Below are 55,266 nucleotides of genomic sequence, written 5' to 3' on the forward strand. Positions count from 1 at the left end.
CAGAGAGCGCGCTGCTCGACCGGCTCTCGGAGGTACAGGAGCGCTTCGAGGTCAGCGTCGGCTCCTACCCGGGGGAGTCGGTGACGCTGAAAGTGACCGCGACCGAGCCCAGCGAGGCCCGCCGCGCGGCCGAGTGGCTCGACGAGCGCGTCGAAGCTTGACTAGCGGTAGAACGCCATCGTCCACGCCACGACGAACGCGACCGACAACAGGAGTGCGACGCCGCCGGTCAGCGCGGGATCGAGCGAGACACCCTCGACGGAGGTCTGAAGCATAGCCCGCGATTGGACCGACCGGCGCTTAGCTTTGGTGGTCTTCTTCGTGCCCCCGTCACGGTCACACGCCGTCGACGGCGCCGCCCCGGACCGTGTCGCCGTCTCCGGACCCGTTTTCCCACCGCCCCGCCAACGGCCCGTATGCACGTTGGCTTCGTCCTCAACCCCATCGCGGGTATGGGTGGCCGCGTCGGCCTGAAAGGGACCGACGGGAAGGTCGCGGAGGCCCGCGAACGCGGCGCCGAACCCCGCGCCCCACAGCGCGCCGAACGCGCGCTCGCCGAACTCGCCGAGCGACTGCCCGACGCCGAGATCTCCACGTGGGGCGACCCGATGGGCGAGTCGGCGGTCCGTGCGGCGGGCTACGAACCCGACGTACTCGGCGAACCCGATGCCGACGAAACGAGGTCGGCCGACACCCGCGCCGCCGTCGACGCCTTCCTCGACGCCGGCGTCGATCTGGTGCTGTTCGTCGGCGGCGACGGCACCGCCGCGGACGTGGCCGAAGCCCTCGAAGGGACCGACACGCCGATGCTCGGGATCCCGGCGGGCGTGAAGGTCTACTCCTCGGTGTTCGCCGTCTCGCCGGAGGACGCCGCCTACATCCTCGCGAGCTACGAGCGCACCGAGCGCCGGGAGGTCATGGACATCAACGAGGACGAATACCGCGAGGGCGAGGTCAACCCCGAACTCCGGGCGGTCGCGCGGGTGCCCGTCGCCGAGGCGATGCAGTCCTCCAAACAGCTCGGCGGCGGCACCGTCGAGGCGCTCGCGGCGGGCGTCGCCGACGACATCCGCGCCGAACCGGAGCGGACCTACGTTCTCGGCCCGGGCTCGACGGTCGGGACGATCAAGGACGAACTGGGCTTCGCGGGCTCGCCGATCGGCGTCGACGTGTGGCGCGACGGCGAGGTGGTCGCCAAGGACGCCACCGAAGCGGAGATCCTCGACGCGCTTGGCGACGACAACGTCATCGTCGTCTCCCCCATCGGCGGCCAAGGGTTCGTCTTCGGCCGCGGGAACCCACAACTCTCGCCCGACGTGATCCGGCAGTGTGACGTGACCATCGTCGCCTCGCGGGCGAAACTGGACGGTGTAAGCGTGCTCCGGGCCGACACGGACGACCCGGAACTGGACGAGGAGCTACAGGGTTGGTGGAAGGTCCGCGTCGGGAAGTTCGAGACGCGGATGATGAAGCTGGTATAGCGCGGAACCTATCCGCGCCCGAACACTTACTTACTGACCGACAGTCTCTCGTGCATGGATTGGCAGCCACTCGCACGCGGTGTCCTCCTCTACGGCGTCGCCGCCGCCGCGGGGCTCACGGTCACGCTGGTAGCGCTGGTGACGGGCAGCGAGCCCGCGCTGTTCGCGCTGATGCTCGGCGGGTTCGTCTGCCTGCTCTTCGGCTTCGGCGTACGGGACGTGCGACCCAACCACGTCGGCCCCGGTGCCGGCGACGACGTACCGCGTGTCAACGCCCGGTTCCGGCGACAACTGCCGACGGACCTGATCCTGGCCTGCTACGGCGTCGGCCTCGCCGTGCTCTCGTTCGGCGGGATGACGGTGGTCGCCGGTTAGAACAGCGCGTCGCTTTCATCCAGCAGTTCGGCGGGCCCGCCGATCTCCCAGACTTCCGTCTCGACGCCCGTCTCGGCGACTTTCTCCTCGACCACGTCGGCGTACTCCGCGGTCGTGTTGACGTACACCGAGGCGCCGGTGTCCGTCGAGAAGTAGACCGGGACGCCGGTCTCGCGCAGTTCGCGGACGGCGTTGAACACGGCGATGGTCTCGGGCTTCCAGTAGACCCAGCCAGAGGGCCCGGTCATCGTCGTCGCCGTCAGCGAGAGCGAGTCGTGTTCCGCGGTGCCGAAGATGCGGTGGAAGCTCCCCTCGCGGAGCGCGTCGCGCATCTCGACGAGCTGGTCCTGCACGTGCGCGAGCCGTGCGTCGAACATGTGGCTCGCCTCTGCTTCCTTGTGGGCCTCCTCGGTCTCCTTGTAGGCGGGGACGAGCGCGGTGACGATCCGGAGGTCCTCCTCGGGGTCGAACCCGTCCTCGCCCTCGCCCGTCGGGAGGCGGTGGGACCGGCAGTCCTTGTCGTTCAGCCCGGCCGAGAGGTCGGAGTAGGCGCCCGTGACCGCGCGGGCCGCCGACGACGAGCCGCGGCGGGCGATCGTCGAGATCTCGGGCCGGGTGAGGTCCATCCCGGCGGCTTCGCTGGCGGCCATCGCCAGCGCTGCGAAGCCCGAGGAGGAGGAGCCGAAGCCGACGTTCGAGGGGAAGGAGTTCTCGCTCTCCATTCGGACCGCGTGGTCGATGCCCGCGAGGTCGCGGACGTGATCGAGCACGTGGCGGATGCGTTCGGCGCCGCGGCCGTCGACGCCCTCGCCGTCGATGATGTAGGTGTCGTCGCCGGCATCGGGGAGGAACTCGACGGTCGTCGTCGTGTTCGAGGGGGCGGTACAGACGCTGATCGAGTCGTGGTAGGGGAGGCGAAGCTCCGTGTCGCGCATCCCGTGGTACTTCACGAGGCCCTGAATGGGGTGGGCCCGCGCGGTGGCTTTGTGGGACATCTCTGTCGGGATTGCTCGGCGCCTCGGGTTAGACGTGTCGGTGCGGGTCCGCGTCGATGCTGTCGTCGCCCTCGGCGTCGACGGCCCGGCGCTCCGGGAGTCGCCGCCGGCTTGATGAACGCCCGGACGGGAGGGACCGTATGGTCGATCCCATCGTCATCGGCGGTGCCGTGGCGACGCTCGTGTTGCTCGCGTGTAGCGCCTTCTTCTCCAGTTCCGAGATCGCGATCTTCTCGCTGCCGGTGGAGTCCGACACCGCCGACGAGGGTGGGAACGAACACGTTCTCGCGGCGCTCCGTTCGGACCCCCACCGGCTGCTGGTGACGCTACTGGTGGGGAACAACGTGGTCAACGTCGCGATATCGAGCATCATTACGGTGATCGTCGCCCGAGCGCTCGACCCGGGTGCCGCCGTCGTCGCGGCGACCGTGCTCACGAGTACGCTCGTGCTGGTCTTCGGCGAGATCGTCCCGAAGGCTTACGGGCTGAGCAACGCCGCCGAGTGGTCGCTCACGGTCGCGCCCGCCATCTCGCTCGTCGAACGGCTGCTCTCGCCGCTGATCACGGTGTTCGACTGGGTGAGCCGCGTGATCAGCGGGTTCATCGACGGCGAGGAGGACATCGAGCGCCCCTACATCGAGTAGGAACCGGCCGCCAACGGCCGGCGGCTCGGCGTCCTACAGGCGGTCGGAGCCGGAGCCGGCCCACTCGAACCGGCTCGTCTCGAACGGCGTGTCGTCGATCCGGGTGGTGCCGTTCTGCCGGCGGTCCCGCTCCGAGAAGTGCCGGAACAGGATCGAGGAGACGAACACCGACGACGCCGCGAGCACGATCAGGGAGTTGTAGAGGTTCGGCTCGATGATCCCGCGGTTGAGGCCGATGGCGGCCGCCGCGACCGACATCGCGAGCTGTCCGGGCATCACGGAGGCCAGCAGCTTCGTCGTCTGGCCCTCAAGGCCGAGGGCCATCCCACCGACGACGCCGCCGATGATCTTCGAGCCGATCCCGATGAACAGCACGCCGCCGAGCATCAGCATGTTGTAGGGGGTGACCTCCGGGATCGCCGCCTGCATCCCCACGTAGAAGAAGAACACCGGCGTCACCAAGTCAGCGACCGGCTTCATGTTCTTCTCGATGTCGAAGCCGCTACGGTCCTCCGTCGATTGGGCGATGATCAGCCCGGCGAAGAACGCCCCGAGGATTGCGTGGACGCCGATGTACTCGAAGGCGAACGCCAGCGCCAGCGCGAAGAAGATCGAGAACTTCACCGGGTTGGTCTTGATCGACTCCGGGATGATCCGCCCGATGTAGTCGACGAGGAACACCGGGACGACGATGAAGAAGAACAACAGCGCGCCGGTGACGATGATCGTCCCACGGACGCGGTTGTCGGAGGTCAGCGTGATCCCGTAGGCGAGTGCGACGACCGAGAGAATGTCACAGAGAACCGTGACCGCGAGGATCAGTTGGCCGCGCTCGGTGTCGAGGTAGCCGAAGTCCTCGAGCAGCGGGTAGACGAGCCCGAGCGAGGTCGTCGAGAGCGTGACGCCGATCAAGAACGAGGCGAAGAAGTTCAGCCCGAGCACCTGGCCGAAGCCGAAGCCGGCGAGGAACGGGAGCAGGAACGTCAGTATCGCCATGAACCCGACCGTCTTGGGTCGCTCCAGCACCGGCTCGGGGTCCAACTCGAGCCCCGCTTCGAACATGATCACGAGCAAGCCGAACGCCGCGAGCGTCGTGAAGAACTCCCAGCCGGCGATGCTCTCGTCGACGACGCCGAACACCGATCCGAAGACGATCCCGGCGATGATCTCCACCAACAGGATCGGGATGTCGTAGTTCTCGAGGAACTTGAACAGATAGCTCGTCCCGTACACCAACAGGAGGACGAGGACGAAGTGAAACTCCAGTGCCATCGGATACCGGGATCACTCAGAGGATCGCCTTAAGAGTGTGACCCGGGCGTCACGTCGTCGAAGTCGACGACTCCCGGAGGTGTGGCGGCTCTCACGGACAGTTCGTGAACGAACGAGTGAGAAAACGACGGATTCAGGGAGCGATCGGCGGTCTCAGAAGACGCCGACGTTGAGCGCCAGCGGCCACTCGGTGCCACCGAGCGCGAGGAACGCGAGCGACCCGCCGAGCAGGGCGGCGTTCTTCAGGAAGTGGGTCATCTCACCCTGGGTGTCCTCGGCGTTCCAGAAGTCGTGGATCGTCGGCGTCGCCACGAGGAAGAAGGTGACGAGCGCACCCGCCGCGATCACGGGGTAGACGCCGGCGGCGATGCCGAGGCCGCCGAGGATCAGCATGACGCCGGAAGCGATCACGCCGAACTCCGGCGCGGGGATCCCCTTCGCGGCGGCGTAGCCGGACATCCCCTCGATGTCCATGAAGTGGTTCAGGCCCATGAACGCGAGCACGAGGCCGAACACGAGTCGGGTCAGGAGGAAGATGGTGCCGGCGGCGCCGTCGAGGGTCACGGTCTGGAGCAGGCTCATCGGCGACCCCCCGTGGCGGCGGTCGTGGACGATTCGGTGAGTGTGTCTGGTTGCGTCACGATACTACCCAGGGGAAGGATCTACTTCAACGCTCGCGAACCCCCGAGTCACCGGGTTACGACGGTGTTACTGGCCGATCGCCTCCATCGAGACCGGGGCGTCGGGACCGGGTCGTCGAGGCCGGGCCGACCCGAACCCCGCCGCTTAAACCGGGTGGGACGCTACGGTGCGGTCAATGAAGTTCTGCGACGAGTGCGGATCGATGATGAAAGCCGAAGACGACCAGTGGGTCTGTGGCAGCTGTGGCGCCACCGAGTCCCGGAACGAGGCCGAGGAGTCCGGCATGACCACCGAACAGGAACAGGAGGAGAGCGAGATCGTCGACATGTCCGACGTCGGTGAGGAGGCGATGGGACCGACCACGAAGGTCCGCTGTCCGGAGTGTGGCCACGACCGTGCCAGCTACGAGATGAAGCAGATCCGCTCGGCCGACGAGTCCGAGACGCGCTTTTTCACCTGTACGGAGTGCGGCCACAAGTGGCGCGAGGACGACCACTGAGACCGTAGAAAACCCCTTTTCGGCAGTTCGGCTCCCGACCGGTGACGACTACTCCTTTCTCGCGAACGTGAGGTAGCCCGTGTGGCCGACGCCGGCCGTCGACGGCCGGGTGCCGCGGTCGCCCACGTCCATCCGGCGCTGGATCGTCTCGAACGTCCGGATGTCGGTCATCCCGTCGCGGGCGGCCTCGACGGTCTCCCGGACTGACTCCACGAACGGCGAGTAAACCGCGACGAACCCGCCGGTGGTCAGGAGTTCCGGGGCGCGCTCGACGACGACCGGCGAGTCACCGGTGTCGAGCGTGAGCACGTCGAAGGGTTCCTCCTCGACCAGTTCGTCGAGGTGTTCGGTCACGTCGCCCGTTCTGACGTCGACGCGGTCGGCGACCCCGCCCAGTTCCATGTTGCTGCGAGCGACCTCCGCGAACTCGGCGTCGGTCTCGTAGGTCGTGACATCGGCGCCGGCGCGGGCGAGGTAGGCGGTCAGCACGCCAGTCCCGGTGCCGGCGTCGAGGACCCGGTCGCCGCCGCCGGCGCCGGTGTGGCCCATCACCAACCCGGCGTCGCGGGGCATCATCGGCGCGCCGGTGCGCTCGAAGTGCTCGAACAGGTCCGGGCCCCGAAGCTTCCGGACGGTGAAGGGCTCGCCGAGGTGGGTCTCCAGTTCGTCGCCGTGGCTCACGTCCTCCGGCACGTCGAGCACACCGAGGTCGGTCTGGAGTTCCTCGCCCGGACGGCGTACGTACTCACGGTCGCCGTGAACCAGCAGAAACGCACCCACCGGCTTACTCCAGCTCCGAGACGGCCGCCGCGAGGTCACCGTCGTTCTCCTCGAGGGTCTTCCGGGCCGTGGACTCGGTGACGCCCGCTCGCTGAGCGACGATCTCCACGTCGGCGTCCGGGATGCCGCTGTCGTCTCCCTCGTCTGCCTCCTCGATCGCTTCGGCGTCGCCCGTCTCCCGGACGGACGGCTCGCCGACGATCTGGTAGGTCTCCTGGCCCTGTGCGTCCATCTTGGTGACCTGCGCGCCGTCGAAGTAGAGCTCCTCGTCGCCGGTCCGGATGATCACTTCCTCGGCGTCGAGCTCCTCGACGTCGATGCCCATCTGCTTCATCATCTGCTGCATCTTGCGCGGGTTCAGTCCGCCGCCTCCAAACATGGGTAAGAGTCGGTGGTCAGGCGTCAAAAGCGTGGCGAAGAGGCCGCTGAGCGGTGGCATCGACCACCGAGTCCCTCAGTCGGCGTCGACGGCCGTCGGGACCCGCTCGTCGACGGTCTCGGCGCGGACCCGATCGAGCAGGCTCTCGGGGTCGTTGGGAAGGAAGACGACCGCGCTACTGCTGGGATCGCGCCTCCCAACCGCCCGAGTCGATCACGCCGAACAGCTTCCCCCAGTCCTCGTCCGCCTCGCTCTCCGGCAGCGCGTCGCGGAGCTGTCTGAGGTCCGACTGGGGTACCAGCGAGGCGACGAGGTCCATGACGACCTGCGAGTGGTAGGCCGCCTCCTGCCCCTCGACGCCCTCGATTTCGCTCACGCGGTCGACGAACTCGGACCAGTCGAACCGCTGACCGTGGTCGTGGACCGCGCCGGTCATGTACCACTTGATCTCCATCGGGAGCGACGCGGCGAGGTCCTCCGCGTTCCCCTCAGGGATGCGCTGGCCGAGCGTCATCAGCGTTGCCCGCGTCGCCCGCACCGCCTCGCCGGTTCCGGGCAGTTCGAGTCGGTGCTGTATCTCGCCGGTGAACTCGTCGAAGTTCATCGTTCCGGGCAGTTGGTGACGGACTCGCAAAGTTAGCTGCCGGCTACGCTGGGTAGGCATCGACGGCGTCGACGCCGAGAAACTGCCTCGGGCAGCCGGTCCCGGCGACGGTGTTCGCCGGCGAAGGTGGCTTTAGGTTCCCGCCGCTCCTCGACCGCGTATGTACCTCGCCGACCACACGTGGCCCGACATCGCGACCGCCGACGCCGGCCCCGTGGCGTTCGTCCCGCTCGGGTCGACAGAACAGCACGGCCCGCACCTCCCGCTCTCGACCGACCACGTGATCGCACAGGGGTTGGCCCGTGCGGCCGCCGAGCGAACCGGGTTCGTCTGTACGCCGCCGGTGAACATCGGCGTCAGCGACCACCACCGACAGTTCCACGGCACGATGTGGGTCTCGCCCGCCTCGTTCCGGGACTACGTGGAGGACTTCACTCGGAACCTCACCTACCACGGTATCGACCGCGTGGTGTTCGTCAACGCCCACGGCGGCAACAAACAGCACCTCCGGGAAGTTGGCCGGCGCCTGCGCGCCGACGGGACCGCGTTCGCGACGCCGTGGATGTGGGACGAGTCGATCCCGGAGTTGGTCGACGAGGTCTTCGAGACCAACGGTCCCCACGCCGGCCCGAAGGAGACCTCGATGCTGCTGCACCTCGACCCGGAGACGGTCAAGGCCGAGGAGTTCGAGAACGCCCGCGACGGCGGCCTGACCGACCTCGGCAGCGCGGGCCACACCCGCCACGGCGCGCGGGTCCACTACGACACGGTCGAGAACTCCGGCAACGGCGCCTTCGGCGACCCGACCGACGCCAGCGCCGAGAAAGGCGAGCGCATCTTCGAGGCCGCCTGTGACGAACTGGTCCAGTTGGGTGAGTGGCTCGCCGACCAGCGGTTCGAGCACCTCATGCCCCGCGAACACGTCGGCGCCCCGACTGGTACGAAACAATAAACTGCCGACAGGACAATCCCGGAACAACGTGTTCCGACCCCGAACGGTCCTTCTGGTCACCCTCCTCCTGTTCGCGCCGGCGGCCTCGGCCACCGCGGCGGCCGTCGACGCCCGCCCAGTCCCGGCCATCGACGGCGGCTTCTCCGACGACACGGTCACGAACGGGCAGAGCGGATCGACGACGACACTCGATATCGACACCGACGCGAACACCGTCAGAATCACGGCGACGCGGGACGGTCAGCCCGTACCGGCTGACACCCTCGTGGGAATCCTCGGCGGCGACGGCCTCGTCGGCACCCGTGACCGGGAAGCTGAGTACACGGTTCCCGGAGACGGCGCGTCGTTCCGTGCGGAGTTCGCCGAGAAACGTCCCGGCGTGTACAACCTCACCGTCCGCGGGGACGACGGTGAGACGGCGACGGCTTCGGTGACGGTCTTCTCCGTCGGCTACACCTTCACGGTCGCGAACTCGGCGACGGGGCGCGGTGGGATCGCCGAGATCACGATCGACACGCCCGGCCCCGAGGATCACGGGACGCTGGTCGTCGGCAGCGGGGACGCCGGCTACCGAGCGACGGTCGCGTTCGCCGACGGCGGCGACGACCGCGTGACGGTTCGCTTCAACACCTTCGCGGCGGGGAACGACTCCCTGAACGTCGTCGACGCGGGGAACGCGAGCGACCAGGTCCGCGTGGTGAACCAGTCCGAACGACCGACCTTGCTCGCGCCAGGGGTCTACCGACTCACGGTGTGGTCGGGGAACGACTCGGAGACGGTTCCGGAGCGAGCAAGCTTCAGCACACTCACTATCGGCGAGCGTGGGGAGCCGCCGGCCCAGAACGTCTCCCTCGCCGCCGCTCCCGCGTCGCTCCCCCGTTCGGCGGCGAGCGACGTTGCCGGTCCGACGGGGCCGGACGACGCAGTCGCCATGTCCGACTGGACGGTCCTCGACCTCCGCGGGCCAGCGGTCGAAGGGATCGTCGACGCCTACGGCGGCCTCGGTGCGGCCGCGGCGTCGTCGGCGCTCCGCCTCGAGGTCGAGCAGACCAACCCGACCCCGAGTTGTGCTCGGCGGGAGTTGGTACTCGGCGAGACGGACCCGACACTGGACGCGAACCGATCGACGCTGCTCCTCCGCGCGTCGACCACCGAGTTCGACGCCGACGGCGCCCCGAACGGTGCCTGTCAGGCGGAACCCAGAGCCGGCGACCGCTATGCGGTCCGGTTCGCGGTGACCGACGACCGACTCGTCGACGCGCCGAACGAGACCGTCCGCGAGTTCGGCTTCGTCGAGGGGGGCGCGAGTCTCAGTCCGGCGGATCGGACGGTCACCCCGGGCGAGAACGTCACGCTCTCGGGGAACACCACCTACGCTCCCGGGACGACGTTCCGCGTCGCCGTGTCGTCGGTCGAGAACGCGACTCCGGGGTTCGAGCGGCGGACCACCGCGAGGGTTGGGTCGGACGGGCGCTGGAGCGCGACGTTCGACCTGAGCGCGCGGGCACCGGGCGAACGGGTCGTCGTTCGGTCGATCCGGTTCAACGGCGCCCTCCACGCGAACGCGAGCGTCGTCGCCCGGTCGACGACGACGCCGACGCCCACGGTCACCCTGACGCCGACAGCTAACCCGACAGCGACTCCCCCACTCTCGCCCTCACCGACTACCTCGCCGACCGCTAGCCGGACGACACCGGAGACACCGTCGGTCGCTGAAACGCCGACGCGAACCCGTGTCCCGGGGCTCGGTGTCCACGCGGCGCTGCTGGCGCTGATCGGTGGTGGACTGGCGTCGAGAGAAAGGTGAGGAGGCGCGTGTCAGATCAGACCAGCGGCTGGGCGAGGTAGCCGCCGAGGAAGAGCAGGACGACCGAGAACGCCGCGGCCGCACGGACGAGCGTCTCGTTCTCGCGGCCGGCAGTCTGAATGCGACCCGTGTCGAGTTCGCTCTGGATCCGGCCCATCGAGACCTCCATCAGGGCGGTCACGACCAACCAGAGGGCGAGCATGCCGAGGACGGCGTGACCCATCGGGTCGCTGAACAGTCGCCCGTCGCCGTACCTCGTCCCCGCCATGTGCCCGCCGGTGGCGACGAAGACGAGCGCGCCGATCCGGGTGAGCCACTGGAGCCCCGTCGTGATCGACATCGTCGGCGCGGCGCCGATGTTGCCGTCGACGAGCAGCGGGTGGATCCGCCACGCGTAGAAGATCGTCGCCCCGGTCCAGAGCCCGGCGAACAGCACGTGCAGCATGCTGAACGTCGTATCGATGAGTGCCATATCGGAGCCTCGGTCGGACCCCCGATAAAGGCGGGTGACTCCGGTACCGAAGTGCGACCGACGGCGCCGCCGGAGCGTCCCGGCGGCCGCCGCCATCCCCTCCACGTTTAAGTCCGAACCGCTCCGATTCGGGGCTATGTTCGACGAGGCGGACCTCGCCGAGATTCGCGAGGGGAAAGAGGAGTGGGAGGCCGAGACCTACGGCCCCACCGTCGATCGGTTCGGCGAGCGCGAAGAGACGTTCACGACCGACACCGGCGGCCAGGAGGTGGACGCGCTCTACACTCCCGACGACGTGGCCGACCTCGACTACGACGAGGACCTCGGCTTCCCCGGCGAGGAGCCCTACACCCGCGGGGTCTACTCGACGATGCACCGTGGCCGACTCTGGACGATGCGCCAGTACGCCGGCATGGGAACCGCCAGCGAGACCAACGAACGCTTCCACTACCTGCTCGATCAGGGTCAGACCGGCCTCTCGATGGCGTTCGACCTGCCCACGCAGATGGGCCACGACTCCGACGCCGCGATGGCCGAAGGGGAGGTCGGGCGCTCGGGGGTCGCCATCGACTCCATCGAGGACATGAAGACCGTCTTCGAGGGTATCCCGCTGGACGAGGTGTCGACCTCGATGACGATCAACGCCCCCGCGAGCGTGCTGCTCGCGCTCTACATCGCCGTCGGCGACGAGCAGGGCGTCGACCGCGAGGAGCTCCGTGGGACCATCCAGAACGACGTGCTGAAGGAGTACGCCGCGCGCAACACCTACATCTACCCGCCCGAGTCGTCGATGCGACTCATCACGGACATCTTCGAGTTCTGTGCCGACGAGGTGCCGAACTTCAACACCATCTCCATCTCGGGGTACCACATCCGCGAGGCCGGCTCCACGGCCGCACAGGAGGTCGCGTTCACGCTCGGCAACGGGATCGAGTACGTCGAGGCGGCCATCGACGCCGGCCTCGACGTGGACGAGTTCGCCCCGCAACTCTCCTTTTTCTTCAACGCCCACAACAACGTCTTCGAGGAGGCCGCGAAGTTCCGCGCGGCCCGACGGATGTGGGCGAAGATCATGGAAGAGCGATTCGACGCCGAGAACCCCAAGTCCAAACAGCTGAAGTTCCACACCCAGACCGGCGGCTCAACCCTCACGGCCCAGCAGATCGAGAACAACGTCGTCCGCGTCGCGTATCAGGCGATGGCGGCGGTACTGGGCGGCACCCAGAGCCTCCACACCAACGGGAAAGACGAGGCGCTCGCGCTGCCCACCGAGAAATCCGTCCGAACGGCCCTGCGGACCCAGCAGATCCTCGCCCACGAGTCCGGCGCCGCAGACACCATCGACCCGCTCGCGGGGAGCTACTACGTCGAGAGCCTGACCGACGGGATCGAGGAGGACGCCTTCGACATCCTCGACGACGTCGACGAGCGCGGCGGGATGCGCGGCGCCATCGAGGACCAGTGGGTCCAGCGACAGATTCAGGAGGTCGCCTTCGAGCGACAGGAGGAGATCGAGGACGGCGAGCGGATCATCGTCGGCGTCAACGAGTTCGAGGTCGAGGACGCCGAACCCGAGATGGAGTTGGAGTCCATCTCCGAGGAGGACGAGCAGCGACAAGTCGACGGACTGGAAGCGCTGCGGGCGGAGCGCGACGACGACGCCGTCGACGCCGCGCTGACGGAACTCCGCGACGCGGCCGAGGGCGAGGAGAACGTCATGCCGTACATCGTCGACGCCGTGAAGGCGAAGGCGACGGTCGGCGAGGTCTGTAACGTCTTCCGCGACGTCTTCGGCGAGTACCAGCAGGGCGTCTCTGTCTGATCAGGTCCCACTTCCACCGCGGTCCCTGAGTTCGCCGAACAGGCCGAACAGACCGCTGAGTACGAACGCGGCGGCCAGTATCCGCCACTCGCCGTCGAGGTACTGCAGGACCCCGATGGCCGCGATAGCGGCCGACAGGAGCGGCCGGTAGAGCCGGTGGTCCTCCACGCCGGAGACGGCGAACGACAGCAGTAGCGGTACGACGAGTAGCCACAGGGCGACGTCGTACACTGTCGGGGAGCCGAGCCAGACGAACTCGACGTACGTGGCGACGACGATGACCACGAGAACCCCGGCCAACAACTTCGGTCGGATGCGTTCGCTGCGTTCGGACACGGGCGGCTTACTCCAGTTTCACCGCTGTCCCGTAGGCCAGCATCTCCGCGCCCGTGCCGGCGATCTCGGAGGTCTCGAAGCGCATCGACACCACCGCGTCGGCGCCCAACTCCTCGGCCTCGGCGATCATCCGTTCCTCGGCCTGCTCGCGGGAGTCAGACAGGAGTTCCGTGTACGCCTTCATCTCGCCGCCGACGATGTTCCGCAAACTCTGGGTGAAGTCCCGGCCGACGTTCCGGGCGCGGACCGTGTTGCCCCGGACAGTCCCGAGGGTCTCGGCGATCTCCTCGCCAGCGATCGAGTCGGTAGTGGAGGTCTGCATGACCGTATGTGGGCGCGACGACAGCATAATCGTGTCGGCAGCCGGACCACGGGAACCGCCGTTCCGGGAGCGAAAGTGCGGGGGCGGAACGGCCTACGTTTTTCCCCACCGCGACCCCACGGGCGCTATGGAGTTCGATCACGCCGGCGTCGCCACCGAGGACGCCGCCGAGACCGCCGCGCTGTTTTCCGACCTGCTGGACGCCGAGATCGTCCACGAGGAGACCGACGAGGAGCGGGGCATGCGCTTCGTCTTCGTCGACCTGGGCAACGGCTACGTCGAGGTGATCGAACCCCTCGACGACGAGAGTACAATCGCGGACTACGTCGACGCGAACGGCCCGGGCCTGCACCACGTCGCCTTCGCCACCGACGACGCCGCCGCGGCGCTCGACCGCGCTCGCGACCTCGGTATCGAGGCCATCGACGACGAGCCACGGCCCGGCGCGTGGGGCCACGATATCGCCTTCTTACACCCCAGAGACACCGCTGGCGTGCTCGTGGAGTTCGTCGAGCACTGACAGCGGCGACGGTCGTCGTCGGTGCCAAGAGGCAAGTACCCGCGGCCCTCTTCAGCGAGCATGCAAGACTGGCTGGCCCACCGGGCGCGGACGACGCCCGACCGGGAGGCCCTCGTCAACGCGAGTTCGGGCAATTCGTGGACCTACGCGACGCTCGACGAGACGGTCGAGGAGATGGCCGGGCGCCTCTCGGCGCTCGGCGTCGCCGCGGGCGACCACCTCGGAGCGGTCTTAGAAACCGGCGTCGAGGAGGTCTGCCTGATCCACGCCGCCATGCGTCTGGGTGCCGTGTTGGTGCCGCTGCCACCGGAGTTCACGCCGCCGGAGTTGGCCGAGCGCTTCGAGCGGGCCGACGTGGACGCGGTCGTCTGTGACGCCACCACCGAGTCACAGGTCCGCGGCGGGGCCGAACGGATCGATCCGTGGCTCGACGTGTTCACCATCGACGACGCTGACTGGAGCGACGCGACGCCCATCGCCGATGCCCGGGCGACGGAGTTCACCCCCGCTGATTGGGAGCGCCCCGACACCCAACTGCTGCTCTTTACCTCCGGCACGACTGGCGACGCGAAGGCCGTCCGGCTGACGATGGGGAACCTCCTCGCGAGCGCCGTCGCCAGCGCGTTCCGCTTGGGGGTCGACCCCGAGGACCGCTGGCTGGTCCCGCTCTCGCTACACCACATGGGCGGAATCGCGCCGGTGCTCCGCTCGACGCTGTACGGCACCACCGTCATCGTCCGTGAGAGCTTCGACCCCGGCGGCACCGTCGACGACATCCGGGATCACGAGGCGACCTGCGTCTCGCTCGTCCCGACGATGCTGCGCCGGATGCTCTCGGCGCGGGGGACCCTGCCCGACAGCCTGCGGTTCGCGCTGGTCGGCGGCGCCCCCTGTCCGTCGGAACTGATCGAGCGCTGTCGGGACTACTCGGTGCCGATCTGTCCGACCTACGGGATGACCGAGACGGCCTCACAGGTCGCCACGGCGACCCACACGGAGGCGTACGAACACCCGGAATCGGTCGGCCGGCCGTTGTTCTGGACCGACGTGACCGTCGTCGACGGCGCCGGCACCCCCGTCGAGCAGGGAGCGACCGGGGAGTTGGTCGTCAGCGGGCCGACCGTGACGCCAGGCTACTACGACGATCCGGCGACGACCGGGGAGGCGATGGGCCCCTACGGGCTCCACACCGGCGACGTGGGGCGGTTCGACGACCGCGGCCGGCTGTACGTGCTGAACCGCCTCGACGACCGCATCCTCAGCGGCGGCGAGAACGTCGACCCCGGCGAGGTCGTCGACGCCATCCGGGAGCACCCCGGCGTCGAGGACGCCGCCGTCGTCGGCCTCGAGGACGAGGAGTGGGGCGAGCGGGTCGCCGCACTGATCGTCCCGACCGGGGAGGGGATCGACGTGGCGGCACTGGAGACGTTCCTGCGTGACCGCCTCGCGGGGTTCAAACTCCCGAGAACGATCGGAACCGCCGAGGAACTCCCGCGGACCGTCTCGGGGACCGTCGAGCGTGAGACGGTCAGAGCACTGCTGACCGACGAGGCGACCGAATCGATCGAGCGCGAGCAGCCCAACGCCCGCGCCGTCGCCGACGCGGACAGCGTCCGCGCGGTGGCTCGGGAGGACGATGATTCGGGGGGCGACACCGGGGAAGCAGGCGCCGTGGAGGACGAGACGGGACGCAGTCCGATTTCGGGGACCGACGACATCGACGACGATTCCGTTGCCGCCGCCACCGGGGAGGATGAACGGCCCGACTCGATCCTCGACGCCGGGAAGGATGACCGGCCGACGTTCGACCGCGAACCGGCTACGGAAGCGCAGTCGACCGACGAGGAGACGGACTCCGCGCGGGCGTTGCTCGACTCGTCGGACGAGTCCGGGGACGACCCCGAGGGCGACGACGGGCGGAGGGTCGACGTGGAGTCGTCGGACGACCCCGACTCGACCGCGCCGATCAACGACGCCGCCGAGCGAAACGACACCGACGAGGGATCGGATCGCACGGACTCGGGCGAAGATGGATCGACCGACCCGGACGACGAGCGGCGGGGTGGGTCCGCACTCTCCCCGCGGGAACTGAGCCGGGAGTACTCGACGCCCGGCAGCGGCCGGCTGACCGGCTTCGGTGACAGTCGTGCCGGCGACGACGAACCTGAAGGTGATGAAGGGGATGAAGGAGCCGAAGCGGACGATTCGGACGACTCGGATGGCTCGGACGACTTGGACGGCTCGGGCGGTTTGGGCGGGTCGGAGTCGACCGACGGCGATTCCGAGGCAGCGGTTGACGCGAGCGAAACCGAGCAAGACGACGGTACTGGCGACGACGCGGCCGACCCGGACGACGAGACCGGTCGTTCTACGGAGTCCGGCGGCGACGAGGACCCCGACGCCGACGGGGGGTAGCGAAAAACGGCTCTCCACGGCGGAGAAGTTCTGGGTGGCTTTTTGATGTCGGCGAGCAAGCCCCGGGGTATGGACCTACTCGACGAGGGGATCGTCCCCGAGCACGCGCGCGAGGCGAAAGCGGAAGCCAGAGCGTTCGCGGAAGCCGAGATCGAACCCGTCGCCGCCGAGAAGTTCGAAGCCGGGGAGTACCCGTGGGACGTGCTCGAAGCCGCGATGGAGGCGGGGCTGGTCGCCGCCGACCTGCCCGAGGAACTGGGCGGGCGGGGCTGGGACCTCGAACAGCTGCTCGCCGTCGCCGAGGAGTTCTACCGCGCCGACGCCGGCATCGGGCTGACGCTCATGCTCGCCTCCTTCGGCTGTGAACTCGTCGAACAGTACGGCACCGAGGAGCAGCACGAGGAGTACCTCCGTCCGGTCGCCCAGAACGACCAGATCTCCGGGCTCGCGGTCTCGGAGCCCGACACCGGGAGCGACCTCGCGGGGATGACCACCACCGCCGACAAGGACGGCGACGAGTACGTCCTGAACGGCGAGAAGTACTGGGTCGGCAACGCCGTCGAGGCCGACTGGCTCACCGTTTACGCCAAGACCGGCGACCGCGACGACCGCTACGCGAACTACTCGCTGTTCATCGTCCCGACCGACACCGAGGGCTACGAGGCCGAACACATCCCCGAGAAGATGGGGATGCGCGCGTCCAAGCAGGGCCACATCGTCTTCGACGACTGCCGGATCCCCGAGGAGAACCTCGTCGGCGCCGAGGGCGGCGGCTTCTACGCGCTCGCGGACTTCTTCAACCACGGCCGCGTCGTCGTCGCGGGCCACGGGCTGGGCATCGCCGCCGCCGCCATCGAGGAGGCCGAGGCGTTCGTCCACGACCGCGAGGGGTTCGGCCGCTCCATCAACGAGTTCCAGGCGGTACAGCACATCCTTGCGGACATGCAGACGGAGTTCCAAGCCGCCCGCTCGCTGACCTGGCGCGCCGCAGAGCAGGTCGCCAACCACGACGGCGCCGGCTACTGGGCGGCGATGGCGAAGACGAAGGCGACCGAGACCGCCGTCGACGTGGCCGAGCGCGGGATGCAGCTCCACGGCGGCCGCTCCATCTTCACGGACCGGCGGATCGCGCGAGCCTACCGCGACGCCCGCATCCCCGTGATCTACGAGGGCGCCAACGAGATCCAGCGCAACCTGATCTACCGACAGACGCCGCGATAGCCAGTCGCGGTACACGACCGGCGGCAGCCTCCGGGCTGTCGCTCGGAGCTACGCCGCGGCTGTGTGTAGCCAACCACGGCGCGCGACCCGCCCCGGCCCCGTGCCGGGGCGTCGGAGCGAACGCCGTAGTTTCGAGATAGCCAATCACGTCGACGACTCCCGGGGTCTATTTGCACCCCGTCGGCGTCGACACCGCCCGAAGCGGCCGTCCCCCCGAACGCGCCGAATCCTCTCCAGTTCGGACAGGTGACGAGCAAGTTTTTGCTCGATTACTGACGGATTAGCCGCGTGATTCCTGCAAAAATTTATCAAAGGTTCACAAGGCTCGGCCGTTGGAGTGGCCAGTGATGCCCGACAGCGCCACGATCGATTCGGTCCGGAGCACCGTGTCGACAGCCACCGCCCGCGTCGCCGCCGCCCTGACGACGCTGGCGGTCGTCGTCGGCCTCGTGGGCTGGTCGGCGTTCTGGTCGAACCTCGCGCGGCTGAACTACGCCCAAGGCGACCTCCTCTCGGCGCTGTTCACCGCGGCGACCCTCGTCGCGCCGGGAATCTGGGCGCTCGTCTGGTACGTCGGCGAGTCGGCGGGCGCCGACGTGCCGGCGCCGACGGTCGGCCCGAGCGTCTCGGTCGACTGACGACGCCGAACAGCGTTCTTGCCCGGTCTATCGGTGACCGTCCCCTGACTCGCTACTCCGTTACTGCCCTCCCGTTCTCCGTTGCAGACAACGTCCGCTCGAACCCCAGTAGCCCCAGCGCGAGCAGGCCACAGATCCCCGCGAGCGCGGGCCAGAGCCACGCTGCCAGCCCGTAGTCGAAGAAGAGCCCGCCGGCGAAGGAGCCGACGCCCATCCCGCCGCGCTTGGCGACTTCGAGCACGGAGAGTTGGGCGCCGCGCTCGCCGTCGCTCCCCAGCGCGCTCATCAGCGAGGTCGATAACGGCGAGTGCAGCACCTCGCCGATCGTCCGACTGACGAGGTGGGCGCCGACGAGGGCGACGCCGACGGCGAGCAGCGCGTGCCGGCCCGCGGGTGCGGGGCCGAAGTCGAACAGGTAGACCGCCCAGACCGCGAGCATCGACGCCGCCCAGAAGCCCGTCGAGAGGGTCAGCCCGCGAGTGCGGCGCCAGCCCGAGACGGCGGCGACCAGCGGGATCTGGAGGACGACGAGCGTCAGCGGATTGAGGACGTAGAGCGTGCCTATTTCGGCCGAGGAGAGCCCCAACTGCGTCTCGGCGACGATTGGGACCGTGGTCTGCATCTGGGCATACAGCACTGCGAAGCCGCCGTTGAGCGCTGCGAGGGCGAGCACGCGGCGCTTGGTGATCGCGTTCCCCCAGTCGCCGACGGAGTCCCGGAACGCCACGCCGGGCTGGCCGGCGTGGATCCGCGGGACCAGCAGCAGGAGGACGACGGCGACCAGCGCCGAGGTGACGCCGTCGGCGACGAACACCGCGACCTCCACCCACTCGTACAGCACGCCACCGACGACGAACCCCGTGCCGAAGCCGACGTTGTTGCCGACTTTCAGCAGGGAGTAGGCGCGATCACGTTCGCCGCCGTCGGTGAGGTCGGCGACGTACGCCTGCCCGGCGGGCGTGTAGAGCCCGTTCGTCGCCCCCGAGAGCGCCGAGACGCCGACGAACGCGCCGGCGAGGTCCAGCGGCGTCCCGGCCGCGATCGCGGGGACGAACGCGTAGCCCGCGAGCGTGAGCCCGTTACCGGCCATCGCCGCCACCATCACCGGCTTGCGGCCGATCCGGTCCGCCAGGTAGCCACCGACCGTGGTGGCGACGGCGGTGGCGACGTTCCGCACGAGGAGGCCGAAGCCGACCAGCGAGAGCGCGATACCCACTTCGAGGTGGAAATGGATCGTGGCGAACGGGTAGACGAGTCCGGCGCCGAAGACGTTGAGTAGCTGTCCGGCGGCGACGATGTAGACCGCACGGTCGAACCCGCGGACGGCGTCGAGCGAGGGGCGGCGCACGGGGAGGCGTCGGCAGGCCGGGCTTTATCCCTGAGGGTTGCGGCGAGCGATGAGCACCGCGGCGGGGTGGGCGGGCCTGCCGGCGCCGCGGCGTTCAAACCCGGGCGGCGCCGAGAGGGGGACGATGGTACTCGACTCGCTGACGTTGTTCCCCGAAGGGATCGCCCACTACCTGCTCGGGGGGCTCCTCATCGGCGCGGCGACGGCCGTGATCTATCTCGGCACGGGGATCGCTGCGGGCGCGAGCACGTTCCTCGAATCGACGCTCTCGTACGTCTCGAACCGCGAGCGCTTCCAGCAGTTCCGCTTCGTCCAGTCCCGGGACTGGCGGCTCGTCTTCACGGTGGGCATCGTCCTCGGCGCCGCCGCCTACACGGCGCTCTCCGCTGACCCGTGGTTCGTCACCGAGGTATCGCCGACGCGGCTGTTCGTCGGCGGGGTCCTCGTCGGCGTCGGCACCCGGGTCGGGAAGGGCTGTACGTCCGGCCACGGCATCTGTGGCGTCGGCTCGCTCGCCGAGGCCTCGCTGGTCAACGTCGCGACGTTCGTCGCCGTCGCCGCCGGGACCGCCCAACTCCTGTTCGCACTCGGGGTGCGCCCATGAGCCGGGACGAGGGCCAGACCGACAGCGCCGGACACGGGGGCGAAGGGCGCCACCCGCTGTTCATGCCGTTGGTGCTGCTCGGCGGCTTCGTCTTCGGCGTCGGCCTCGCCGTCTCGCGGATGGCCCGGCCCGAGGTGGTGCTCGACTTCCTCCAGTTCGAGGACTTCGGCCTGCTGTTCGTGATGGGCGGGGCGGCGCTCGTCGCCGGGCCGGTGTTCCACCTCGCCACCCGGAGCGGGGGACGGGCACCGTTGACCGGTCGCGTCTATGAACTCCGCCGGAAGACGCTGGACAGCAACGTGCTGCTCGGCGGCGTGGTTTTCGGCGTCGGCTGGGGGATCTCGGGCATCTGTCCCGGGGCCGCCTACGCCAGCGTCGGGATCGGTAACTGGCCGATCCTCGCGGGCATCGCGGGGATGTTCGTCGGCGCGTACGGGCAGGGCGTGGCGCGGGAGTTCTTGGACTGAGCCCGTCATCGGAGAAAGAACTACGGTGATCCACCCGTCGGTAGGCGCATGGACGGACTCACCGGCGGCGAGGCGGTCGTCGCACAGCTCGAACGCGAGGGCGTCGACATCGCCTTCGGCATCCCGGGTGTGCACACCCTCGAACTCTACGACGCGCTGCTGGACAGCGACATCGACCACGTCACGACCCGCCACGAGCAGGGCGCCGGCTTCGCGGCTGACGGCTACGCCCGGACGACCGGCCGGGTCGGGGTCTGCTTCACCATCACCGGCCCCGGGCTGACCAACGTCGCCACGGCGGTCGGACAGGCCTACTCCGACTCCTCGCCGCTGTTGGTGATCTCGACGACCAACGCGACGAACGAGGCCGACCGGGGCAAGGGCCACCTCCACGAACTCAAGGACCAACAGGGCGTGATGGAGTCGGTCTCGGCCCGGAGCTACCACGTCGACCGGGTCGCGGACGTGCCCGGCGTCGTCGCCGACGCGTTCGACTACCTCGACCGCAACCGTCCGCGCCCGGTCCACATCCAGATCCCGACCGACGTGCTCGAACGCGCCGAACCGGTCGACCTGATCGACCGCGAGCCGGCGTCCCCGCCCGGGCCGGACACCGCACGCGTCGCCGAGGCGGCAGACAGGCTCGCTGATGCGGAGCGACCGCTTCTCGTGGCCGGCGGCGGCACCGCCGATGCCGCGACGGCGGTGCGGGCGTTCGTCGACGAGACGGGGATCCCGACCATCACGACCGCCGCCGGCAAGGGCGTCCTCCCCGCCGACCACGACTGCTGTGTCGCGACGGCGATGGGCCACGACCCGGCCGAGGCGTTCGTCGCGACGCGCGACCTCGTGCTCGCGGTCGGCACCGAACTCAGCGCACAGGACACGGGCGAGACCGAGTTCCCCGACGACCTGATCCACGTCGATATCGATCCGCGGAACTTCGGCAACAACCACGAGACGGCGCTGGGGATCGTCGGCGACGCCGGCCCGACGCTCGACGCGCTCCGGGAGCGAGCGGCCGAGCGGGGGCTGACGTTCGACGGCCAAGCCGAGGCCGCCGACGCCCGATCCGACCCGTTGGCCGTCGATGCGGCGGACGACCGGCACCACCTGCTCGCGGTGCTCCGCGATGCACTGGACGACGACGCGGTGGTCGTCAACGACATGACGAAGGTCAGCTACGCCGCCCGGACGGCGTTCCCGACGGGTGCGCCACGGTCGTTCCTGTTCCCGCGGGGGTTCGGCACGCTGGGGTTCAGCCCCCCGGCGGCCTTCGGCGCCGCCATCGGCGGCGACCGGCAGGTCGTGTCGCTCGTGGGTGACGGCGGCTTCCTGTTCACGGTGGGTGACCTCGCCACCGCAGTCCAGTACGACCTCGACGTCCCCATCGTCGTCTGCAACGACGACTCCTACGACATCCTGGAGGACGTTCAGCGCCGGCAGTACGGCCGGACGATGGCCACCGACATCGAGAACCCCGACTTCGTGGCGCTGGCCGAGAGCTTCGGGGCGGCCGCACGCCGCATCGAGTTCGACGCCGTTGCCGCGGAGTTGCCCGACGCGCTGGCGGCGGCGTTCGAGCGCGACCGACCGACGCTCATCGAGGTTCCCGTGACGTTCTGACAAGCCTGAATACCCCCCGCCCGCATCACCACCCATGCGACTGCAGGAGTACTGGGGCGTCGGCCCGAAGACGGCCGAACTGCTCGAAGCGGAGTTGGGCGTCGAGCGTGCCGTACGCGCCATCGAGTCGGCGGACGTGGGGACGCTGGTCGACGCCGGACTCCCGCGCGGGCGGGCGACCCGGATCCTCCGGCGTGCCACGGGTGCCGCCGGCCTGGACACCCTCGGGACCGGCGACGCCCGTGACGTGTACGGCGATCTGCTCGAACTGGCCGCGGCGGACGCGCTGACCGCCGGCGCCGCCGACCGGATCAGGGTGCTCACGCCGTTGGAAACGCGGGAGGCCGCCGAGGAACGCCTCGACCGCATCGACGCCGCGACGGCGGTGTGGACGGGCCTCGACGGCGACGAGCGCGAGTCGGTTATCGGGACGTTCGCCGAGTACGACGCCGCCGGCGCTGGGCGCCGTGCCGCCGTCGAAGCGGCGCTCGCGCTCCGGTCCGTCGGCGACGGCGACGGTCCGTTCGACCGTCTCGCCGACCTCGACGCCGAATCCCTCGCCGACGCCGTCGACGCGCTCGGGGCCGTCGAGGGCGAGTTCGGTGGCGCGGGGGCCGACCCGGACGCCCTCTCGGTCGGCGAGGGCGCCGACGAACGACTCGACTCGCTACGGACGCAGTTGGCCGCCGCACGGCGACTGAACGACGCCGCGCTTGACGTACTCGAGACCGTCCGCGGGCAGGGCGTCCGCTCGTTGGAGGAGTTCCAGCGTGCCGTGCTCTCCTACGTCGCCGAGGAGACGGGCGTGGCCGCCGGCGAGGTCCGGTCGGTCGCCCCCGACGAGGCGCGCGACGAGACCGACTTCGTCTCGGCGACCCTGCGCGCGCTGGTCGCCGAGTTGGAGGGCCGGGTCGCCGACCGGGAAGCCACCGTCGCCGCCGAACTCAGGGACGTACTGGACGAGGCCGGCGAGTCGGTGGCGGTGGCCGTCGACGCCGTGGACGCGCTCGCGTTCGACCTCTCGTTGGCCCGGTTCGCGGCCACACACGACCTCACGCGGCCGACACTCGTGGAAGACGGACTCGCCGTCCGGGGCGCGCGGAACCTCTTCATCGACGGGGATATCCAGCCGATCACCTACGGCGTCGGGACCCACGGCGTCACCGGCGGCGCCGACGAGGCGCCCGACCCGCCCTCGGGCGACCGCGTGGCCGTGCTCACGGGGGCGAACTCCGGCGGGAAGACGACGCTGCTGGAGACGCTCTGTGGAGTCGCGCTGCTGGCGGCGATGGGGCTGCCAGTCCCCGCCGAGGCGGCCGAAGTCGGTCGGTTCGACGCCGTCGTGTTCCACCGCCGACACGCCTCGTTCAACGCCGGCGTGTTGGAGTCGACGCTTCGGTCGGTGGTGCCGCCGCTCACCGGCGAGGGGCGGGCGCTGATGCTCGTCGACGAGTTCGAGGCGATCACCGAGCCTGGACGGGCGGCTGACCTGCTGAACGGGTTGGTCGATCTGACCGTCGACCGTGGCGCGCTCGGGGTGTTCGTCACCCACCTCGCCGACGACCTCTCGCCGCTGCCGACGACCGCTCGGGTGGACGGGATCTTCGCCGAGGGGCTGACCGACGACCTCGACCTGCGGGTGGACTACCAGCCGCGCTTTGGCACCGTCGGGCGCTCGACCCCCGAGTTCATCGTCTCGCGGCTGGTCGCCAACGCCCGCGACCGCGACGAGCGGGCGGCGTTCCGGTCGATCGCTGCCGCCGTCGGCGAGGAGGCCGTCCAGCGGACCCTTTCCGACGCCGAGTGGGAGGCCTGATCGCAGCGACGTGTTTACCGAGGGACCAGAACTGCCGACATAAAGGCGGTAAGGTAATACGTTCCTTCAACGAACCAACTACCGTGGTGGGCCCTCCAGCGCAAACTCGGCGGGTGTTACTCGTTATGGGCCCCGGGAGAGACCGCGAACTCATCACCGACTGGCTCACTGAGGCACATGACTACGAGGTCACGACCCTCCGCGAGGCCTCGACGCTCCCGACTGAGTACGACATCTGCCTGCTCGACGCCGCGGGGATCGACGCCTACTACGACGAACTCTCGGACCGGTGTGCCGACGCCGCCGCGTACCTCCCCCACGTGCTGCTCCTGACCGAGGAACAGCACGCCGACGGGCGGGGGTGGTCGATGCCGGATGTGTCGACGGTGGGGGACCCGCTGATCGACGAAGTGCTCATGCTCCCCCTGGAGAAGCAGACGCTCGCCCGGCGCGTCGAGAACCTCCTCGCCACCCGGGACGCGTCGCTCAAACTGACCGAACGGGAGCGCCAGTACCGCGAGTTGGTCGAACTCACGCCGGAGGCCATCCTGTTGCTCGACGGCGACCGAGTCGTCTACGCCAACAGCGCCGCCGCCGAACTGTTCGGCGTCGACAAGGACGGCCTGATCGACGGCTCGTTCAGCCGGTTCGTCCCCGCCGCCTCGGAGGCGGCCATCGCCCGAACGCTCGCGTCGGTTCCCCGGACGGGCAACGGGCCGACCGAGTTCACCGAGCACACGCTCCGGAACGCCCGTGGCCGCGATATCGAGACCGCCGTCGCCGGCGTCACCGTCACCTACGGCGGTGAGCAGGTCACGCAACTGCTGATTCGGAACCTCACCGAGACCAAACGGCAGGCAGAGCGGCTCCGACTGTTCGGCCGAGGGATCGAGGCGGCCGCCCACGGGATCGTGGTCTGTGACGCCCGGTCGGAGGACGTCCCGATGATCTACGCCAACGAGGCGTTCTGTCGTATCACGGGCTACTCGTTGGGGGAGGTGCTCGGCCAGAACTGCCGGTTCCTCCAGGGGGAGAACACCGACCCGGAGACGGTCGATCGGATCAGGACCGCCGTCGAGACGGGGAACGCGATCACGGTCGAACTGCTGAACTACCGGAAGGACGGGACGCCGTTCTGGAACCGACTCGAGATCACGCCGATCAGGAACGATCGGGGGGAGTTAACCCACTTCCTCGGGAGTCAGCGGGACATCACCGACCGCATCCGGAACGAACAGCGGCTCTCGGTGCTCGATCGGATCCTCCGGCACAACGTCCGGAACAAGACCAACGTGATCCGGGGGTACGCAAACACCATCATCGACGAGGGCTCCCCCCCGGATGCGGCCGCCGAACGGATCAGGAGTGCGGCGGACGAACTCTACACGATCAGCGAGCAGATCCGGGAGTTCGACGCCGTCGTCCGCGACACGGGCGAGTTGACACAGACGGTCCCACTCGACGCCGTCGTCGGCGACGCCGTCGCCGCGCTGAGAGAGGAGAACCCCGACGCCGACGTGGTGTTCCGGGCGTCCGGGTCGGTGCTCGTCGACGCGCACTCGACGCTCCGGGCGGCGCTCACCGACCTGCTCTACCAACTCGGCGACGCCGAACGGCCGATGGCCGACATCTCCCTCAGTCGGGAGGGCGACAGCGTGGACCTCGCCGTGGTCGACCGTGGCGGCGCCATCCCGCCGGAGGACCTCGACCTGGTCGTCGGCGGGACGGAGACCCCCCTCGAACACTTGCAGGACCTCGAACTCTGGCTGCTACGGTGGGCCGTCGAGCAGTCCGACGGCGAGTTCGCCGTCGACGACGAGGGCGGCGACCCACGGATCAGGCTCCGGTTCCCGGCCGCCGAGCTACGAGATTCGTAACTCGTTCGTCGAGGGTGTTCCACTGACGTGTACAGCGACGACGACGGCCGACCCGCGGGATTCAAGGTCGTGCCCATCCCGCTCTCAGGTGATGCGTCAGGACCACCTCGTTGCCGCGGGGCAACTCTCCCGGGCGGACGTGGAAGGGCTGCTCGACCGCGCGGCCGAGTTCGATGCGGCGCTGGCCGAGGGTGGCGGGGCGGCGTTGCCCGCCCGGTACCCCGAGACGGTGCTCGCCCTGTGTTTCTACGAACCGAGCACGCGGACCAAGATGTCCTTCGAGACGGCGATGAAGCGTCTCGGTGGCCGCGTCGTCGACATGGGCAGCGTCGACGCCTCATCCGTCAGCAAGGGTGAAAGCCTCGCCGACACCGTCAGGGTGATCGAAGGGTACGCCGACGGCCTCGTGTTGCGCCACCCGCGGGAGGGGGCCGCGAAGATGGCCGCGGAGTTCGTCGACGTGCCCGTCGTCAACGCCGGCGACGGCGCCGGCCAACACCCCAGCCAGACCCTCCTCGACCTCTACACCATCCGCGAGGCCGCGGGACTGGACGACCTCACGATCGGCATCGTCGGCGACCTGAAGTACGGCCGGACGGTCCACTCGTTGGCCACCGCGCTGACGGAGTTCGACGCCCGGATGCACTTCGTCAGCCCGGAGTCGCTGCAACTGCCCCGATCGGTCCGGTTCGACCTCCACGAGTCGGGCGCGCAGGTCCGGGAACACACCGACCTCGACGAGGTGCTGCCGGAACTCGACGTGCTCTACGTCACGCGGATCCAGCGCGAACGCTTCCCCGACGAGGACGAGTACCAGAAAGTCGCCGGGGAGTTCAAGATCGACAGCGACACCCTCGACGCCGCGCGGGACGACCTGACGGTGATGCACCCGTTGCCCCGCGTCGACGAGATCGCCCCCGAGATCGACGACACCGACCACGCCCACTACTTCGAGCAGGCCCACAACGGCGTTCCCGTCCGGATGGCGCTGCTCGACCAACTCCTCTCGAACCATGAGTGATCACGAACTCCGTATCTCGAAGATCCGCGACGGCACCGTGCTCGACCACCTCCCGGGGGGCAGCGCGCTCCACGTGCTGGCCATGCTCGGCATCGACGGCAGCGAGGGAACGGGCGTCAGCGTCGCCATGAACGTCCCCTCGGGCCGACTCGGGGGCAAGGACGTGGTGAAGATCGAGGAACGGGAGCTCTCACAGGCGGAGGTCGACGTCCTCTCGCTGATCGCCCCGCGGGCGACAGTCAACATCGTCCGGGAGTACGACGTGACCGAGAAGAAGCGCGTCGAGCGCCCCGAGAGCGTCAGGGGGGTACTCGCCTGTCCGAACAGTTCCTGTATCACGAACGCCGGTGAGCCCGTCGAGACCCGTTTCGACGTGCTCGACGACGGCGTGCGGTGTGGCTACTGTGAGGAGATCATCCGCGAAGGGATCGCGGACCACCTCGACGTGGCCTGACCGGCCATCGGCGGGCGGTCCGTTTTCGGCCTACCGGCCAGTTCCGTTCCGGGCCCGGTCCAACAGGGAGACAGCGACGGGCTCGATCCGGCGCGAGTACTGCATGAGCGACGTGCCGAGGATGCTCATCACGAGGACGTAGCCCACGGTGAACGCGTAGATCGTTTGGACCGTCGCCTCGGGGATCGCGCCGCCGGCCCCGGAGAGAGCGAGGCTGGCGATGATCAGCGAGAACTCGCCGCGGGTGGTCATGCCGAACCCGACCCGGAGCGATCGGCGGTCGTCGAGGCCGTAGATCCGCCCGCCGAGGAAGCCGGTCAGGAGTTTCGTCGGCGTCGTCACGACCACCGCGGCGACGATGGCGCCGACGATGGAGAGCGTGAACAGCCCCGGGTCAGTGACGAGGCCGATCCAGAAGAAAAACACCGCCGCGAACGCGTCCCGCAACGGCTCGAGTAGCTGTTCCAGGTCGTGGACGTGGTCGGTCGAGGAGAAGGCCATGCCGACGAAGAAGGCGGCGACGGCCTCACTGACGCCCAGTCCGAGCGCGATGCCGGCGACGAGGATCGTGACGCCGAGCGCACGGAGGACGATGAACTCGTTCGTGTCGGTATCGAGGAACCGCTGCAGGAAGCCGGTCCCGAACGTAGCGACGCCGAGCAGCGCGAGGATGACTCCCACCGCGACCGCGATGCCTCCGGCGGCTTCCCTGACGTTGCCCCCGCCGAGGACCAGCGCGGACGCGATGGCGAGGTAGACGGCGATGAACAGGTCCTCGAAGACGAGCGTGCCGAGCATCGGTTCGGACTCGTCGTTGGCGATCCAGCCCAGATCGATCAGGGATTTCGTGATGATCGCGCTCGATGAGATGTAGACGATGCCCGCGGTGAGGAAGGCCGCGAGGAAGCCGCCGAAGACGACGTAGCCGAAGGCGAAGCCGATGCCGAAGTTGACGAGCAGATCGACCGCCCCCGCTCTGCCGATCCGATCCCTGCTCGCGATCAGTCGGCTGAGGTTGAACTCGAGGCCGAGGAAGAACAACAGCAGGACGATCCCGATCTCCGCGCCGACGACGATGAAGTCCGTCTCGCCCAGCGCCAGTCCACCGACCGCGGCGAAGGGGTCGACGCCGCCGACGGTGACTGTCGGGACGGTAACGGTGATCCCGCCGATCCCGACTTGGCTGCCGGGCAACGCGGGGAGTTCTCCGAGTACGTTCGACCCCAACAACACGCCGGCGACGATGTAGAAGGGGATCACCGACTGGTCGATCCGACTCGAAACGACGCCGGCGAGGGCGACGGCGACGAAGAGGACACCGACGTCGACGAGCGCGGTTTCAGTCGCCACCGGAACTCACCTCTGGAGGGAACATCCGGCGATTACCCGTCGAGCCCGGTCCCGAGCAGTTCCTCGAACCGGTCACAGTCCTCCCGGTGACCGATGGCGACCAGCGTGTCGCCGACTTCGAGGGCCGTCTCCGGCGTCGGCGGGGAGATGAGTTCCTCCCCGCGCTGGATGGCGACGATGGAGACGCCCGTCCGGTTGCGGATGTCCAACTCCGCGAGGGTCCGGCCGGCGACCTCGGCGGTCTCGGAGACGTCGTACCACTCGATGTGGGTGTCGTCGGAGAGCACCGTCTCCACCTGATCGGCTTGGACCGGCTGGAAGTACGCCCCCTCGAGGATCGTGCCGATCTTCCGGGCCAAGCGATCCGACGCCTCGAACAGTTTCTCGCTGTCCGCGTCGGCCTCCGGTTTCACGAACACCTCGCGCTTGCCCGTGTTGTGGGTCACGATGACGAGGCGGCCCCCGTCGTCAAGTTCGATCTCGAACTTCTTCCCGACGCCGGGGAGATCACTTTCGTAGACGGTCATTACTCGAAGAAGCCAAGAGACACTGATAAATCGTTTGCCTCGCCAACCGGCTTCGCCCGTCAGTTACGGCACACTCACCGGAACGACCCGAACGAGGGGCGCCACGAGAGCAGCGCCACCGTGACGACGAAGACGAGCGTGGAGACGTCGTAGGCGTAGGTCGTCGTCGCCACCGCGACGAACGAACCGCCGCCGAAGACCGCCGTCCCGACGGAGGCGACGATGGGCCACGAACAGGAGATACAGGAGAACAGCCCCAGCAACCCCGGAGCGGCCGACCCCGCGGCGTCGAGGACGGTGACGTAGATCAGGTACGAAAGCGCGAGGTAGCCGACGACCCGTGCGGGCATCAGTACCAGCCGCACGAACTCGCTTTTGAACGTGACCGCCGGCCCCCACCCCGGCGGGAGCCAGAGCACCGAGAAGCCGGTGGCGTACTCGAACGTCGAGGGGATGCCGCCCGCGACGAGTCCGCCGGTGTACGCCAGCACCGCGAAGTACCCGACCGCGATGGCGGCCGCGCGTCGCTTCGTCGAGCGGCCCGCCGCGGGGGCGTCGACGCGTAGGAACACCCACAGGGCGACGTTGATCCAGAGCAGGCCGTAGAGGGCGAATCGGGGGTCGGTGACGGACGCGGTGTTGCCGAACAGCCAGTAGCCGGTCAGGGCCATCACCTCGACGTAGAGCACGCCGACGGCGAGAAGGATGCTTCGGGGCTCCGGGAAGGCGTCGACAGTCACGCGGTCGAGTGCGCTCATAGTCAGAACACGAGCGTGTCGATCACCACCGCGAGCAACACGCCGCCGAGGTAGGCGTTCGAGGCGTGGAACGCACGGAACGCCGCCGCCTCGGTGCGCTCGAAGTGGAGTCGGACGACCGCCCAGAGGAACACCGCCGCGAGGGCGACGCCGAAGGCGACGAACAGCCAGTCGAGGCGGGCCGCGAGCGCCAGCGCGGCCGACGCAGCCAGGGTGGCCCCGAGGTACCACAGGATGTGTCGCCGGGTGGTCGTCTCGCCGCGCACGACAGGCATCATCGGGAAGCCGCCGGCCGCGTAGTCGTCCTTGTAGGCGAGCGCGAGGTTGTAGAAGTGTGCGGGCGTCCAGAGGAACACGACCGTCGCGAGGCCGATCCCACCCCAACCGATCTCGCCGGTGACGGCGGCCCAGCCGATCAGTGCGGGGAGCGCGCCGGCGGCGCCGCCGATGACGGTGTTCTGGACGGTGTTGGGCTTGAGGATCAGCGTGTAGACGACGCTGTAGAACGCGATGGCGGTGATCCCCAGCACGGCCGCGAGCAGGTTGATCGAGGCGAACAGGCCGACCGAGATGGCGGCGAGCACGAGGCCGAACGCCACGGCGTTCCGGACGGGCACGAGGTCGACCGCGAGCGGGCGGTCGCTGGTTCGCTGCATCCGGCGGTCCACGTCGCGTTCGAGGACGTGGTTGAACGTGCCGGACGCACCGATCGAGAGCGCGCCGGCGGCGAGCGTCTTGGCGACTACGGGAACGGTGAAGTTCGCGCCGCCAGCCAGCGCCATCGCCGCCGAGGCGACGAGACAGAGCAGCCACATCAGCCGCGGCTTGGTCAGGCGGAAGTAGGCCGCGAGCTTGGCCTTCGTCCGGGGCCAGCCCGGATCCGGGAGCTCCGGCGAGGGCGTGTCCTCGACCGGCGGGAGTTCGTCGTCGATGGGGTCCTCGGGCGTGTCGTCGGGGTCACCGGTGGCCGCCTCCAGGGACCACGCGAGCGCGGCGAGGACGCCGCCGAAGATGGCGACGCCGAGCGCGAGGTGCAGCGTCGAGACGCCGGCGGTCGCGCTCACGGCCGTCGTGGCGATGATGGCGCCGACGCCCGACTGGAGCGGGAACAGCGCGAGGGCGACGAGGAGTGCGCCCTTGACGCGCCGGGACTCCCCACGGCGCCACGCGACGGCGGTGGCAGCGAGGAGCAGGAGGCCGACGACGCCCGCGCCGATGCGGTGGCCGAGCGCGAACCAGCCGTCGGCGGAGGTCGGGAGCGCGAAGCCGCCGCCACAGGCTGGCCAGCCGCTACAGGCTGCCGCAGCGTCGGTGATGGCCGTAGTCGCGCCGACGGCGACGAGGAGGTACACCCCCATCGCGGCCGCCGCGAGCAGGCCGGCGAACTGGCGGTCGGAAGTCACACACGGAGTTACATACGCGGCTATTTATCGGCTTCGCGTCGGGCGCGCCCGTGGGAACCGCGCCAGCTTATTTAGGCGATGCCGGAGTTGTTCGCACAATGCGGTCACCCGGCCCGAGGCGACGGCGCGCGCTGCTCGTCACGCTCGTCGTCCTCGTCGTCGCCGTCGACCCCGCCTTGGCCGGCCCGACGACGACTGCCGACTTGATCAACGAGCTACGGTACAAGCTCCTGATCATCGCCATCCCGGTGACGATAGTCGCCGAAGCGGCACTCTACTACGCGATCAAGACGTTCCGCAACAACGACACCCCAAAGCCGACGCTCGAGAACCGCCGGCTGGAGCTGACGTGGACGCTCGGCACGGCGGCGATCCTGCTGTTCGTCGGGTTCGCCTCCTACGGCGTCATGGCCCAGCCCTCGGTGGTGTACCCCGCCGATAAGGCCGACGCCGACGGGGATGACGTGGTCGTCGACGTGGACGCCTACCAGTGGGGCTGGGAGTTCAACTACCCCCGACACGAGAACGTCTCGACGGACACGAAGGTCGTCCTCCCCGTCGACACGCGAGTGTTCTTCAGTATCTCCTCACGGGATGTGGTCCACTCATTTTCGGTCCCGGAGATGGGGCTAAAACAGGACGCCTTCCCCGGCGAGGAGAACGTTATCATGACTCAGACGACCGAACAGGGGACCTACCAGGGCTACTGCACGGAGTTCTGTGGCGTCTCTCACGCCAAGATGACGTTCACCGTCGAGGTCATGGGTCAGCAGGAGTACCAGAACTGGCTCGGCGACCAGGAACAGCGCCCGGCGACCGACGAGAGCTAACCGCGGCGTTCGAGGATGCGGTCGATGATCCGGCCGGTCGAGAGCAGTTCGTCGTCGTACTTCGGCTCGCGCGGCCCGGCACGGGTCACCTCACAGTCGATCCCTCGCTCGTCGAGCGCCGCCTGGACGGCTTCCTCGTCGTGGTGCTGGTCGTAGCCAAGCACGATCACGTCGGGGTCGATCCGCTCGATGGGGACGAAGATATCCGACTCGTGGCCGAGATGGGCCTCGGCGACGGCGTCGATGGCGTCGACGACGTCCCGGCGCTGGCGGGCGGGCAGGACGGGCGACTCCTTGTGGGTGACGTTCGGGTCCCGAGCGACGATGACGTGGAGTTCGTCCGCGACGGACGCCGCCTCCCGGAGGTAGTGGACGTGCCCGGGGTGGATCAGGTCGAACGTACCCTGCGCGACCGCTCGGACCGGGTCCGCATCGTTGTCGGCGGCGTCGCCCTCGCTCATGGCTCCTCCCCGTCGAGGCCCAGTTCGGCGTCGATGTCCTCCTGCGTGAAGTCGAAGAACTCCTCGCCGTCGTCGAGTTCGACATCGTAGACCGGGAGGCTCCGTCGCTTCCCCTCGCGGTCGAGGGCGACCCAGTCGTTCTCGCCGTACGGGTGGCCGATGATGATGTGGACCTGCCCCTTGGTGAACGTGGCGAGGTCGGCCTGTGAAGGCTGGAGGACGCCGTTCGGGTGGGAGTGGATCGATCCGACCGAGGAGAAGTCGTTGGGGATCATGCTGGTCTTGACCGTCGCGCTCACGGGGTTGGACTCGGTCCCGGGGACGATCAGCACGTCAGTGACGAGCAGGCCGTCGTGGTCGAGGCCGTACTCCGCGGCGGGTTCGCCCCGGAGCAGCCCCATGTACTCGTCGGGGTGGGTCTCGCGGGACGCTTCGAGCGCGAACGTCAGGGCGTCGTCGGCGATGCCGATCACATCGCCCGACCGGAACAGTCCCATCTGTCGGGTACTCGGTGACCCCGACAACTAAGGATTCCGGGACGGCCCCGAGGGCCTCACGAGCGGTCCGTCGAGAGTCCCGAACTGGAAGACTTAACACCGGCGACGGCGGACTTTTCTCCATGAGCGAGAACCCTGTCGGCGAGGACGCCGACACCACCGAGGGCGGTTCGCCCTCGGACCGTCGGGATGTTCCCGACGACGCGACGCTTGTGTACGATCTCGATCCCGACTGTACCGTCGACGACGTTGCCGAGGGCGCCCGCTATCTCGTCACCGTCAACGGCGTGGTCGACTACGGCGTCTTCGTCGACGTCTCCGACTCCGTCTCGGGGCTGGTACACGAGTCCGGCCTCTCGGGGGAGTACGCGGTCGGCGACGAGTTCGTCGTCCGACTGACCGAGATCCGCGAGAACGGCGACATCGCGTTCGAGGAGGTCGACCCCGCCGACAACCAGGTCGTCCGCGTCGAACACGAACCCGAGATCACCCTCATCGACGACCTCCGCCGCGGCGAGGACGCCGTCGTCGAGGGCGAACTGACCCAGATCAAACAGACCGGCGGGCCGACGATCTTCCACGTCGGCGACGAAAGCGGCATCGTCGCCGCCGCGGCGTTCGAGGAGGCCGGCGTGCGCGCCTACCCCGAAGCCGAACTCGGCGACGTGGTCCGTGTGGCCGGCGAGGTCGGCCTCCACGACGGCGTCCGCCAACTGGAAGTCGAGGACGTGACTGTGCTCGACGGCGAGACCGCCGAGGCTGCTCGCGAGCGACTCGACGAGGCCCGAACCGAGCGCGCCGGCCCCGAGGCCGTCGACCCGCTGGTCGAGTGGCCCGAGTTCGAGAAGCTCCGACCGGACCTCGAGGACCTCGCGCGCCTGCTCCGCCGGACGGTGCTCGAAGGGCGCCCGATCCGCGTGCGCCACCACGCCGACGGCGACGGGATGTGCGCCGCGGTCCCGGTCCAGCGCGCCCTGGAGAACTTCATCGAGGAGGTCCACGCCGACCCCGACGCCGGCCGCCACCTGTTCAAGCGACTCCCCTCGAAGGCGCCGTTCTACGAGATGGAGGACGTGACCCGCGACCTCAACTTCGCGCTGGAGGGTCGCGCCCGCCACGGCCAGCAACTCCCGTTCCTGCTGATGCTGGACAACGGGAGCACCGAGGAGGACACCCCAGCTTACCGGAACCTCGCTCACTACGACATGCCCATCGCGGTCGTCGACCACCACCACCCCGACCCCGAGGCCGTCGACCCGCTGCTCGACGCCCACGTCAACCCCTACCTCTACGACGAGGACTACAGCATCACCACGGGGATGATGTGTGTCGAACTCGCGCGGATGATCGACCCGACGATCACCGACGACCTGCGACACGTCCCGGCCGTCGCCGGCGTCTCGGACCGGTCCCGCGCCGACGCGATGGCCGACTACGTCGACCTCGCCGAGTCCGAGGGGTACGACCGCGACGACCTCGACGACATCGGTGAGGCGCTCGACTACGCGGCCCACTGGCTGCGCTACTCCAGCGGCCACTCGGTCGTCAACGACGTGCTCAACGTCGGCTGCGACGACGAGGAGCGCCACGAGGAACTGGTCGAGTTCCTCTCCGGGCGCGCGGCCCGCGACGTCGACGAACAGCTCGACGCCGTCGAGGACCACGTCGACCACGAGACGCTCGAAAGCGACGCCCACCTCTACCGGATCGACCTCGACCGCTGGGCCCACCGCTTCACCTACCCCGCCCCGGGGAAGACGACCGGCGAACTCCACGACACGAAGGTCCAGGAGACCGGCGACCCGGTCATCACGATCGGCTACGGCCCGGACTTCGCCGTCCTCCGGAGTGACGGCGTCCGACTCGACATCCCGCGGATGGTCGAGGAACTCAACGAGGAACTGCCCGGCGCCGGCGTCTCCGGCGGCGGCCACCTCGTTGTCGGCTCGATCAAGTTCGTGAAGGGCCGCCGCGAGCAGGTGATCGACGCGCTGGTCGAGAAGATGGCCGACGCGGAGATCGACGAGGCGCTCTCGTCGACGGCCGCGGCGCTGGACGACTGATCGGTCCGGCGCCGTTCGGCCGGACCGGACGACTGAGGCGCGACGACTGTCAGTCGCGCCTCCGTGACGACAGATCGGTTCGGTCCCGATTACCTCATTCTTCCACCGCTGCGAAATCGAGCGACCGCACCGCCACCAGCCCGGCGACGACGACCGCCGCGACGGCGCCCGCCGCGAACAGCCACGTTCGACTCCCCTCCCCACCACGCCAGTCGGCGTCGAAGCTCTCGCGGTAGAACGCGACCGGCTCGGGGCCGTGGAGTGCGAGCGCCACCTCGCGGTTCTCCGTCGCGCTGTTCTCGTTCCAGTTGAGCGAGCCCACCACCGCGAGGTCGTCGTCGATCAGCAGCCCCTTCGCGTGAATCTTCTCGTAGCGGCCGGCGGGTTCGGCGACCCGGGCGGTGAGCGGGGCGTCCGTGCGCTCGGCCCAGCCGTTCAGCCACGCGACCAACGCGGCGTTCTCCTCGGCGACGTACCACGCTCCGGATAGGAGGACGCGGACCTCCACACCTCGCTGTGCGGCCCGCAGCGTCGCCTCGACGAGCGAGTTGGCCTGCCGGCCGAGGCTGGGCTGGAGCACGTCGATGCGCTCCTCGGCGCCGTCGATGGCCGACACCAGTTCTGTTTCGGCGTTCCCCGGCGCGGTCAGCAGCGTGACGTTCCTCGCGTGGACCCGCTCGGGAGCGAACCCGGTCGGGTAGCTCCCGTTCGCGGCCGGGACACGCTCGAACTGCCGGCCCTCACGGAACGCCGGCCACCCTCGGGTGTCGATCGCGTCGGCGTCGTCGCGGAACAGGCTCGCGAGCGCGTCGGCCGTCGAGCCGTTCTCGGTCCGCACGCCCCAGCCGCGACTCGCGGCGCCGCCGGTGCCGGCGGGCTTCCAGTTCTCCGTGAGCACGAGCGCCCGATCGTCGGCGACGGCGTACTTCGGGTGGTGGTAGTTGAACCGCGCCGCGCCGACGCCGCCGACGCGAACGTCGACGCCCGCGGCGAAGAGCCGGTCGAGAGTTCGGGCCTGTCGGGTCGAAATCCCGCCGACGGGGGCCGCTTCCACCAGCACGCGAACGTCAACGCCACGATCGGCGGCGCGAACCAGTACGTCGGCAACCCGCTGCGAGGAGAACGTGTAGCCCGCGAGTAGCAGCCGTTCGTCGGCGCCCCGGAGCGTCTCGATCGGCACCTCGGGCGAGTCGGGGAGGAGGAACGCAGTGGCGTTCGTCGGGCAAGTGTGGACCGCGTCGCGTGGCTCGAAGCCGACGGGTCGCCACTCGTCGCTCGCCGGGAGGTAGCGCTCGCCCTCCGTACTCTCGCCGTAGTCCACACGCTGGACAACCGCGCCGTCGCGGCGCAGCGTCACCGACTCACCGCCGTTCGAGAGTTCGAGCCCGTCGTCGACGACGACCGGTAGTGTCCCGTTCGGGCCGGCGCCGGCTCCGGGCGGGATCGACCCCGGTTCGTCCGTGACGAGCACCCGGCCGGAGCGGTTCCGGAGCCGGACGGCGGACTCGCCGTCGGAGACGCTCCAGTTCCCGGGCTCCGGGAGCGAGAGGAGGACGTACTCGCCGGCGTCGTTCCCGCGGACCGGATCGGGGTAGAGTTCGAGGATCGCGCCGTCGGGCTCGCCTCGTTCCCCGTCGGCGCCGTCCCGCGCGTCGAGTGCGGCGACAGCGCCGCCCCCGAGAGCCGGGAGGACCAGCAACGCACAGACGGCCAGCGTCGCGGCTCTCCGGCTCGTTCGGGATCCCTCGGCGGCGGGCTGTCGTCGCGCCACGGGGAGGGTGGTCCCGCCATCCTGTATGAACGTTCGGGGGCCGCGGGGGTTCCTCCGCCGCGGCTACATCCCCATGTCCGCCGCGGGCTCGGGGATCGGGAGGTCGTTGACGCCGACGCCCAGCAGTTCCGCGGCGTGGTCGAGCGCCATGTCGAAGCCGTAGTAGCGTTCGAGTTCGTCGCCGTCCGGGCCGTTCCGGACCTTCAGCATCGCGTAGCCGTCGATGTTCTGGGCGATCGAGGCGGTGCGGCCCTCGCGGTCGAAGTCCAGTCGGCGCTCCCCGGCTTCCTCGGTGTAGCGGGCGGTCACGTCACCCGACGTGCGCTCGGTCGCGCCCTCGTGGTCGCTCATGGCCCCGCTTCGCCCGCCCGGGAGTAAGGCCCATCGGTGTCGGCGACCGAGCCTTCCCGGAGTGGTCCGGCAGCCCGCGCAGGCTTATACCTCGGCGGCCCCAAATCAGGCCCATGACCGACCGCCGCGACCCCGAGGCGGAGGAGCTGCGCGAACGGCTCGACGAGCTCGAAACGACGCTGGTAGCGCTGCGTGAGGAACTGGACGACGGCTCTGACGCCACGCGGGTCCCCCGCGGGCTCCTGGGCGGTGGCCGTCGCCCACCGCGGCCACCCCGGCTCAGTGAGGTGCTCCGGTTCACCGAGGAGTACACCATCCCCACGGTGATCTCGGTGCTGGAGACGAACATCCGGCTGCTCAAGCTCGGCGGCGCCGCCCTCCGCGCGGTCGACCCCGAGCGCTCCACGCTCCAGCGGGAGCGCGAGGGGGCGGTGAGTCGGGCCCTCGACGCCGGTCGGGGGTTCTCGACCGACCGGCTGGCCGACGGGCTCGCCGACCTCAACGAGGCCGTTTCCGGGACCGAAGCCACCGATCCCGAGGCGCGGGAGCTGCTCTCCGAGGCAGAGGAACTCTCCGCGGAGATCCAGGAACGACTTCGCGAGGCCGGGGGAGGCCACCGCCCCGGGTCGTCGACGCGCCGCGGTGAGTCCGAGCGGGACGACGGCGCCGTCCACATCGACGTGACTGACGGACGCGAGGAGAAGGAGGCCGACGAGACCGACGAGTCGGTCGACGACAGCCCGCAGCCGGACGTGGACGCCGAACTCGACTCCATCCGTGAGGAGGTCAGGGGTTCAGCGAGTGAGAACACTGCGGACGAACGAACGGACGACGACGAACCCGGCGACGACGCCAACGGGAACGCGCCGGAGTAGCTACTCGATCGGGCGGAAGCGGAAGCCGTCCCACTCCTGACTCGCCGGCTCGCGGATGCCCGCTTCCGGATCGCGGAGTTCGTCGACGTGGAACGCCTCGACGGCGTCGCCGATCTCGACGTTTCCGTACTCGAGTTGGCCGAGCGCGCGGACCGGCTGGCCGTCCACGTCGAACTCGACGATGGCGAGGTGGTTCGGCTGCCGGACGCCCGGCGGCGTCGCCGTCGACGTGGTCCACGTCACGACCTCGGCGGTGTACTCGCTCAGGTCGACGGTATCGACGGGTGGCTCCCCGCCAGGGCCGTAGGGGTGGCCCGGGTAGGTGATGCTGCCGTCGGGGTAGCGGTGGGCGGTCAGTTCCGGTTCGTCGGTCGTCTCGGTGTCGTGGTCGCTCATTGTGCCTCCGGGGTTTCGAGGATGGTGGTCGTCACGCAGTTGCCGAAGCCGCCAACGTTGCAGGCCAGCCCCACCTCGGGGTCGTCCAACTGTCGGTCGCCGGCCTCGCCCTGTAGCTGTTCGTACACCTCCACTGCCTGTGCGACGCCGGAGGCGCCCAGCGGGTGGCCCTTCGACTTCAGGCCGCCGGAGGTGTTGATCGGGAGGTCGCCGTCGCGCTCGGTGCGGCCCTCCTCGACGGCCTTCCAGCCCTCGCCCTTCTCGGCGAAGCCGAGGTCCTCGAACTGCAGGAACTCGAGGATGGTGAACATGTCGTGGAGCTCCGCGAAGTCGACGTCGTCGGGGTCGCGGTCGGCCATCTCGTAGGCCTGCCGGCTGGACTCGACGACGCCGCGCATCGTCGTCGGGTCGGGGCGCTCGTGGACGACGTGGGTGTCGGTCGCGCCCGCGACGCCGGAGACGACGACGTACTCGTCGGCGATCTCCTGGGCGACGGATTCGGGGCAGAACAGCAGCGCCGCCGAGCCGTCGGTGATCGGGCAGAAGTCGTAGAGCCGCAGCGGGTCGGCGACGATGGGCGAGTCGAGCACGGTGTCGAGGTCGACCGCCTTCCGGAACTGCGCGTTGGGGTTGTCGACGCCGTTCTTGTGGTTCTTGACGGCGACCTTCCCGAGGCTCTCCCGGGGCGCGTCGTACTCGTCGAGATAGAGGCGCGCCGTGAGGCCGGCGAAGGAGGGGAGCGTGACGCCGTGTTTGTACTCCACCGGGTGGGTGAGCGAGGCGATGACGTCGGTCGCCTCGCCCGTGGTCTTGTGGGTCATCTTCTCTCCGCCGACCAGCAGCGTCATCTCGCTGGCCTCGGAGGCGACCGACTGCCACGCGGCGTAGATGCCGGCGCCCCCCGAGGAGGAGGTCTGGTCGATCCGGGCGGTGTAGGCCGGCTGAGCGGCGAGGTCGTGGGCGAGCATGTTGGGGACGCCCGTCTGCCCTTCCAGTTCGCCGCTGGCCATGTTCGAGACGTACAGGTGATCGACGGCGTCGGCGTCGACGCCGGCGTCGTCGAGGCATTCGGCGCCGGCCTCCGCGAGCAGGTCGCGGAGCCACTCCCCTTCGCGGTCGCCGAAGGGGGTCATCGACGCGCCGACGATGGCGACTCGTTCCATACCCGTTGGCCGAACGCGGGTCGCTTACGCGTTTCCCTTCGGCGAACACGAGCGATTTATGGCCGCGCCGGCGCCACCCCCGGACATGGATCTGGAAGAGCCCGCCGACGCCGGCAAACTGGCCGCGGTGGTCGCCGCCGTCCTCGCCCTCGTGACCTTCGCCCCGCTGGTGCTGGTCACCGGCACCGGAAGCACGCTCGGGGCGTACTACGCCGCCGGCCCGTTCGGGCTCACGGCGGTCGGGCTGCTCGCGGTCGTCGCCGCGGTCGTCTCGCTCTCGGCCGGCCAGCCCCACACCGACGCCGTCACGGTCTCGGGGATCGCCGTCGTCGTGGCGGCCGGGGCGCTCCTGACGGCGGTCGTGTGGGTGCTGACGCTCGACTCAACAGTCCTCTTCGGCTTCCCGGCCCGATACGCGTGGATCGAGAACCACCGCTGGCTCGTGCTCGCGGGTGCGGTCGCACTCGCCGGCGCCTCGGGGCTGCAGGCCCGGGCCGCGCTGTAGGGGGCGCCGGTTTTTCGACCGCGTTTCACCGCGACGGTTATCCCTCCGAGCAGCCTACGGCCGCCGTGACTGACTGGCCCCCTCTCGACCCCACCGACGCCGAAGCCGTCGCGGAGCGGCGCGACGAGGTGGTCGCCGCCGTGGCGTCCCACGCCGGCGACATCGCCTACCAACTCGCGCTGCTCTCGGGCGGGGACTACGGTCGGACGACGTTCGATACGCCCGGCGGCGAATGGACTGTGAAACACGAGGCCGGCGAACTCGACTTCCTCAAGCACGACCCCAAGAGCGGCGACGAGGTGTACGTCGTCTCCACGAAGCGTCAGCCCGAAGCGGGTGCGCTGGCGGCGGCGCTCGAGGACTACCCGTCGTTCGTCGAGGCCTACAACGAGTACGTCGCCGAGGCCGAGTCGATACTCGCCAACGTGGAGGCCGACTTCCCCGACGCCGCGAGCACTCGCGACGCCGTCGCCGAGCGCCAGCGCGTGCTCGGACGGGTCGAGGAGGTCAGTGATCGGATCGCCGGCGAACTCCACCGCTTCGAGGGCGGCGATTACGGCACGTACTCCGAACGCATCGACGGGCTGAACTGGGAGCTCAACTGGGACCGAGACGGCGTCTCCTACCTCCGTGTCGGCGGGAGCGACGGCGTCTATCTGGTCTCGCAGTACCAGCCGCCGTCGGCCGCCGACGTGCGCCGCTACGTCCCGCTGTTCCCAGCGTTCGTCGACGCCTACAACGAGCACGTCGCTGAGTTGGAGGCGACGCTGGAGCCGGTCGAACTCTGAACACCGGGCGCTATCGGCGCCGACGGAGCCGTCAGGCTCTTTGCGGCCGATCCAGCGCACATGCCGGTGGCGATGTCAGCTATCGCGTCACCGTCCCGAAAGGGCCTTATGTCCCACCCCGTTATCGTGAGGTGGACTAGGTCGGGCGGTTAGGCCCCGCTCGTCACCCCCGAGATAGTCTTCAGGGGGGACCGAACCCCGGGCGCGTCCGGTCAGACCGGCACGGGCCTCGGGAGCCGACGCAGAAGCCTCGTCCGCCGGGGACAGCGGTCCACGACGCCCACCCGCAGGGGTGGTCCGCCGTGGTTCATCGACGGCACCGGGTCAGGCGCGGAAGCGAGCAGCCCACCGTCGGACGCCCGTCGCTCGTCGGGTCGCGGGGTGGAGGAGGCAACCGAGATTCCCCGTGTCGGAACGCCGGGCAATCCCGGCCGTCCGCCATTCATTCCGTCCTCACCGTCCGAAAGCCGTGGGCTCGTCGGGCGCGGAGGTCCGTACTCGGGTCGACGTGTCCACGGATAACCCGGGCCCGTCCGAGTGCGGCGATCAGCCGGCCGAAGCCGGTCAAAAAACGAGAAACTTCCGAGTGCCGCTCAGGCTCGCTTGTACTGGTCGGGCCACTCCGGCGCGTTCTCGGCGCCGAGTTCGTCACCGGCGTGGAGCGTGAAGTACGGGTCCCGGAGGTGTTCACGGGCCAGCAGCACCGCGTCGGCGCGCTCGTTCCCGACGATCGCCTCGGCGTGGGTCGCGTCGGTGATGCCGCCGACGGCGCCGATGGCGATATCCTCCTCGACGGCTTCGCGGATCGTTTCGGCGTACTCGACCTGGTAGCCCGGGCCCGCCCGAGGGATCTGCTGATCGGGGCTGATCCCGCCCGAGGACACGTCGATGAAGTCGACGCCGATGTCGGCGAGTTCGCTCGCGAGTCGAGCCGACTGGGGCACGTCCCAGGACTCCTGGTCCGGCAGCCAGTCGGTCGCGGAGATGCGGACGAAGATCGGCTTGTCGTCGGGCCACACCGCCCGAACGCCCTCACAGACCTCCCGGAGGAGCCTCGTCCGGCCCTCGAAGTCGCCGCCGTAGGCGTCGTCTCGGGTGTTGCTCACCGGCGAGAGGAACTCGTGGATGAGGTAGCCGTGGGCGGCGTGGATCTCGGGGATCTCGAAACCGGCGTCGAGTGCGTACTTCGCGCTCTGGACGAACGCTTCGACCACCTCGGCGATGTCGTCGGTGTCCATGGCCTCCGTCGTCGCGGTGTTCTCCTCGTCGCGGGGGTACGGCGCGTCGGTGGGGCCTCTCGGCGTCCAGCCACCCTCCTCCTCGGGGACGAGTCGGGAGCCGTCCTCCCAGGGGCGGCGGGTGCTTGCCTTCCGGCCGGCGTGGGCCAGTTGGATCGCCGGGACGCTGCCCTGTCCGCGGATGAACTGTGCGGTCGGGGCGAGAGCATCGGCGTGTTCCTGACTCCAGAGACCGAGGTCCTCAGGCGAGATCCGACCTCGGGGCTCGACCGCGGTGGCCTCGGCGATTACGACCCCGGCGCCGCCGACGGCGCGGCTTCCGAGGTGGACCTTGTGCCAGTCTGTCGCCAGGCCGTCCTGTGCGTCACAGGAGTACTGGCACATCGGCGACACCATCACGCGGTTGGGAATCTCCGTCTCGCGCAGCGTCAGCGGCTCGAACAGCGAAGCGTTCACACCGTCCCCTCGAACGGCCGGGAAAAGGCGCTGTCGGCTCGCGTCCGGATTGCCGATTCCCCAGCGAGTGTCACGTTCGGGCTGCCGACTTCGAGAGCTTTTCACCGGCGGCGCGGGGAGGGAGGGTATGGCACTCTCGACGGAGGAGATCATGCAGATCAGTCTGGACCTCGTCGGCTGGGACGACGTGCCCGCCGACAGCGGCATCCACGTCCCGGGCGAGGACCTCGAAACCGCGCTCGTGGGCATCGACCTCGAGTCGCCGGAGATCCAGTTGGCCGACCGCGAGGGGTACGACCTCGTGCTCGCCCACCACCCGCCGGGCGGCGACCCGCGCGTGAACTTCGCTCCCGTCCTCGACAAACAGGTCGAGTTCATGACCGCCCACGGCGTCCCGGAGGAACGCGCCGAGGAGGCGGCGTCGGGGATCATCTCCGGCATGGAACACGCCGGCCACAGCGCGAACTACCGCCACGACCCCAGCATCGCCGAACATCTCGACATCCCGTACATGAACGTCCACCTCGCGCCGGACGAACTCGGCCGCCGTCGCTTTCAGGAGGTCGCCGACGACCTCGACGACGACGCGAGCGTCGGCGCCTTCGCCGACGCGCTCGGCGAGATCCCGGAGATCGAGGAGGCGATCACCGACGTCGAACTCCGTCTCGGGGAACGTGAGAACGACCTCGGAGAGGTGGCGATCCACCACGCCGCCGGTACCAACGGCGGCAGCGACGTGGCGAGCGCCTACTTCGACAACGGCGTCGACACGGTGCTCTACATCCACATCGGCGCCGGCGACACGGCGACGCTCAACGAGGAGTACGGCGACACCGACAAGAACCTCGTCGTCACCGGCCACATCGCCAGCGACGCGATCGGGATGAACGAGTTCATCGACGCGCTCGAAGCGGAAGGGCTGGAGTGCGATACGGTCTCTGGCTGCGGAATCGGGCGGTAGAGCCGACACACAGCGCGTGTTTTCTCCGATCGCCGTCTCGACCAGCATGTCGTCTTCGAGGAAGCGGTGGTGTTCGTCATCCCGCGGTGGTCGCCTCGACGCTGCCGAACGCCCAGTGGCGCTGTCGGCACCCCTGTAGGCCCATCCTCTCTGTACCGCCACGCTGTCCACGGCAGCGTAGCTGCCGGAACCCGGAGACGGGGCGGCCGGGAGTAACGTTATAGGCGAGGCTAGAGTACCCGATGACGTGATGGGGGAATGAACGGGAACGAGGATCTCAGTCTGAAGGACGTCACGTTCCTGCGGGCGATCCGGGACATCAACGGCTCGCCCGAGCGGTTCGCGTCGACCGAACAGGGGGTGACGCCGGCGACCGTGACCGCGATCACGGAGGCGACCACCCTCGACGAGGAGGAGGTCGCGTACCGGCTCGACCACCCCCGACTCGGGCGAAGCGGGCTCGTGAAAGTGTACGAGGCGGGGCCGCCCGGTCACGACTCGGCCAGCCTCAACAGCGCCGAACTCACCAAGTCCGGCGAACGCGCCATCGCGGACGCCGAGGCGGGCGACGCCGTCGACGCCGGCAGTCAGCGCCCCGGCGAGGGACAGTCAGAGTTCGACGAGATGCAGCAGTGGGAGCCCGCGGAGGTCGAGAACGGCGGCAACACCGCGGCCACCGAGAGCCCTCCCGCGGTCGACGGCGGGACCGCGAGCGTCGGCGCCGCCACGAAGCCACGAACCGAGCGACCGACGCCGCCGCGGACCGAGAGCCCGAGCGGACCGCCCGCGGAGTCACAGCCGCGTGCCGATTCTACCGCCGAGCCTCAGTCCGCCGCCGAGTCCGAATCGACCCCGACCACCGAGGAGGAAGACGACCGACTCGCCGCGTTAGAGGCCCGGATCGAACGGCTCGAAGACGAGCGTACGACTGACTCGGCGGCAGAAACAGCGCCCACCCCCGGGGCGACCACGCCCGACGCCGCCAGTGACGAGGGCCGCGTCGACGACCTGGCCGAGGAGGTCTCGGCGCTGCGCGAGACCACCGACCGGCTGGAGTCGACCCTCGACGAGGCGCTCGACGAACTCGATGCGATGAAGGAGGCGGAGTACGGCGCCCTCGACGAGAAGCGCGAACAGCAGTTCGAGACCGCCGTGAAGTCGATGGTGGCGTTCCACCAGCTCGCGAGCGACGTCCTCGACGTGCGCGTCGAGAACTACGAGCCGTCGGCTGGCCGAGCCGACCCCGAGCGCGTCGAGATCACGCGCAACCGGATCGCCGACGCACTCGGCGTGGGCAAGAGCGGCGGCGGTGATAGCGGTGGCATCGGCCTCGGGGGCGAGGAGTGGCCCGACCCGGAGGAAGCGGCCAAAGGCGGGCGAGTGTTCTCCGGCGACGACGGGGGCGATGCCGACGACGCCGACGAACCCGAACCGGAGTCCGACGCCCCGGAAACCGGGGTCTACCCGCCGCTCGGTGGGGACCACGACGAGGACGCCGGCTCGCCCCGTGAGGCCGCCGACGAATCCGAAGACGCCGAAGCGGAGGAGTCAGAGGCGTCCGATTCGGGTATCTATCCCCCGATCGGCGGGGGCGGGGATCGGGACGACGGCGAGGGGACGGAGGAGGCAGACGACACGAGCGAGGACGGACCGGGCTCCGACGCGCCGGCCACGGGGATCTATCCACCGATCGGCGAGGACCGAGACGCCGACACCGAGGGAGCCGATGCCGACGGATCCACAACTACCGACGGCGACGACGGCGCAAGCGGCGTCCTCCCGGAGAGCATGCGGCCCGACACCGAGGAGACGGGGAGCATCACGGAGACGGCCGCGGAGGAGGGCCACGTCGTCGACCCGATCCGGCACACCGACGACGGCGGAGCGACCCCGCGACTGGACACTGACCCGGAAGCCGCGCGCTCGGTCCGCCGTGCCATCACGGACGACGTCGATGGAGCCGACACGTGGCTCCTCCCGGATGTCGATGCCTCGACCGCCCTCGCGGTACGAGACGCCATCGCGAGCTTCGACGCCGCGGACGGCGAAGCCTCAGTCGACGGCGACGGCTTCCCCGTCGGCGAGGCGTACGCCCGGATCGCTCGGGAGGGAGTCTCCCCGGAGTCGGCCGCCGACACCGCGACGGTGCCGTCACCCGTCGACAACGGCGCCGAACACGCGCCGGCCGACGACGACGACTGACGAACGACTGCCGGTCGCCGACCCCCTCTTTCGTTCTGCTTAACTCCGCGGGCGCGCAAGCCCGCGTGTGGACCCCTTCGACGTGCTCGGAGTCGACCCCGACGCCGACGAGGCGACGGTCGCGCGAGCGTACAGAGACCGGGTGAAAGAGACCCACCCGGACCAGGGTGGGTCCCGGGAGGCGTTCATGCGGCTCCAGAAGGCCTACGCCGCGATCAGGAGCGGGGAGGCGACCGTCGATGAATCCGGGCGTACGGGTACGAACGGGTCCTCGCCGACGACGGCGACCGCTGCCGGCCCGGCGACGACGGACGAGCCCACCGCCCCACCGCCAGGCACGAGTCGCATGGAGTACCTGAACTACGAGGTGCTCGCGGACCACGGCTGGGAGATAGACGACGAGGACCTCTTCGAGGCCGCCGCCGAGACCGACCTCGGCCCGGAGGCGTACGGCCGTATCCTCGTCGACCACGACGAGACGCTGCTCGAGGCCGCCGAACGAGCGGGATTCGCTTGGCCCTACGCCTGCCGGGGCGGGGCGTGTGCGAACTGTGCAGTGCTCGTCCGCGAGGGTGACGTGGAGATGGCCCAGAGTCACGTCCTCCCGAAAGGAATGGTCGACGAGGGGATCAGGCTCTCCTGTCTCTGCCGGCCCCGAAGCGAGGAGCTACAGGTCGTCTACAACATCAAACACCTCCCGGGGTTGGACGAACTCCGCCTGCCGTCCCAACAGTTCTAGTCGAGGCCGGGGTTCGTCCACGCCAGTTCGGCGTCGACGTGGTCGAGTGCACGTTCGGGGTCACCGACGGCTTGTCCGAGCGGCCGGGCGCTGCCGAGGTCCGGCCCGACGTCGGTTATCCTGACCGCAGCGACACAGCGCGTCCGGGTCGAGTGATAGACGGCCTCGTCGGCGCCGGCGAGCACGCCGACCAACGTCCGGTTGCCGATGTCGGCGTCGTAGAGCCGGTCGGCGGTTCGCTTCCGGAGCGTCGGGTCGGGCGTTCGCGGGCGCAGCGCCCGGACGAGCGCGTCGAACGGCGTCATCGTGCGCGTTCGAGTAGCCATACACCTTCCTCCGGGCGGGAGGGTAAAGGGAGTGAGCCATGCCCGGAGTGAAAGTGAAGGATACGGCGAAAGTAAACGGGCCTACGCGGTCACGGCGCCCGACAGGCGGGTTGGTCACGCACAACAGTGATGTGCACCCCGGCCTATCGCTCAGCTATGGACTACGTCGCGTTCGACGACGCCGAGACGTACGAACCGGACGAGGGCTGGCAGCGCCGCGCCCTCGCCGGTAGTGATCAGTTCACCTTCGAGTGGTTCGAGAAGCCGCCGGGACACTCCTCGCCGATGCACGACCACGAGAACGAACAGGTCTGTCTCTGCCTCGAAGGGGAGCTCACGGTCCACACCGAGGACGACTCGGTGACGCTGGAGGCTAACGACTCGGTGCATCTTGAAGCCTGGGAGAGCCACCGCGTCGAGAACGAGAGCGACGAGCGGGCGGTGGGGCTGGACGTGTTCGCGCCCGGCCGTGGCTTCGACTTCTGGACCGACCGGGACTAATCCTTCAGCGCGCGTTCGGCCGCCTTCCGGACCGCGACTTCTTCGTCCTCGTCGGCCGTCGCCCGCAGCAGTTCCGCCGCGGCCGGCGAGGAGAGTTGGCCGAGTGCCTGACACGCGGTCACGCGAACGGTCGCGTCGGGGTCGTCGAGCAGTTCCACCAACCCAGAGTGGGCCCGCTCGTCGAGGTCGATACCGGCGTCGGCGACGCGCCCGAGCGCCGCGGCGACGTTCCGGCGGACCGAGCCGGCGTCGTCGCCCAGTCTCGCCGCGAGGGCGTCCTGTCGTTCGGCGACGTCGCCCGGAACCGTACTCGTGAGGTCGGCGATAGCACCGATGGCGTTAGCGCGCACACCGGCCGCCTCCCGGTCGAGGGCCTCGACCAACTCCGGGAGCGCGGCGCGGGCGGTCTCGCCGTCGCTCCGGACGATCTGACTGACGACGACCGCGGCCTTCTGTGCGGTCTCGGGGTCCTCGTCGCTCAAGCAGGCCCGTAGCTCGTCGAGTGCGGGGCGAACCGACTGGGGTTCCTCGCTCCCCAGTTCGACGAGCACGTGGACGCCGTGGCGCCGAACCGTCGGGTCGTCGGCCTCGAGCAGGTCGATGAACAGGTCGACGTCGTAGACGAACGCCTCGGGCCGGGCCGCGACGAGCTGTGCCAGACACGCCGAGGCCGGCGCTGCCAGCGGGTCGTCGGGGTCGAGCAGGTCGAGCACCGCGTCGGCGGCGTCGAGGGACTTCTCGGGGTCGGCGCCGGCGATCCGGCCCAGACAGAGCAGCAGCGTCTCGCCGAACTCGGCGGTCGCCTCCGGGCCGTCGTCGCTCCGGTCGATCGTCCGGAGCAGGTGAGCGATCCGACTGACGCCGCCGGTCGCCGAGCCCGGGTGTTCGGTGACGATGGGGAGGAGGGCGTCAGCGGCCGCTCGCTGGACCGGCCGGGCGGGATACCGCAGGAGTTCGAGCACGGCGTCGGGGTTGACGGCGTCCGGGTCCGCCCGGGCGTCCTCCCGAAGTCGCGCTGCGCGATCGAGCGGGGTCACGAGGGAATCGACGCGCGCGAGAGGGTAAATCTACGCGTCTCGGTGCGACGTTCGGCACGATCCGGCCTCATGCCTTTCAGAGCTCCCGGAGCCCCGTTTTCGAGAGCAAGTTGATCGCCGCGTTGCGGGACATCCCGTGGGCGTCGGCGAACTCGTCGATTTCGGCGACAAGTGCCTCCGGCATCCGCTGGGTGAACTTCCGGCGCTCGGTCGACTCGTCGTCGAGCGCGTCGTCTGCCCCGTCGTCGACGAACGCGTCGGCTCCCCCCTCCGACTGCCGTTTCCGGGCCTCTTCGGTGATCGATCGGCGGGTCATTGGCGCGCCGGCTCCACGTCGCCGTCGGCGTAGTCGATGGCGTTCGCCAGCAGCGGCGTGATCTCCCCGCCGCGGCCGTTGGCGTGCTGGTAGGCACCGAGCGTGATCAGTTCCGAACAGGCCGCGGTGATCACGCCTGGGACGCCCCCGGACTCGTCTTGAACGATCCCCAGCGCCTCGGGGTCGAACGGCTCGATCGTTGCCTCCTCGAAGGGGGCGTCCTTCGACGCCGCGATGCGCCGACGAACCAGTTCGACGGTCTGGGTGTCGTCGAACGCGCCGAGTTCGAGTTGGTAGCCGACGCGGCGCTGGAACGCCCGGCCGTCGGTTCCCAGTTGGCCGATGGCCCGCCACTGGGAAGACATCCCGGTGAGGATCACCTTCATCCCGTCCAGATCGTTCAGGAACTGGATGACGTGGAGCGTGTCGGGGTCGTTCAAGCCGAACTCGTCGATCCCCAGCAGGTACGGGTCCCCCCGGTGTGTCGAGAGTTCGCTGCGGATCCGCTGTTCGGTCAGCTTCGTCGAATCGGCAGGCTCGACGCCCATCTCGGCGGCGACGATGGACACCAGTTCGTGGGGCGTGACGTTGTGTTCGCCGACGTAGATGGGGTTGTGGTCGTGGTCGTACTCGGTCAGCAGCATCTTCAACAGCGTCGTCTTGCCGGCGCCGCTGTAGCGTGAGTGGATCAGTATCGGTCCGGTGTAGGACCGAACCTGTGCCGTGATGTCGGCGATGTGGTCCGACTCCGGCAACACGTACTCCTCAAGCCGGGCCGGGTGTGCGAAGGGGTTCTCCCTCCAGCCCAGATGGTCGAGGTACGCCTCCAGTTCCCGGTTCGTCGCGCGGTCGATGTTCCGTATCTTGCCCATGTGCCCAACCCCCGTGCTCGGCGCCGTCGACCGGCACCGATCGGATACTCCAGCAACGGAACTTCCGGGGATAAAGCTGTGCCCGCGGCGGTTTCACCTCCCGGTACCGAAACGTTCTCCCTCACGGTTCCCCAAGGACGAGTATGGCTCAGAAACTCTCTGTGGACGGCATGTCGTGTGGCGGCTGTGAGGCGTCGGTCGAGGAGGCGGTCGGCGAACTGGACGGCGTCGAGTCCGTCGAGGCGGACAACGAGGCGAACACCGTCGATATCGAGGGCGACGTGGACACCGACGCCGCGGTCGACGCCATCGAGGACGCCGGATACACCGTGCAGGCGTAGTCGAGCAGCGCGTGGACGCCGGTCCTCAGGCGTCATCGATCAGCGACGCGACCCGGTCGGGTCGGTCCATCCCGGCACAGACCGACAGCACCGTCAGGTGAAGCCCGCCGTCGATCGGCGTGTCGCCGCCCCGGACGGCGCCGCCCCCGATGGCTTCGTCGAGGCTGCGCCGCGCGTCGGCGATGGCCTCGCGGTTGAGCCACTCCGGCGGCCCCATCGTGACCAACAGCGCCCGGGTTGCCCGCGAGAGGTCGGTCTCAACGGAGCGCCGACGGTAGAGCGAGCGCCGCACCGCGGTCTCGATCTGGCTGTAGCTCTTGATCTCGTCGGGCGTCTCGCTCTTCGAGCGCAGTCGGTCGAGGAAGGAGGGTTTCTCCCGGACCTGCTCGCGCCAGTAGCCGATCGTTGCGTAGCCGCCCTCCCCGAGCGTGGCGATGATCTCGCTGGCGTCGACGACGCTCTCGCCGACCGCGGCGCCCTCCGTCGCCTCCCCGGCCCCGAACAGCGCGCCGAGCCACTCGGCGACCGTCGCGTTCGCGTCGGCGTACGCCTCGGCCGCCAGTTCGTCGGCCGGCCGCTCGTCGGGGGCGTCGAGCGCACCGTTGTCGAACAGCAGTTGGGCGTCGACGGTCGCTTCGAGCCCGCGCAGCCCCGATCTGGCGTTCTCCCTGACGCCCGCCTCCTCGGGGTGTGGCAGCACCGTCAGCGCGTAGACCGGGAGATCGACGCGCTCCCGGAGCGTGTCGACGACGATGGGCGCGGCACCGGCCCCGGTCGCACCGCCGACACCGAGGGTGACGAGCACGGCGTCGGCCGCCGACGGGACGGCGTCGGCCGCGGCACGGTTGAGTTCGCGGGCGTTCTCCTCGGCCGCCGTTCGGACGGTCGTCGCGTCGGCCGACCGGGCGGTGGTGCCGAACGCGTGGCGGTGTTCCCGGGGGACGTCGACGGCGGCGAGCTGTTCGGGGTCCGTGTCGAAGGCGGCGACGGCGGCGACGTAGGGGCGGTCGTCGGGCTCGGCCGCCGCGAGGCGTGCCGCCAGCCGACTGCCCGCGCCGCCGACGCCGAGGACGGCGAGTTTCACGCTTCGGCGTTGCCGCCCGAGGGGATAGGTGCTTCGTCGGACGGTAGGAGAAAAGGTTGCCGGTTCTGACAGCCCCATTTCCCTGCCCTCGGTTAAGCCAGCGTGCTACCGCCGATTCCCGCGGGGTCGGTCGCGCTGCCGGTCGTCGTCGGCCTCGCGTTCGGGACGCTGCTCCAGAAGTCCCGGTTCTGTTTCGTGAGCGCGCTCCGGGACTTCGTCGCCCGCAAGGAGACCCGCGTCCTCCACGGCCTGCTCGCGGGCGTCGTCGTGATGACGGCGTTCTGGAGCCTACAGGCCACGCTTGGGCTCTCCGCGGGGTTCTGGACGCCCGACTGGGGCGTGACCTCCTTCGTCGGCGGACTCGTCTTCGGCGTCGGGATGACCGTCGCCGGTGGCTGTGCCGCCGGCACCCTCTACCGGGCCTGCCGGGGCGACCTGCAGTTCGTGCTGACGCTTGTGTTCGTGCTCGTCGGCCACGTGCTCTTCGCAGCCGCCTACCCGTTCCTGCGGACGGTCTACTTCGGGCCGCTACGCGTCGGCGAGGGAGTGAGCGTCTACGACCTGCTGCCGTGGCCGCCGATCCTCACGGGCCTGCTCGCGGCGGGGCTGGTCGTCCTCGGCTACGCCTTCCTCGCGGGCCGCGGGAGTAGCCGTCGCCGCGGCACCGGCGCGTTCGAGTGGCGGGGCACCCCCGACCGTGGCGTCGACGCTGCCGTGGTCCGCGGGGTCGTCGATCTCGCGCGGGCGGTCCGGCGTCACGCGACAGCGGTCGTGACCGACGAGCGCTCGCTGACGGCACGACTCCGATCGCCGTGGGACGCCCGAACATCGGGAGTCGCCATGGCGCTGGTCGCCAGCGTCTGGTTCGCCGCCCACGGCGCCTGGGGCATCGCCGGCAGCGAGTCCCGGTGGGTCGCGTGGGCGTTCGACCGCGTGGGCGGCGACGCCGCGAGGGTCACCTACTGGGGGTCGGTGTTGTTCGACGGCGCCGTCGCCGTCACGCCGGACATGGTGCTGTTCATCGCGATGCTCGTCGGGATGGTCGGCGCCGCCGTTCTCTCGGGGCAGTTCGCGCTCCGCTGGCCGGCGGAGGCGGGCCTGTTCGCGCCCGTCGTCGGCGGACTGCTCATGGGTGTCGGCTCGCGGCTGGGCCCTGGAGCGACTATCGCGAACCTCTTCAGCGGCCTCGCGCTGCTCTCGGCGCACTCGCTGCTGGCCAGCGCCGGCGTCGTCGTCGGCGTCTACGTCACGACCCACTGGCTGCGCCGCGGCATGGGCTGTGCGGTGTGATCGGCGACGGCCGAACTCCGGCGGTCGATGGAGGCCAGCGCCTTTGTCGCTTCCCGCCGTATATCCCGGCATGTCTGACTCCCCGCCGGTCGTCGATGAGTCGACGATCGGTCGGACGCCGCTGTTCGAACTCGCTCTCGACGTGGCCCCGACCGTCTACGCCAAGGCGGAGTGGTACAACCTCCCGAGCCTCGGCCACGGCGGGGGGTCGATCAAGTCCCGGATCGCCCGCGGGATGCTCGACGCCGCGGCGGACCGCGGCGAACTGGACCCCGGTGGTCGGATCGTCGAGTCGAGCAGCGGCAACACCGGGAGTGCGGTCGCTCGACTCGGGGTCGCACGGGGGTACGACGTGACCATCGTGGTGCCCGACGACGCCGCCGCAGGCAAGGTCGGCGCGATCCGCGACGCCGGCGCCGAGGTCGAGTTCGTCCCCGCCGAGGAGGGCTACGACGCCACGCTCGGGCGCTGTGCGGAACTCGTGGCTGCCGATCCGGCCGCCTACCGGCCGAACCAGTACGCGAACCCGGCCAACCCCGGGACCCACGAACGCACGACCGCCGCGGAGATCTGGGAACAGACCGAGGGGGCGGTCACTCACTTCGTCGCCGGCGTCGGCACGGGAGGAACTGTCACCGGCACCGGCAGGGGCCTCCACGCCCGCGGCGACGTGACCGTGGTCGGTTACGAGCCAGTCAGCGCGACCCACGCCATCGGCGGCCTGAAGTACCTCCGCTCGGGCGATCCGTTCCACCCCGACACCTACGACGAGTCGGTGATCGACCAGAAACTGTACGTCGAGACCGCCGACGCCGACGACGCCGCGCGGGACCTCCGCGAGCGCTACGCCGACCGACCGGTCCGCGTCGCCGATCCCGGCCAACACGCCCCGGGAGCGGTCGCCGAGCACTGCCGTGTCGATGGGGAGTTCCTCGTCGGCCCCTCCAGCGGCGGCGGTGTGCAGGCGATCCGCCAACTCGACGCCGCGGGGGTCCTCGGCCCCGACGACACCGTCGTGACAGTCCTCTGTGACCGCGGCGACAGGTACGCAGGTGGTCTCTGGGAGGGCTACGTCCAGTAACGATCGGTGCAACCGACGCTCCGGTTTCCTGTCGTCAACTGAAAGCAATCCCTACAGAAACACTATGTGGGTAGGTACCATATCGTATAAACAAAGAGATGGACGACAGTGGTTCACGAACCGACGGGACGGGCGAGTCCCCGGGGTTCGACCGACAGTTCTACCGAGCCATCGCCTCCCGAGAGCGGCGACGCCTCCTCTCGATCCTGCTCGACGGCGACGAGCGCACGGTCGAAGAGTTGGCGACGCTGCTCCTCGGCTGGGAGGCGACGGCCTCGGGAACGGTCGGGTCGCCGGACGACCGGCGGCTGACGCTCCTGCGACTCGTCCACATTCACCTGCCGCGACTCGACGAGGCGGAGATGATCGAGTACGATCAGGGACGCGGCACCGCGCGGATCGAGAAGCTCGAACCCGGGATGGCCGAGTACATCGAGGACACCGTCGACGCCGCGAAAGCGCCGTCGGGGTAGTGATGTTCGATTCGCTCCTCACGAGCGTTCAGCGGGCGGATCACCGCTTCACGGTGTACACCGACGACGGCTCACCATCGGTCGACAACTGGTTCGCTAACCACAGCGTCGACGTGACGCTCCGCCCGCTCCCGACGGGTGCCCCTGAACCGTTCGTCACCATCGAACGGGGCGGTGAGTTCGCGGGGGTGCTCTCGCTCGAAGCCGTGGAGCGACTGCTCGAACCGCCGATCGACCGTCCGGAAACCCCCGAGGACCTCCCACCGACCTACCAGGCGTTGTTCGAGGTGCTCGACGAGACAGTCTACACCTCCATCGACAGGGAGGAGATGGTCGCCGTCAGCGAGGAGATCGAGGACCGCGCACAGCGGACCGGGAGCGGCACCCTTCACGCGGGGTTCCAGCGGCTCTCACGGTTCCGCCAACGGCTGTCGACCTACCGGAGGCTCGCGTCGACCGGCCTCGAGGTCCACGTGTACGGCGTCGCCGACTGGGACCCGCCGGCGGTTCCGGGCGTGAGCTACCACACCACGTCAGGTGGGCCACTGGCCCGGTACTGGGTGCTCGCGTTCGACGGCGGCGACGAGCCGACGCGCTCCTGTGGCCTCCTGGCGCGGCAAGAAGCGGACGGCTACACGGGGTTCTGGACCGACGACCCGGCGATGGTCGCGGAGATCATCGACCGACTCGAAGCGATCACGGCCTGATCAGTTCGCCGCCGAGACCTTCTCCGGACCCTGGACGCTCACGTCGAACGAATCGACGTCGACCGACCCGTCGGCGGTGACCGTCACCTCACAATCGGCGTAGGTGAACACGACCTCTCCCTCGGCCATCCGCTCGGCCAGCGCGTCCAACGCGTCCGGGTCGATAGCTCCACTCAACGGCGGTAACTCCAACGGGTCGGTCGTCGTCTCGGCTGCGACCGCCCAGAGAACCCGTTCTGCAACGGGCTGTTCGGTTCGACTCATTGGCTACGCATTCCCACGACGACACATAAACGTCCGTCAGACACACATACTCCAACCGACAGTTCCGCGTCGTGAAGGGATGACCCGTCGGTCGATACTGACCGGTATCCCGGCGGCGTAAGCGTACCCGATTTCGGTTTCGCATCGGCGCTTCCCGGCTGGGCCTGGTGCCAAGATTGATAGCCCCGCTCCCGGAATGATTCGGGTAGTGGGAACCGTTTCGATCGCCGAGGACCGAGACGCGCTCTCCT

The 55,266-nt window shown here is 69.3% G+C and carries 61 protein-coding genes and 1 other RNA gene (2 of these 62 only partly in view); 35 read left to right on the plus strand and 27 right to left on the minus strand.

All coding sequences use genetic code 11. The annotated features are described in order from the left end of the window. From NO998_RS06625 to NO998_RS06635, 3 genes are all read left to right on the plus strand, one after another. Positions 1–161, plus strand: partial view of a competence/damage-inducible protein A gene (locus NO998_RS06625; protein WP_267646317.1) — the 3' end only. 523 nt of this gene lie to the left of the window's left edge; 161 of the gene's 684 nt are visible here — the last part of the coding sequence; the start codon falls outside the window, past its left edge; it ends in the stop codon at positions 159–161. A 255-nt stretch (positions 162–416) separates the two neighbouring features. Continuing rightward, positions 417–1,481: an ATP-NAD kinase family protein gene (locus tag NO998_RS06630; RefSeq protein ID WP_267646318.1), complete on the plus strand. Its 1,065-nt coding sequence runs from the start codon at positions 417–419 to the stop codon at positions 1,479–1,481. A gap of 54 nt (positions 1,482–1,535) precedes the next feature. Then, positions 1,536–1,856, plus strand: a complete 321-nt coding sequence (locus NO998_RS06635; RefSeq protein ID WP_267646319.1) for a DUF8070 family membrane protein — start codon at positions 1,536–1,538, stop codon at positions 1,854–1,856. Here NO998_RS06635 and mvaD read toward each other — a convergent pair. Continuing rightward, complete coding sequence (gene mvaD, locus NO998_RS06640; RefSeq protein ID WP_267646320.1) at positions 1,853–2,851, minus strand: phosphomevalonate decarboxylase MvaD; 999 nt, start codon at positions 2,849–2,851, stop codon at positions 1,853–1,855. The two genes, NO998_RS06635 and mvaD, sit on opposite strands and share 4 nt — an antisense overlap. Before the next feature lie 140 nt (positions 2,852–2,991). Here mvaD and NO998_RS06645 point away from each other — a divergent pair, with 140 nt between their 5' ends. Further along, entirely contained in the window at positions 2,992–3,495 is a 504-nt protein-coding gene (locus tag NO998_RS06645; RefSeq protein ID WP_267646321.1) for a DUF21 domain-containing protein, read from the plus strand. Between the two features lie 33 nt (positions 3,496–3,528). On the opposite strand, the gene NO998_RS06650 is transcribed toward NO998_RS06645, so the two are convergent. After that, on the minus strand, positions 3,529–4,767 hold the full coding sequence (locus NO998_RS06650) for a cation:proton antiporter (RefSeq protein ID WP_267646322.1): 1,239 nt from the start codon (positions 4,765–4,767) through the stop codon (positions 3,529–3,531). A 153-nt stretch (positions 4,768–4,920) separates the two neighbouring features. Beyond that, positions 4,921–5,349, minus strand: coding sequence for a DoxX family protein (locus NO998_RS06655; RefSeq protein ID WP_267646323.1), 429 nt, complete (start codon positions 5,347–5,349; stop codon positions 4,921–4,923). A gap of 235 nt (positions 5,350–5,584) precedes the next feature. On the opposite strand from NO998_RS06655, the gene NO998_RS06660 reads away from it, so the two are divergent. Further along, a complete protein-coding gene (locus NO998_RS06660) occupies positions 5,585–5,908 on the plus strand; it encodes a transcription factor S (RefSeq protein ID WP_267646324.1) in 324 nt (107 codons plus the stop codon). A gap of 48 nt (positions 5,909–5,956) precedes the next feature. On the opposite strand, the gene NO998_RS06665 is transcribed toward NO998_RS06660, so the two are convergent. From NO998_RS06665 to NO998_RS06675, 3 genes are all read right to left on the minus strand, one after another. Next, positions 5,957–6,688, minus strand: a complete 732-nt coding sequence (locus NO998_RS06665; protein ID WP_267646325.1) for a tRNA (adenine-N1)-methyltransferase — start codon at positions 6,686–6,688, stop codon at positions 5,957–5,959. 4 nt (positions 6,689–6,692) lie between these two features. Then, entirely contained in the window at positions 6,693–7,067 is a 375-nt protein-coding gene (locus NO998_RS06670) for a nascent polypeptide-associated complex protein (RefSeq protein WP_267646326.1), read from the minus strand. Positions 7,068–7,242: 175 nt separating this feature from the next. Continuing rightward, positions 7,243–7,671, minus strand: a complete 429-nt coding sequence (locus tag NO998_RS06675; protein ID WP_267646327.1) for a DUF2267 domain-containing protein — start codon at positions 7,669–7,671, stop codon at positions 7,243–7,245. 160 nt (positions 7,672–7,831) lie between these two features. Between NO998_RS06675 and NO998_RS06680 the strand changes: the two genes are divergently transcribed. Both NO998_RS06680 and NO998_RS06685 read left to right on the plus strand, forming a co-directional pair. Then, the gene (locus NO998_RS06680; protein ID WP_267646328.1) at positions 7,832–8,623 is read left to right on the plus strand and encodes a creatininase family protein; all 792 of its coding nucleotides are present in this window, start codon (positions 7,832–7,834) and stop codon (positions 8,621–8,623) included. Between the two features lie 28 nt (positions 8,624–8,651). Next, complete coding sequence (locus NO998_RS06685) at positions 8,652–10,430, plus strand: BGTF surface domain-containing protein (RefSeq protein ID WP_267646329.1); 1,779 nt, start codon at positions 8,652–8,654, stop codon at positions 10,428–10,430. A gap of 16 nt (positions 10,431–10,446) precedes the next feature. On the opposite strand, the gene NO998_RS06690 is transcribed toward NO998_RS06685, so the two are convergent. Then, entirely contained in the window at positions 10,447–10,902 is a 456-nt protein-coding gene (locus NO998_RS06690) for a transporter (protein WP_267646330.1), read from the minus strand. A 136-nt stretch (positions 10,903–11,038) separates the two neighbouring features. Between NO998_RS06690 and NO998_RS06695 the strand changes: the two genes are divergently transcribed. Beyond that, on the plus strand, positions 11,039–12,724 hold the full coding sequence (locus tag NO998_RS06695; RefSeq protein ID WP_267646331.1) for an acyl-CoA mutase large subunit family protein: 1,686 nt from the start codon (positions 11,039–11,041) through the stop codon (positions 12,722–12,724). Here the strand turns inward: NO998_RS06695 and NO998_RS06700 are convergent, their stop codons facing one another. Next, on the minus strand, positions 12,725–13,060 hold the full coding sequence (locus tag NO998_RS06700) for a hypothetical protein (protein WP_267646332.1): 336 nt from the start codon (positions 13,058–13,060) through the stop codon (positions 12,725–12,727). It abuts the gene before it with no gap. A gap of 7 nt (positions 13,061–13,067) precedes the next feature. After that, positions 13,068–13,382, minus strand: coding sequence for a YbjQ family protein (locus NO998_RS06705; protein WP_267646333.1), 315 nt, complete (start codon positions 13,380–13,382; stop codon positions 13,068–13,070). A gap of 127 nt (positions 13,383–13,509) precedes the next feature. Between NO998_RS06705 and mce the strand changes: the two genes are divergently transcribed. The 4 genes from mce (at position 13,510) to NO998_RS06725 (ending at position 18,176) form a co-directional block, all read left to right on the plus strand. After that, on the plus strand, positions 13,510–13,902 hold the full coding sequence (mce, locus tag NO998_RS06710) for a methylmalonyl-CoA epimerase (protein ID WP_267646334.1): 393 nt from the start codon (positions 13,510–13,512) through the stop codon (positions 13,900–13,902). A gap of 60 nt (positions 13,903–13,962) precedes the next feature. Then, positions 13,963–16,317 (plus strand): o-succinylbenzoate--CoA ligase, encoded by a 2,355-nt coding sequence (gene menE, locus NO998_RS06715; RefSeq protein WP_267646335.1) that lies wholly within the window; start codon positions 13,963–13,965, stop codon positions 16,315–16,317. A 69-nt stretch (positions 16,318–16,386) separates the two neighbouring features. Further along, positions 16,387–17,538, plus strand: a complete 1,152-nt coding sequence (locus tag NO998_RS06720) for an acyl-CoA dehydrogenase family protein (RefSeq protein WP_267646336.1) — start codon at positions 16,387–16,389, stop codon at positions 17,536–17,538. A gap of 347 nt (positions 17,539–17,885) precedes the next feature. Further along, positions 17,886–18,176 (plus strand): hypothetical protein, encoded by a 291-nt coding sequence (locus NO998_RS06725; RefSeq protein ID WP_267646337.1) that lies wholly within the window; start codon positions 17,886–17,888, stop codon positions 18,174–18,176. Positions 18,177–18,228: 52 nt separating this feature from the next. On the opposite strand, the gene NO998_RS06730 is transcribed toward NO998_RS06725, so the two are convergent. After that, positions 18,229–19,524, minus strand: coding sequence for an MFS transporter (locus tag NO998_RS06730; protein ID WP_267646338.1), 1,296 nt, complete (start codon positions 19,522–19,524; stop codon positions 18,229–18,231). A 124-nt stretch (positions 19,525–19,648) separates the two neighbouring features. Between NO998_RS06730 and NO998_RS06735 the strand changes: the two genes are divergently transcribed. The 7 genes from NO998_RS06735 (at position 19,649) to pyrI (ending at position 27,389) form a co-directional block, all read left to right on the plus strand. Beyond that, entirely contained in the window at positions 19,649–20,128 is a 480-nt protein-coding gene (locus NO998_RS06735) for a YeeE/YedE family protein (RefSeq protein ID WP_267646339.1), read from the plus strand. Next, positions 20,125–20,595, plus strand: a complete 471-nt coding sequence (locus NO998_RS06740) for a DUF6691 family protein (protein WP_379821763.1) — start codon at positions 20,125–20,127, stop codon at positions 20,593–20,595. The genes NO998_RS06735 and NO998_RS06740 overlap by 4 nt, the downstream gene beginning before the upstream one ends. Positions 20,596–20,643: 48 nt before the next feature. Next, positions 20,644–22,221: a thiamine pyrophosphate-binding protein gene (locus tag NO998_RS06745; protein ID WP_267646340.1), complete on the plus strand. Its 1,578-nt coding sequence runs from the start codon at positions 20,644–20,646 to the stop codon at positions 22,219–22,221. Between the two features lie 34 nt (positions 22,222–22,255). Then, positions 22,256–24,037 (plus strand): DNA mismatch repair protein, encoded by a 1,782-nt coding sequence (locus tag NO998_RS06750; protein WP_267646341.1) that lies wholly within the window; start codon positions 22,256–22,258, stop codon positions 24,035–24,037. A gap of 125 nt (positions 24,038–24,162) precedes the next feature. After that, a complete protein-coding gene (locus NO998_RS06755; RefSeq protein ID WP_267646342.1) occupies positions 24,163–25,914 on the plus strand; it encodes a hybrid sensor histidine kinase/response regulator in 1,752 nt (583 codons plus the stop codon). 91 nt (positions 25,915–26,005) lie between these two features. After that, positions 26,006–26,935 carry an aspartate carbamoyltransferase gene (pyrB, locus tag NO998_RS06760; protein ID WP_267646343.1) on the plus strand — a complete coding sequence of 310 codons (930 nt, stop codon included), beginning with the start codon at positions 26,006–26,008 and terminating at the stop codon, positions 26,933–26,935. Continuing rightward, positions 26,928–27,389 (plus strand): aspartate carbamoyltransferase regulatory subunit, encoded by a 462-nt coding sequence (gene pyrI, locus NO998_RS06765; protein WP_267646344.1) that lies wholly within the window; start codon positions 26,928–26,930, stop codon positions 27,387–27,389. The genes pyrB and pyrI overlap by 8 nt, the downstream gene beginning before the upstream one ends. A 30-nt stretch (positions 27,390–27,419) precedes the next feature. Here pyrI and NO998_RS06770 read toward each other — a convergent pair whose 3' ends face one another. From NO998_RS06770 to NO998_RS06785, 4 genes are all read right to left on the minus strand, one after another. Continuing rightward, positions 27,420–28,739 carry a cation:proton antiporter gene (locus tag NO998_RS06770; protein WP_267646345.1) on the minus strand — a complete coding sequence of 440 codons (1,320 nt, stop codon included), beginning with the start codon at positions 28,737–28,739 and terminating at the stop codon, positions 27,420–27,422. A 32-nt stretch (positions 28,740–28,771) separates the two neighbouring features. Further along, on the minus strand, positions 28,772–29,266 hold the full coding sequence (locus NO998_RS06775; RefSeq protein WP_267646346.1) for a cation:proton antiporter regulatory subunit: 495 nt from the start codon (positions 29,264–29,266) through the stop codon (positions 28,772–28,774). Positions 29,267–29,340: 74 nt separating this feature from the next. Continuing rightward, entirely contained in the window at positions 29,341–30,024 is a 684-nt protein-coding gene (locus NO998_RS06780) for a DUF7546 family protein (protein WP_267646347.1), read from the minus strand. Positions 30,025–30,026: 2 nt separating this feature from the next. Further along, entirely contained in the window at positions 30,027–31,427 is a 1,401-nt protein-coding gene (locus NO998_RS06785; RefSeq protein ID WP_345781117.1) for a heme o synthase, read from the minus strand. Positions 31,428–31,525: 98 nt separating this feature from the next. On the opposite strand from NO998_RS06785, the gene coxB reads away from it, so the two are divergent. Beyond that, positions 31,526–32,257 (plus strand): cytochrome c oxidase subunit II, encoded by a 732-nt coding sequence (gene coxB, locus NO998_RS06790; RefSeq protein WP_267646348.1) that lies wholly within the window; start codon positions 31,526–31,528, stop codon positions 32,255–32,257. On the opposite strand, the gene NO998_RS06795 is transcribed toward coxB, so the two are convergent. Next, on the minus strand, positions 32,254–32,718 hold the full coding sequence (locus tag NO998_RS06795; protein ID WP_267646349.1) for an FAD synthase family protein: 465 nt from the start codon (positions 32,716–32,718) through the stop codon (positions 32,254–32,256). The two genes, coxB and NO998_RS06795, sit on opposite strands and share 4 nt — an antisense overlap. After that, a complete protein-coding gene (locus NO998_RS06800; RefSeq protein WP_267646350.1) occupies positions 32,715–33,215 on the minus strand; it encodes a Mov34/MPN/PAD-1 family protein in 501 nt (166 codons plus the stop codon). The genes NO998_RS06795 and NO998_RS06800 overlap by 4 nt, the downstream gene beginning before the upstream one ends. 122 nt (positions 33,216–33,337) lie before the next feature. On the opposite strand from NO998_RS06800, the gene han reads away from it, so the two are divergent. Next, positions 33,338–35,278 carry a Hef-associated nuclease gene (han, locus tag NO998_RS06805; RefSeq protein WP_267646351.1) on the plus strand — a complete coding sequence of 647 codons (1,941 nt, stop codon included), beginning with the start codon at positions 33,338–33,340 and terminating at the stop codon, positions 35,276–35,278. 94 nt (positions 35,279–35,372) lie between these two features. Here the strand turns inward: han and NO998_RS06810 are convergent, their stop codons facing one another. Together NO998_RS06810 and NO998_RS06815 are read right to left on the minus strand one after the other, a co-directional pair. Further along, positions 35,373–37,049, minus strand: coding sequence for a phospholipase D-like domain-containing protein (locus tag NO998_RS06810; RefSeq protein WP_267646352.1), 1,677 nt, complete (start codon positions 37,047–37,049; stop codon positions 35,373–35,375). A gap of 63 nt (positions 37,050–37,112) precedes the next feature. After that, positions 37,113–37,400 (minus strand): DUF7111 family protein, encoded by a 288-nt coding sequence (locus NO998_RS06815; protein ID WP_267646353.1) that lies wholly within the window; start codon positions 37,398–37,400, stop codon positions 37,113–37,115. A gap of 113 nt (positions 37,401–37,513) precedes the next feature. Between NO998_RS06815 and NO998_RS06820 the strand changes: the two genes are divergently transcribed. Beyond that, a complete protein-coding gene (locus NO998_RS06820; protein ID WP_267646354.1) occupies positions 37,514–38,275 on the plus strand; it encodes a DUF7547 family protein in 762 nt (253 codons plus the stop codon). On the opposite strand, the gene NO998_RS06825 is transcribed toward NO998_RS06820, so the two are convergent. Both NO998_RS06825 and NO998_RS06830 read right to left on the minus strand, forming a co-directional pair. Beyond that, complete coding sequence (locus NO998_RS06825; RefSeq protein WP_267646355.1) at positions 38,276–38,671, minus strand: OB-fold domain-containing protein; 396 nt, start codon at positions 38,669–38,671, stop codon at positions 38,276–38,278. Further along, entirely contained in the window at positions 38,668–39,834 is a 1,167-nt protein-coding gene (locus tag NO998_RS06830) for a thiolase family protein (RefSeq protein ID WP_267646356.1), read from the minus strand. Before NO998_RS06830 ends, NO998_RS06825 begins: the two co-directional genes overlap by 4 nt. An 85-nt stretch (positions 39,835–39,919) precedes the next feature. Here NO998_RS06830 and NO998_RS06835 point away from each other — a divergent pair, with 85 nt between their 5' ends. The 3 genes from NO998_RS06835 (at position 39,920) to ffs (ending at position 41,568) form a co-directional block, all read left to right on the plus strand. Next, the gene (locus NO998_RS06835; protein WP_267646357.1) at positions 39,920–40,339 is read left to right on the plus strand and encodes a DUF7548 family protein; all 420 of its coding nucleotides are present in this window, start codon (positions 39,920–39,922) and stop codon (positions 40,337–40,339) included. A 65-nt stretch (positions 40,340–40,404) separates the two neighbouring features. Beyond that, positions 40,405–41,127 carry a profilin-fold protein gene (locus NO998_RS06840; protein ID WP_267646358.1) on the plus strand — a complete coding sequence of 241 codons (723 nt, stop codon included), beginning with the start codon at positions 40,405–40,407 and terminating at the stop codon, positions 41,125–41,127. A gap of 129 nt (positions 41,128–41,256) precedes the next feature. Then, an RNA gene (gene ffs, locus NO998_RS06845) (signal recognition particle sRNA) lies at positions 41,257–41,568 on the plus strand. A gap of 152 nt (positions 41,569–41,720) precedes the next feature. Here ffs and NO998_RS06850 read toward each other — a convergent pair. Then, a complete protein-coding gene (locus NO998_RS06850) occupies positions 41,721–42,821 on the minus strand; it encodes an NADH:flavin oxidoreductase/NADH oxidase (RefSeq protein WP_267646359.1) in 1,101 nt (366 codons plus the stop codon). Between the two features lie 127 nt (positions 42,822–42,948). Here NO998_RS06850 and NO998_RS06855 point away from each other — a divergent pair, with 127 nt between their 5' ends. From NO998_RS06855 to fer, 3 genes are all read left to right on the plus strand, one after another. Further along, entirely contained in the window at positions 42,949–43,782 is an 834-nt protein-coding gene (locus NO998_RS06855; protein ID WP_267646360.1) for a hypothetical protein, read from the plus strand. A gap of 258 nt (positions 43,783–44,040) precedes the next feature. Next, positions 44,041–45,984, plus strand: a complete 1,944-nt coding sequence (locus NO998_RS06860) for a hypothetical protein (RefSeq protein WP_267646361.1) — start codon at positions 44,041–44,043, stop codon at positions 45,982–45,984. A gap of 67 nt (positions 45,985–46,051) precedes the next feature. Next, complete coding sequence (gene fer / locus NO998_RS06865) at positions 46,052–46,723, plus strand: ferredoxin Fer (RefSeq protein WP_267646362.1); 672 nt, start codon at positions 46,052–46,054, stop codon at positions 46,721–46,723. Here fer and NO998_RS06870 read toward each other — a convergent pair. Continuing rightward, on the minus strand, positions 46,720–47,049 hold the full coding sequence (locus tag NO998_RS06870) for a hypothetical protein (RefSeq protein WP_267646363.1): 330 nt from the start codon (positions 47,047–47,049) through the stop codon (positions 46,720–46,722). The two genes, fer and NO998_RS06870, sit on opposite strands and share 4 nt — an antisense overlap. A 156-nt stretch (positions 47,050–47,205) precedes the next feature. Here NO998_RS06870 and NO998_RS06875 point away from each other — a divergent pair, with 156 nt between their 5' ends. Next, positions 47,206–47,550: a cupin domain-containing protein gene (locus NO998_RS06875; RefSeq protein ID WP_267646364.1), complete on the plus strand. Its 345-nt coding sequence runs from the start codon at positions 47,206–47,208 to the stop codon at positions 47,548–47,550. On the opposite strand, the gene NO998_RS15780 is transcribed toward NO998_RS06875, so the two are convergent. The 3 genes from NO998_RS15780 to NO998_RS06890 form a co-directional block, all read right to left on the minus strand. After that, positions 47,547–48,587: a sister chromatid cohesion protein PDS5 gene (locus NO998_RS15780; protein WP_267646365.1), complete on the minus strand. Its 1,041-nt coding sequence runs from the start codon at positions 48,585–48,587 to the stop codon at positions 47,547–47,549. The two genes, NO998_RS06875 and NO998_RS15780, sit on opposite strands and share 4 nt — an antisense overlap. A 76-nt stretch (positions 48,588–48,663) precedes the next feature. Then, on the minus strand, positions 48,664–48,903 hold the full coding sequence (locus tag NO998_RS06885) for a hypothetical protein (protein WP_267646366.1): 240 nt from the start codon (positions 48,901–48,903) through the stop codon (positions 48,664–48,666). Then, positions 48,900–49,775 (minus strand): AAA family ATPase, encoded by an 876-nt coding sequence (locus NO998_RS06890; RefSeq protein WP_267646367.1) that lies wholly within the window; start codon positions 49,773–49,775, stop codon positions 48,900–48,902. The genes NO998_RS06885 and NO998_RS06890 overlap by 4 nt, the downstream gene beginning before the upstream one ends. Positions 49,776–49,918: 143 nt before the next feature. Here NO998_RS06890 and NO998_RS06895 point away from each other — a divergent pair, with 143 nt between their 5' ends. After that, the gene (locus NO998_RS06895) at positions 49,919–50,116 is read left to right on the plus strand and encodes a heavy-metal-associated domain-containing protein (RefSeq protein ID WP_267646368.1); all 198 of its coding nucleotides are present in this window, start codon (positions 49,919–49,921) and stop codon (positions 50,114–50,116) included. Between the two features lie 25 nt (positions 50,117–50,141). Here NO998_RS06895 and NO998_RS06900 read toward each other — a convergent pair whose 3' ends face one another. Further along, entirely contained in the window at positions 50,142–51,200 is a 1,059-nt protein-coding gene (locus tag NO998_RS06900; protein WP_267646369.1) for an FtsZ/tubulin family protein, read from the minus strand. A 102-nt stretch (positions 51,201–51,302) separates the two neighbouring features. On the opposite strand from NO998_RS06900, the gene NO998_RS06905 reads away from it, so the two are divergent. From NO998_RS06905 to NO998_RS06920, 4 genes are all read left to right on the plus strand, one after another. Then, complete coding sequence (locus NO998_RS06905) at positions 51,303–52,490, plus strand: YeeE/YedE thiosulfate transporter family protein (RefSeq protein ID WP_267646370.1); 1,188 nt, start codon at positions 51,303–51,305, stop codon at positions 52,488–52,490. A 70-nt stretch (positions 52,491–52,560) separates the two neighbouring features. After that, positions 52,561–53,571 carry a PLP-dependent cysteine synthase family protein gene (locus NO998_RS06910; RefSeq protein ID WP_267646371.1) on the plus strand — a complete coding sequence of 337 codons (1,011 nt, stop codon included), beginning with the start codon at positions 52,561–52,563 and terminating at the stop codon, positions 53,569–53,571. 98 nt (positions 53,572–53,669) lie between these two features. Next, positions 53,670–54,044: a DUF7344 domain-containing protein gene (locus NO998_RS06915; protein WP_267646372.1), complete on the plus strand. Its 375-nt coding sequence runs from the start codon at positions 53,670–53,672 to the stop codon at positions 54,042–54,044. Between the two features lie 2 nt (positions 54,045–54,046). Beyond that, positions 54,047–54,751 carry a DICT sensory domain-containing protein gene (locus NO998_RS06920; protein ID WP_267646373.1) on the plus strand — a complete coding sequence of 235 codons (705 nt, stop codon included), beginning with the start codon at positions 54,047–54,049 and terminating at the stop codon, positions 54,749–54,751. Here the strand turns inward: NO998_RS06920 and NO998_RS06925 are convergent, their stop codons facing one another. Beyond that, positions 54,752–55,015 (minus strand): HalOD1 output domain-containing protein, encoded by a 264-nt coding sequence (locus NO998_RS06925; protein ID WP_267646374.1) that lies wholly within the window; start codon positions 55,013–55,015, stop codon positions 54,752–54,754. Between the two features lie 208 nt (positions 55,016–55,223). Here NO998_RS06925 and NO998_RS06930 point away from each other — a divergent pair, with 208 nt between their 5' ends. Next, positions 55,224–55,266, plus strand: the 5' end (the start) of a protein-coding gene (locus tag NO998_RS06930) for a putative sulfate/molybdate transporter (RefSeq protein ID WP_267646375.1). Its footprint extends 1,061 nt past the window's final position; the window shows 43 of its 1,104 coding nt (coding positions 1–43); it begins with the start codon at positions 55,224–55,226; its stop codon lies beyond the right edge, outside the window.

Source organism: Halolamina litorea (genome assembly GCF_026616205.1).
GTDB lineage: Archaea > Halobacteriota > Halobacteria > Halobacteriales > Haloferacaceae > Halolamina > Halolamina litorea.

Coding starts and splice junctions, on each gene's coding strand:
- NO998_RS06635 (WP_267646319.1), top strand. CDS start 1,536: ATGGATTGGCAGCCACTCGCACGCGGTGTCCTCCTCTACGGCGTCGCC.
- NO998_RS06835 (WP_267646357.1), top strand. CDS start 39,920: ATGGATCTGGAAGAGCCCGCCGACGCCGGCAAACTGGCCGCGGTGGTC.
- NO998_RS06675 (WP_267646327.1), bottom strand. CDS start 7,671: ATGAACTTCGACGAGTTCACCGGCGAGATACAGCACCGACTCGAACTG.
- NO998_RS06925 (WP_267646374.1), bottom strand. CDS start 55,015: ATGAGTCGAACCGAACAGCCCGTTGCAGAACGGGTTCTCTGGGCGGTC.
- NO998_RS06875 (WP_267646364.1), top strand. CDS start 47,206: ATGGACTACGTCGCGTTCGACGACGCCGAGACGTACGAACCGGACGAG.
- NO998_RS06870 (WP_267646363.1), bottom strand. CDS start 47,049: ATGGCTACTCGAACGCGCACGATGACGCCGTTCGACGCGCTCGTCCGG.
- NO998_RS06645 (WP_267646321.1), top strand. CDS start 2,992: ATGGTCGATCCCATCGTCATCGGCGGTGCCGTGGCGACGCTCGTGTTG.
- NO998_RS06860 (WP_267646361.1), top strand. CDS start 44,041: ATGAACGGGAACGAGGATCTCAGTCTGAAGGACGTCACGTTCCTGCGG.
- NO998_RS06825 (WP_267646355.1), bottom strand. CDS start 38,671: ATGAGCGACCACGACACCGAGACGACCGACGAACCGGAACTGACCGCC.
- pyrI (WP_267646344.1), top strand. CDS start 26,928: ATGAGTGATCACGAACTCCGTATCTCGAAGATCCGCGACGGCACCGTG.
- NO998_RS06655 (WP_267646323.1), bottom strand. CDS start 5,349: ATGAGCCTGCTCCAGACCGTGACCCTCGACGGCGCCGCCGGCACCATC.
- NO998_RS06830 (WP_267646356.1), bottom strand. CDS start 39,834: ATGGAACGAGTCGCCATCGTCGGCGCGTCGATGACCCCCTTCGGCGAC.
- han (WP_267646351.1), top strand. CDS start 33,338: ATGAGCGAGAACCCTGTCGGCGAGGACGCCGACACCACCGAGGGCGGT.
- NO998_RS06885 (WP_267646366.1), bottom strand. CDS start 48,903: ATGACCCGCCGATCGATCACCGAAGAGGCCCGGAAACGGCAGTCGGAG.
- NO998_RS06720 (WP_267646336.1), top strand. CDS start 16,387: ATGGACCTACTCGACGAGGGGATCGTCCCCGAGCACGCGCGCGAGGCG.
- NO998_RS06750 (WP_267646341.1), top strand. CDS start 22,256: ATGCGACTGCAGGAGTACTGGGGCGTCGGCCCGAAGACGGCCGAACTG.
- NO998_RS06855 (WP_267646360.1), top strand. CDS start 42,949: ATGGCACTCTCGACGGAGGAGATCATGCAGATCAGTCTGGACCTCGTC.
- coxB (WP_267646348.1), top strand. CDS start 31,526: ATGCGGTCACCCGGCCCGAGGCGACGGCGCGCGCTGCTCGTCACGCTC.
- NO998_RS06705 (WP_267646333.1), bottom strand. CDS start 13,382: ATGCAGACCTCCACTACCGACTCGATCGCTGGCGAGGAGATCGCCGAG.
- menE (WP_267646335.1), top strand. CDS start 13,963: ATGCAAGACTGGCTGGCCCACCGGGCGCGGACGACGCCCGACCGGGAG.
- NO998_RS06670 (WP_267646326.1), bottom strand. CDS start 7,067: ATGTTTGGAGGCGGCGGACTGAACCCGCGCAAGATGCAGCAGATGATG.
- NO998_RS06910 (WP_267646371.1), top strand. CDS start 52,561: ATGTCTGACTCCCCGCCGGTCGTCGATGAGTCGACGATCGGTCGGACG.
- NO998_RS06735 (WP_267646339.1), top strand. CDS start 19,649: ATGGTACTCGACTCGCTGACGTTGTTCCCCGAAGGGATCGCCCACTAC.
- NO998_RS06690 (WP_267646330.1), bottom strand. CDS start 10,902: ATGGCACTCATCGATACGACGTTCAGCATGCTGCACGTGCTGTTCGCC.
- NO998_RS06695 (WP_267646331.1), top strand. CDS start 11,039: ATGTTCGACGAGGCGGACCTCGCCGAGATTCGCGAGGGGAAAGAGGAG.
- NO998_RS06745 (WP_267646340.1), top strand. CDS start 20,644: ATGGACGGACTCACCGGCGGCGAGGCGGTCGTCGCACAGCTCGAACGC.
- NO998_RS06680 (WP_267646328.1), top strand. CDS start 7,832: ATGTACCTCGCCGACCACACGTGGCCCGACATCGCGACCGCCGACGCC.
- NO998_RS06725 (WP_267646337.1), top strand. CDS start 17,886: ATGCCCGACAGCGCCACGATCGATTCGGTCCGGAGCACCGTGTCGACA.
- NO998_RS06755 (WP_267646342.1), top strand. CDS start 24,163: ATGGGCCCCGGGAGAGACCGCGAACTCATCACCGACTGGCTCACTGAG.
- NO998_RS06775 (WP_267646346.1), bottom strand. CDS start 29,266: ATGACCGTCTACGAAAGTGATCTCCCCGGCGTCGGGAAGAAGTTCGAG.
- NO998_RS06630 (WP_267646318.1), top strand. CDS start 417: ATGCACGTTGGCTTCGTCCTCAACCCCATCGCGGGTATGGGTGGCCGC.
- mce (WP_267646334.1), top strand. CDS start 13,510: ATGGAGTTCGATCACGCCGGCGTCGCCACCGAGGACGCCGCCGAGACC.
- NO998_RS06780 (WP_267646347.1), bottom strand. CDS start 30,024: ATGAGCGCACTCGACCGCGTGACTGTCGACGCCTTCCCGGAGCCCCGA.
- mvaD (WP_267646320.1), bottom strand. CDS start 2,851: ATGTCCCACAAAGCCACCGCGCGGGCCCACCCCATTCAGGGCCTCGTG.
- NO998_RS06660 (WP_267646324.1), top strand. CDS start 5,585: ATGAAGTTCTGCGACGAGTGCGGATCGATGATGAAAGCCGAAGACGAC.
- NO998_RS06895 (WP_267646368.1), top strand. CDS start 49,919: ATGGCTCAGAAACTCTCTGTGGACGGCATGTCGTGTGGCGGCTGTGAG.
- NO998_RS06920 (WP_267646373.1), top strand. CDS start 54,047: ATGTTCGATTCGCTCCTCACGAGCGTTCAGCGGGCGGATCACCGCTTC.
- NO998_RS06740 (WP_379821763.1), top strand. CDS start 20,125: ATGAGCCGGGACGAGGGCCAGACCGACAGCGCCGGACACGGGGGCGAA.
- NO998_RS06795 (WP_267646349.1), bottom strand. CDS start 32,718: ATGAGCGAGGGCGACGCCGCCGACAACGATGCGGACCCGGTCCGAGCG.
- NO998_RS06800 (WP_267646350.1), bottom strand. CDS start 33,215: ATGGGACTGTTCCGGTCGGGCGATGTGATCGGCATCGCCGACGACGCC.
- NO998_RS06820 (WP_267646354.1), top strand. CDS start 37,514: ATGACCGACCGCCGCGACCCCGAGGCGGAGGAGCTGCGCGAACGGCTC.
- pyrB (WP_267646343.1), top strand. CDS start 26,006: ATGCGTCAGGACCACCTCGTTGCCGCGGGGCAACTCTCCCGGGCGGAC.
- NO998_RS06915 (WP_267646372.1), top strand. CDS start 53,670: ATGGACGACAGTGGTTCACGAACCGACGGGACGGGCGAGTCCCCGGGG.
- NO998_RS06815 (WP_267646353.1), bottom strand. CDS start 37,400: ATGAGCGACCACGAGGGCGCGACCGAGCGCACGTCGGGTGACGTGACC.
- NO998_RS06650 (WP_267646322.1), bottom strand. CDS start 4,767: ATGGCACTGGAGTTTCACTTCGTCCTCGTCCTCCTGTTGGTGTACGGG.
- NO998_RS06890 (WP_267646367.1), bottom strand. CDS start 49,775: ATGGGCAAGATACGGAACATCGACCGCGCGACGAACCGGGAACTGGAG.